Origin of the sequence: Neisseria perflava, from assembly GCF_019334725.1 — a bacterium.
Classification (GTDB): domain Bacteria; phylum Pseudomonadota; class Gammaproteobacteria; order Burkholderiales; family Neisseriaceae; genus Neisseria; species Neisseria subflava_A.
On record NZ_CP079818.1, the window covers coordinates 1 to 56936 of the forward strand.

55 protein-coding genes, 3 tRNA genes and 3 pseudogenes (1 of these 61 running past the window's edge) are annotated in these 56936 nt (G+C 51.1%); 34 read left to right on the top strand and 27 right to left on the bottom strand.

The genetic code is table 11. The annotated features are described in order from the left end of the window. Nucleotides 1-3: 3 nt before the first annotated feature. A pseudogene (locus tag LPB400_RS00005) lies at nt 4-258 on the top strand (M3 family metallopeptidase); the annotation flags it as partial. 357 nt (nt 259-615) lie between these two features. On the opposite strand, the pseudogene LPB400_RS00010 reads toward LPB400_RS00005, so the two are convergent. Further along, nucleotides 616-878, bottom strand: a pseudogene (locus LPB400_RS00010) (hypothetical protein). A 234-nt stretch (nt 879-1112) separates the two neighbouring features. Here LPB400_RS00010 and LPB400_RS00015 point away from each other — a divergent pair. Together LPB400_RS00015 and LPB400_RS00020 are read left to right on the top strand one after the other, a co-directional pair. Continuing rightward, nucleotides 1113-1533 (top strand): annotated as a pseudogene (locus LPB400_RS00015) (CopD family protein). 38 nt (nt 1534-1571) lie between these two features. After that, entirely contained in the window at nt 1572-2042 is a 471-nt protein-coding gene (locus LPB400_RS00020; RefSeq protein ID WP_049328324.1) for a CYTH domain-containing protein, read from the top strand. A gap of 157 nt (nt 2043-2199) precedes the next feature. On the opposite strand, the gene ubiG is transcribed toward LPB400_RS00020, so the two are convergent. From ubiG to LPB400_RS00040, 4 genes are all read right to left on the bottom strand, one after another. After that, complete coding sequence (gene ubiG / locus LPB400_RS00025; protein ID WP_219088991.1) at nt 2200-2913, bottom strand: bifunctional 2-polyprenyl-6-hydroxyphenol methylase/3-demethylubiquinol 3-O-methyltransferase UbiG; 714 nt, start codon at nt 2911-2913, stop codon at nt 2200-2202. 162 nt (nt 2914-3075) lie between these two features. After that, nucleotides 3076-3609: a c-type cytochrome gene (locus tag LPB400_RS00030; RefSeq protein ID WP_049347861.1), complete on the bottom strand. Its 534-nt coding sequence runs from the start codon at nt 3607-3609 to the stop codon at nt 3076-3078. Nucleotides 3610-4072: 463 nt separating this feature from the next. Next, the gene (locus LPB400_RS00035) at nt 4073-4345 is read right to left on the bottom strand and encodes a GIY-YIG nuclease family protein (RefSeq protein ID WP_049347860.1); all 273 of its coding nucleotides are present in this window, start codon (nt 4343-4345) and stop codon (nt 4073-4075) included. Further along, on the bottom strand, nt 4342-5232 hold the full coding sequence (locus tag LPB400_RS00040) for a LysR family transcriptional regulator (protein WP_049347858.1): 891 nt from the start codon (nt 5230-5232) through the stop codon (nt 4342-4344). The genes LPB400_RS00035 and LPB400_RS00040 overlap by 4 nt, the downstream gene beginning before the upstream one ends. Nucleotides 5233-5351: 119 nt before the next feature. Between LPB400_RS00040 and LPB400_RS00045 the strand changes: the two genes are divergently transcribed. After that, nucleotides 5352-6008: an NAD(P)-dependent oxidoreductase gene (locus LPB400_RS00045; RefSeq protein ID WP_219088993.1), complete on the top strand. Its 657-nt coding sequence runs from the start codon at nt 5352-5354 to the stop codon at nt 6006-6008. 237 nt (nt 6009-6245) lie between these two features. On the opposite strand, the gene LPB400_RS00050 is transcribed toward LPB400_RS00045, so the two are convergent. Then, nucleotides 6246-6701 carry a PH domain-containing protein gene (locus LPB400_RS00050; RefSeq protein WP_107769106.1) on the bottom strand — a complete coding sequence of 152 codons (456 nt, stop codon included), beginning with the start codon at nt 6699-6701 and terminating at the stop codon, nt 6246-6248. A gap of 102 nt (nt 6702-6803) precedes the next feature. Here LPB400_RS00050 and LPB400_RS00055 point away from each other — a divergent pair, with 102 nt between their 5' ends. From LPB400_RS00055 to LPB400_RS00070, 4 genes are all read left to right on the top strand, one after another. After that, a complete protein-coding gene (locus LPB400_RS00055) occupies nt 6804-7034 on the top strand; it encodes a helix-turn-helix domain-containing protein (RefSeq protein ID WP_049344313.1) in 231 nt (76 codons plus the stop codon). A gap of 125 nt (nt 7035-7159) precedes the next feature. Beyond that, nucleotides 7160-8524: a tRNA uridine-5-carboxymethylaminomethyl(34) synthesis GTPase MnmE gene (gene mnmE, locus LPB400_RS00060; RefSeq protein ID WP_219088995.1), complete on the top strand. Its 1365-nt coding sequence runs from the start codon at nt 7160-7162 to the stop codon at nt 8522-8524. A gap of 1026 nt (nt 8525-9550) precedes the next feature. Further along, the gene (gene rmuC / locus LPB400_RS00065) at nt 9551-11353 is read left to right on the top strand and encodes a DNA recombination protein RmuC (RefSeq protein ID WP_219088997.1); all 1803 of its coding nucleotides are present in this window, start codon (nt 9551-9553) and stop codon (nt 11351-11353) included. Between the two features lie 38 nt (nt 11354-11391). Next, the gene (locus LPB400_RS00070) at nt 11392-12186 is read left to right on the top strand and encodes a glycosyltransferase family 8 protein (RefSeq protein WP_107792233.1); all 795 of its coding nucleotides are present in this window, start codon (nt 11392-11394) and stop codon (nt 12184-12186) included. A 196-nt stretch (nt 12187-12382) separates the two neighbouring features. On the opposite strand, the gene dapD is transcribed toward LPB400_RS00070, so the two are convergent. The 3 genes from dapD to fur form a co-directional block, all read right to left on the bottom strand. Next, nucleotides 12383-13204, bottom strand: coding sequence for a 2,3,4,5-tetrahydropyridine-2,6-dicarboxylate N-succinyltransferase (dapD, locus tag LPB400_RS00075; RefSeq protein ID WP_107792234.1), 822 nt, complete (start codon nt 13202-13204; stop codon nt 12383-12385). A 262-nt stretch (nt 13205-13466) separates the two neighbouring features. Next, nucleotides 13467-14213: a leucyl/phenylalanyl-tRNA--protein transferase gene (gene aat, locus LPB400_RS00080; protein WP_070460638.1), complete on the bottom strand. Its 747-nt coding sequence runs from the start codon at nt 14211-14213 to the stop codon at nt 13467-13469. A 77-nt stretch (nt 14214-14290) separates the two neighbouring features. Continuing rightward, entirely contained in the window at nt 14291-14788 is a 498-nt protein-coding gene (fur, locus tag LPB400_RS00085) for a ferric iron uptake transcriptional regulator (RefSeq protein ID WP_003682812.1), read from the bottom strand. Between the two features lie 151 nt (nt 14789-14939). On the opposite strand from fur, the gene LPB400_RS00090 reads away from it, so the two are divergent. From LPB400_RS00090 to gyrB, 4 genes are all read left to right on the top strand, one after another. Beyond that, nucleotides 14940-15335: an outer membrane protein assembly factor BamE gene (locus tag LPB400_RS00090; RefSeq protein ID WP_003682810.1), complete on the top strand. Its 396-nt coding sequence runs from the start codon at nt 14940-14942 to the stop codon at nt 15333-15335. A gap of 9 nt (nt 15336-15344) precedes the next feature. Beyond that, on the top strand, nt 15345-16154 hold the full coding sequence (gene dapB / locus LPB400_RS00095; protein ID WP_070460532.1) for a 4-hydroxy-tetrahydrodipicolinate reductase: 810 nt from the start codon (nt 15345-15347) through the stop codon (nt 16152-16154). A gap of 90 nt (nt 16155-16244) precedes the next feature. Continuing rightward, nucleotides 16245-17132: a 50S ribosomal protein L11 methyltransferase gene (prmA, locus tag LPB400_RS00100; RefSeq protein ID WP_070460534.1), complete on the top strand. Its 888-nt coding sequence runs from the start codon at nt 16245-16247 to the stop codon at nt 17130-17132. A gap of 194 nt (nt 17133-17326) precedes the next feature. Then, the gene (gyrB, locus tag LPB400_RS00105; RefSeq protein WP_219088999.1) at nt 17327-19717 is read left to right on the top strand and encodes a DNA topoisomerase (ATP-hydrolyzing) subunit B; all 2391 of its coding nucleotides are present in this window, start codon (nt 17327-17329) and stop codon (nt 19715-19717) included. Nucleotides 19718-19796: 79 nt separating this feature from the next. On the opposite strand, the gene LPB400_RS00110 is transcribed toward gyrB, so the two are convergent. Beyond that, nucleotides 19797-20426: a hypothetical protein gene (locus LPB400_RS00110; RefSeq protein ID WP_219089001.1), complete on the bottom strand. Its 630-nt coding sequence runs from the start codon at nt 20424-20426 to the stop codon at nt 19797-19799. Nucleotides 20427-20542: 116 nt separating this feature from the next. Next, the gene (queA, locus tag LPB400_RS00115) at nt 20543-21571 is read right to left on the bottom strand and encodes a tRNA preQ1(34) S-adenosylmethionine ribosyltransferase-isomerase QueA (RefSeq protein WP_219089003.1); all 1029 of its coding nucleotides are present in this window, start codon (nt 21569-21571) and stop codon (nt 20543-20545) included. A 355-nt stretch (nt 21572-21926) separates the two neighbouring features. Between queA and accB the strand changes: the two genes are divergently transcribed. From accB to katA, 4 genes are all read left to right on the top strand, one after another. After that, complete coding sequence (accB, locus tag LPB400_RS00120) at nt 21927-22385, top strand: acetyl-CoA carboxylase biotin carboxyl carrier protein (protein WP_219089006.1); 459 nt, start codon at nt 21927-21929, stop codon at nt 22383-22385. A 71-nt stretch (nt 22386-22456) separates the two neighbouring features. Continuing rightward, on the top strand, nt 22457-22648 hold the full coding sequence (locus LPB400_RS00125) for a YqaE/Pmp3 family membrane protein (protein WP_003684175.1): 192 nt from the start codon (nt 22457-22459) through the stop codon (nt 22646-22648). Nucleotides 22649-22677: 29 nt separating this feature from the next. Next, nucleotides 22678-24039 carry an acetyl-CoA carboxylase biotin carboxylase subunit gene (gene accC, locus LPB400_RS00130; RefSeq protein WP_219089008.1) on the top strand — a complete coding sequence of 454 codons (1362 nt, stop codon included), beginning with the start codon at nt 22678-22680 and terminating at the stop codon, nt 24037-24039. A gap of 303 nt (nt 24040-24342) precedes the next feature. Continuing rightward, complete coding sequence (gene katA, locus LPB400_RS00135) at nt 24343-25857, top strand: catalase (protein WP_219089010.1); 1515 nt, start codon at nt 24343-24345, stop codon at nt 25855-25857. A gap of 303 nt (nt 25858-26160) precedes the next feature. On the opposite strand, the gene groL is transcribed toward katA, so the two are convergent. Further along, entirely contained in the window at nt 26161-27795 is a 1635-nt protein-coding gene (gene groL, locus LPB400_RS00140; RefSeq protein ID WP_049322649.1) for a chaperonin GroEL, read from the bottom strand. A 98-nt stretch (nt 27796-27893) separates the two neighbouring features. Further along, nucleotides 27894-28181 (bottom strand): co-chaperone GroES, encoded by a 288-nt coding sequence (gene groES, locus LPB400_RS00145; protein ID WP_003684150.1) that lies wholly within the window; start codon nt 28179-28181, stop codon nt 27894-27896. A gap of 417 nt (nt 28182-28598) precedes the next feature. Here groES and LPB400_RS00150 point away from each other — a divergent pair, with 417 nt between their 5' ends. From LPB400_RS00150 to LPB400_RS00175, 6 genes are all read left to right on the top strand, one after another. Next, nucleotides 28599-30677 (top strand): TonB-dependent siderophore receptor, encoded by a 2079-nt coding sequence (locus tag LPB400_RS00150; RefSeq protein WP_219089013.1) that lies wholly within the window; start codon nt 28599-28601, stop codon nt 30675-30677. A 115-nt stretch (nt 30678-30792) separates the two neighbouring features. Then, the gene (locus LPB400_RS00155; protein ID WP_219089015.1) at nt 30793-31755 is read left to right on the top strand and encodes a siderophore ABC transporter substrate-binding protein; all 963 of its coding nucleotides are present in this window, start codon (nt 30793-30795) and stop codon (nt 31753-31755) included. Nucleotides 31756-31985: 230 nt separating this feature from the next. Then, nucleotides 31986-32954 (top strand): ABC transporter permease, encoded by a 969-nt coding sequence (locus tag LPB400_RS00160; protein WP_219089017.1) that lies wholly within the window; start codon nt 31986-31988, stop codon nt 32952-32954. After that, complete coding sequence (locus LPB400_RS00165; protein ID WP_004520978.1) at nt 32944-33915, top strand: iron chelate uptake ABC transporter family permease subunit; 972 nt, start codon at nt 32944-32946, stop codon at nt 33913-33915. The genes LPB400_RS00160 and LPB400_RS00165 overlap by 11 nt, the downstream gene beginning before the upstream one ends. An 88-nt stretch (nt 33916-34003) precedes the next feature. Beyond that, complete coding sequence (locus tag LPB400_RS00170) at nt 34004-34630, top strand: FmdE family protein (RefSeq protein WP_219089019.1); 627 nt, start codon at nt 34004-34006, stop codon at nt 34628-34630. 82 nt (nt 34631-34712) lie between these two features. After that, entirely contained in the window at nt 34713-35471 is a 759-nt protein-coding gene (locus LPB400_RS00175; protein ID WP_049350811.1) for an iron ABC transporter ATP-binding protein, read from the top strand. A 68-nt stretch (nt 35472-35539) separates the two neighbouring features. Here LPB400_RS00175 and LPB400_RS00180 read toward each other — a convergent pair whose 3' ends face one another. From LPB400_RS00180 to LPB400_RS00195, 4 genes are all read right to left on the bottom strand, one after another. Continuing rightward, nucleotides 35540-36832: a valine--pyruvate transaminase gene (locus LPB400_RS00180; protein WP_219089021.1), complete on the bottom strand. Its 1293-nt coding sequence runs from the start codon at nt 36830-36832 to the stop codon at nt 35540-35542. Between the two features lie 140 nt (nt 36833-36972). Next, nucleotides 36973-37131, bottom strand: a complete 159-nt coding sequence (locus LPB400_RS00185) for a DUF1328 domain-containing protein (protein WP_039862543.1) — start codon at nt 37129-37131, stop codon at nt 36973-36975. 72 nt (nt 37132-37203) lie between these two features. Continuing rightward, nucleotides 37204-37398 (bottom strand): CsbD family protein, encoded by a 195-nt coding sequence (locus tag LPB400_RS00190; RefSeq protein WP_070584611.1) that lies wholly within the window; start codon nt 37396-37398, stop codon nt 37204-37206. A 301-nt stretch (nt 37399-37699) separates the two neighbouring features. Then, entirely contained in the window at nt 37700-37999 is a 300-nt protein-coding gene (locus LPB400_RS00195) for a porin (RefSeq protein ID WP_107792239.1), read from the bottom strand. A 94-nt stretch (nt 38000-38093) separates the two neighbouring features. Between LPB400_RS00195 and LPB400_RS00200 the strand changes: the two genes are divergently transcribed. The 4 genes from LPB400_RS00200 to LPB400_RS00215 all read left to right on the top strand — a co-directional run bounded on the left by LPB400_RS00200 (nt 38094) and on the right by LPB400_RS00215 (nt 42007). Continuing rightward, on the top strand, nt 38094-38924 hold the full coding sequence (locus tag LPB400_RS00200) for a carbon-nitrogen hydrolase family protein (RefSeq protein WP_219089023.1): 831 nt from the start codon (nt 38094-38096) through the stop codon (nt 38922-38924). A 9-nt stretch (nt 38925-38933) separates the two neighbouring features. Further along, entirely contained in the window at nt 38934-39479 is a 546-nt protein-coding gene (gene ruvC / locus LPB400_RS00205) for a crossover junction endodeoxyribonuclease RuvC (protein ID WP_219089025.1), read from the top strand. A 78-nt stretch (nt 39480-39557) separates the two neighbouring features. Continuing rightward, entirely contained in the window at nt 39558-40442 is an 885-nt protein-coding gene (locus tag LPB400_RS00210) for a lipid A biosynthesis lauroyl acyltransferase (RefSeq protein ID WP_225905511.1), read from the top strand. A gap of 770 nt (nt 40443-41212) precedes the next feature. Beyond that, a complete protein-coding gene (locus tag LPB400_RS00215; RefSeq protein ID WP_003749126.1) occupies nt 41213-42007 on the top strand; it encodes a 3'-5' exonuclease in 795 nt (264 codons plus the stop codon). 83 nt (nt 42008-42090) lie between these two features. Here LPB400_RS00215 and prmC read toward each other — a convergent pair whose 3' ends face one another. From prmC to LPB400_RS00260, 9 genes are all read right to left on the bottom strand, one after another. Continuing rightward, nucleotides 42091-42903, bottom strand: a complete 813-nt coding sequence (prmC, locus tag LPB400_RS00220) for a peptide chain release factor N(5)-glutamine methyltransferase (RefSeq protein WP_219089649.1) — start codon at nt 42901-42903, stop codon at nt 42091-42093. Continuing rightward, on the bottom strand, nt 42893-43354 hold the full coding sequence (locus LPB400_RS00225) for a hypothetical protein (RefSeq protein ID WP_219089029.1): 462 nt from the start codon (nt 43352-43354) through the stop codon (nt 42893-42895). Before LPB400_RS00225 ends, prmC begins: the two co-directional genes overlap by 11 nt. Nucleotides 43355-43407: 53 nt before the next feature. After that, nucleotides 43408-44850 carry a metalloprotease TldD gene (tldD, locus tag LPB400_RS00230; RefSeq protein ID WP_070460573.1) on the bottom strand — a complete coding sequence of 481 codons (1443 nt, stop codon included), beginning with the start codon at nt 44848-44850 and terminating at the stop codon, nt 43408-43410. Between the two features lie 559 nt (nt 44851-45409). Next, the gene (locus tag LPB400_RS00235; protein WP_070591601.1) at nt 45410-46252 is read right to left on the bottom strand and encodes a cell division protein; all 843 of its coding nucleotides are present in this window, start codon (nt 46250-46252) and stop codon (nt 45410-45412) included. 15 nt (nt 46253-46267) lie between these two features. After that, nucleotides 46268-48028, bottom strand: a complete 1761-nt coding sequence (locus LPB400_RS00240; protein WP_219089031.1) for a bifunctional biotin--[acetyl-CoA-carboxylase] ligase/type III pantothenate kinase — start codon at nt 48026-48028, stop codon at nt 46268-46270. Next, the gene (gene rfaE2, locus LPB400_RS00245; RefSeq protein ID WP_219089651.1) at nt 48025-48531 is read right to left on the bottom strand and encodes a D-glycero-beta-D-manno-heptose 1-phosphate adenylyltransferase; all 507 of its coding nucleotides are present in this window, start codon (nt 48529-48531) and stop codon (nt 48025-48027) included. The genes LPB400_RS00240 and rfaE2 overlap by 4 nt, the downstream gene beginning before the upstream one ends. Before the next feature lie 259 nt (nt 48532-48790). Continuing rightward, a tRNA-His gene (locus LPB400_RS00250) sits at nt 48791-48867 on the bottom strand. Nucleotides 48868-48876: 9 nt separating this feature from the next. Then, a tRNA-Arg gene (locus LPB400_RS00255) sits at nt 48877-48953 on the bottom strand. Nucleotides 48954-48980: 27 nt separating this feature from the next. Then, nucleotides 48981-49058, bottom strand: a tRNA-Pro gene (locus tag LPB400_RS00260). Nucleotides 49059-49259: 201 nt separating this feature from the next. On the opposite strand from LPB400_RS00260, the gene folD reads away from it, so the two are divergent. Then, a complete protein-coding gene (folD, locus tag LPB400_RS00265; RefSeq protein WP_219089033.1) occupies nt 49260-50111 on the top strand; it encodes a bifunctional methylenetetrahydrofolate dehydrogenase/methenyltetrahydrofolate cyclohydrolase FolD in 852 nt (283 codons plus the stop codon). A gap of 84 nt (nt 50112-50195) precedes the next feature. Beyond that, nucleotides 50196-51269, top strand: a complete 1074-nt coding sequence (locus LPB400_RS00270) for an AI-2E family transporter (protein ID WP_219089035.1) — start codon at nt 50196-50198, stop codon at nt 51267-51269. 58 nt (nt 51270-51327) lie between these two features. Here LPB400_RS00270 and LPB400_RS00275 read toward each other — a convergent pair whose 3' ends face one another. Next, complete coding sequence (locus LPB400_RS00275) at nt 51328-52332, bottom strand: DUF6236 family protein (RefSeq protein WP_219089037.1); 1005 nt, start codon at nt 52330-52332, stop codon at nt 51328-51330. Between the two features lie 209 nt (nt 52333-52541). Between LPB400_RS00275 and LPB400_RS00280 the strand changes: the two genes are divergently transcribed. The 6 genes from LPB400_RS00280 to LPB400_RS00305 all read left to right on the top strand — a co-directional run. Further along, a complete protein-coding gene (locus LPB400_RS00280; protein ID WP_219089039.1) occupies nt 52542-53783 on the top strand; it encodes an aromatic amino acid transporter in 1242 nt (413 codons plus the stop codon). A gap of 93 nt (nt 53784-53876) precedes the next feature. Then, nucleotides 53877-54329: a cell surface protein gene (locus LPB400_RS00285; RefSeq protein WP_219089041.1), complete on the top strand. Its 453-nt coding sequence runs from the start codon at nt 53877-53879 to the stop codon at nt 54327-54329. A gap of 11 nt (nt 54330-54340) precedes the next feature. Next, a complete protein-coding gene (gene gmhB, locus LPB400_RS00290) occupies nt 54341-54919 on the top strand; it encodes a D-glycero-beta-D-manno-heptose 1,7-bisphosphate 7-phosphatase (RefSeq protein WP_049344341.1) in 579 nt (192 codons plus the stop codon). Nucleotides 54920-54989: 70 nt separating this feature from the next. Beyond that, complete coding sequence (locus LPB400_RS00295) at nt 54990-55721, top strand: lysophospholipid acyltransferase family protein (RefSeq protein ID WP_049344344.1); 732 nt, start codon at nt 54990-54992, stop codon at nt 55719-55721. A gap of 49 nt (nt 55722-55770) precedes the next feature. Next, a complete protein-coding gene (locus tag LPB400_RS00300; protein ID WP_219089043.1) occupies nt 55771-56466 on the top strand; it encodes a M48 family metallopeptidase in 696 nt (231 codons plus the stop codon). 172 nt (nt 56467-56638) lie between these two features. Continuing rightward, on the top strand, nt 56639-56936 hold the 5' portion of the coding sequence (locus LPB400_RS00305) for a hypothetical protein (RefSeq protein WP_219089045.1). The gene runs 80 nt beyond the window's last position; 298 of the gene's 378 nt are visible here — the first part of the coding sequence; its start codon is at nt 56639-56641; its stop codon lies beyond the right edge, outside the window.

Below are 56936 nucleotides of genomic sequence, written 5' to 3' on the forward strand. Positions count from 1 at the left end.
TTGAGCTTCAGCCACATCTTCGCCGGCGGCTACTCCGCAGGCTATTACAGCTACGCATGGGCGGAAGTTTTGAGTGCAGACGCTTACGCAGCGTTTGAAGAAAGCGACGATGTGGCCGAAACCGGCCGCCGCTTCTGGAAAGAAATACTGGCCGTCGGCGGTTCGCGCAGTGCAGCCGAATCCTTCAAAGCCTTCCGCGGCCGCGAACCAAGCCTGGATGCCCTGCTCCGCCACAGCGGTTTCGACAACGCAGCTTGATTTGAAAATCCGCCGTTTTAATTGCTGATTCAACACCAAAGGCCGTCTGAAATGTTTCAGACGGCCTTTTTATAATCCATTCAATATGTTCAGCAAAACAAATAATAAAAAAATTCAGCCGATAAAACCACTCAGCGCAGAACGCCGCAACGATTGCCAAGCTCAATATTTTCCCAATGCGGACAAGCCGCCCATAAAAACAGGGCATGTTCCCATGCCCTATCATTTGAATTTCAGACGGCCTTTCGGTTGTCAAAACTTATTAGGAACAATAAGTACACCCTGTCCCTAACAAGATTTTCGAGAAAACAGAAGTCCAGATTTCAAACTTCTATCTCCCCCTACCCATCGCTAAAATTAGTTTTTGCCCTTTTTATCACCGGCATCCAAGCGCATATTGATAAATTCCATCATCAAATCTTTTTTCGTCCAGAAAAAGGTTTTCATTTTTTCCAAAGAATAGATTTTCCGAATCATCGCCGGCAATCCTGCATGAACGATGGCGGCGACTTCACCATTGGTTGTTTCATTATCCATGGCGGCTTTGAGGCTTAGATTGTGCGTATTCAGGTAGTTGCTAAGCTCTTCCTGACGCTGTTGCTGATTTCAAATTGTTTCATGTTTTCCGTCCATAATGTTTTTATAATTAAATAGCATAGGATTTTAACAAGTTTTTTGCATTGTGCATATATCAACTTGCATATTGTTGCGAAATTTACAATTTGGTTTTTGGGTAAAATCGCGCCTGCAACACATTGTTGTGGCGAACTAAATCAGATTGTTTTGACTATTTTATTTTGGCTCGGGCCGTATTGCGGATAAAATAATGGTTTTAGGTTTTGGGGCCGTCTGAAATGTATTTGTGGTTTAAGCTGTTACACATATTTTTTGTGATTTCTTGGTTTGCCGGACTGTTTTATCTGCCGCGGATTTATGTGAATCTGGCGCAATTAGAGCCTGGTAGCGTGGAATATGTACGGCTGACGGATATGTCGCGCAGGCTGTACCGCTTTTATGTCGCCTTTGGGCTGGGGAACGCTGATATTTGGCGCGGCCATCGGGTTTGTAAATAATTGGTGGGGCAACGGCTGGCTGGCGGTTAAATTATTGTGCGGCCTGCTGCTCTTGGCTTACCAGCTTTATTGCGGTCTGCTGCTGCGCCGTTTTCAAAACGGTAGCAATGTGTATTCGCACCGCTGGTATCGGGTATTCAACGAACTCCCCGTATTGATGATGGTGGCCGCGCTTTATATGGTGGTTTTCAAGCCGTTTTAATCTTCAGACGGCCTGTTTGGTAAATAAGGAAAGAATTCATGACGGTCGAAATCGAACGCCGCTTTTTGCTGGCGGATGACAGTTGGCGCGAAGCGGCAAGCGAGCCGCTGGTGTTGCAACAGGGCTATTTGAGCGTGGAAAAAGAGCGCACCATCCGCGTGCGGATTATCGGTTCGCAAGCATGGCTGACCCTGAAAGGCTATATTTCCGACATGACGCGCAGCGAGTTTGAATACGAAATCCCGTTGGCTCACGCGCAAGCAATGATGGCGGACATGTGCCCGTTTAAAATGGAAAAATACCGCTATCGGGTCGAATTTGAAGGCTTTGTATATGAAATCGATGAATATTTCGGCGACAATGCACCATTGATTGTGGCGGAAATTGAATTGCCGTCTGAAGATACCGAGTTCCCCAAACCGTCTTGGCTGGGTCAGGAAATCACGTCAGACGGGAAATTCACCAATGCGTATCTGAGCAAACATCCGTATTCGTCTTGGACGGAATAAGGGCGACAACCTCTCTGCACATACAAAAAAGGCATGTATCGAACATGCCTTTTTTCTTTTCAGACGGCCTGATTTGCCTTACCGATATTTGAATCAAGTTGCTTTCGACATACCGTTTCAAATATCGGGCTAGCCCGTGTGCTTTATCCGTGTAACCTTACGCCGGACGACAGGTCACCATATAGTTAACCTCGGTCGAGTCGCACAAGGAATAACGGCCGCTCAACAAATTATAGGTCATGCCCTTGCTGCCGACGGTATCCAATCCGGCTTGGCGGCACATGCGCGCGAGTTCTGCCGGCGTGATGAATTTTTTCCAGTCGTGCGTGCCTTTGGGGACGAATTTCAACAGATATTCTGCGCCGACAATCAGATGCAGATAAGATTTGGGATTGCGGTTGATGGTGGAGAAAAACACCATGCCGTCGGGTTTGACCAGTTTCGCGCAGGCTTGAACGATGGCAGACGGATCGGGAACGTGTTCCATCATTTCCATACACGTTACCACGTCAAAGCTGTGCGGCTCTTCGGCAGCGAGGTCTTCGACGCGGATGCAGCGGTAATCAATATTGGCAACGTGTTGGCTGGCCGCATGGGCAGCGGCGGTTTGCAGGGATTTTTCCGCCATATCGATGCCGGTAACGTGTTCTGCGCCGCGTTTGGCCATGCTCTCCGACAAAATACCGCCGCCACAGCCTACATCCAGCACGCGTTTGCCTGCCAATCCGGCATAGCCGTCGATATAGTCGAGGCGTAAGGGGTTGATGTCATGCAGGGGCTTGAATTCGCCGTTTTTATCCCACCATTTGTCGGCGATTTGGCTGAACTTGGCGATTTCGCCGGCATCTACGTTGTCGTGTTGATTGCTCATGGTTTGCTCCTGCATAAAATCATTCGCCTGATTTTAGCCGATTGTGCTTCAAAATAAAATGTTTCAGACGGCCTTTGCCTGTTTATCGGCCCTATTTCAACTTTCATCCGCCTGCCCATAAAAAACGCACCTTGTAACAAGGTGCGTTTCAATCTGCATGATTTAGAATTTAGCGCCGGATTCGTTGGCCATGTAGTCAACTGCGGCTTTCACTTCGTCGTCGCTTAAGCTGCCGTTGCCGCCTTTGGCAGGCATGGAATTGAAGCCTTCGAGGGCGTGTTTGTGCAAGGTGTCTTTGCCTTGTTTAATGCGAGGCGCCCAGTCTTCTTTTTTGCCTACAGCCGGAGCGCCGGGAATCAAGCCGCCGTGGCACGCTTTACAGTTCGCTTCAAAAACAGCTTTGCCGTCCACTTTGGCGGATTCGGCAGGCTTGGCTTCAGCGGCAGGTGCTTCGGCTTTCTCTTCGGGCTTGGCGGCTTCTTCAGGCTTGGCAGCTTCCTCTGCTTTGCTGGCAGCGGCTTCAACCTTATCGGCAGCTTCTTGAGCGGCAGATGCAGTCGTATCGGCAGCAGAAGCGGCTTCGTTTTTCACTTCAGATGCAACGGCTTGAGCAGCCTCTTGTGTCTCCTGTTTAGCCTCTTGGGAACAAGCTGTCAAACCAGCCATCATCATTGCGGCAATCAGTAATTTGTTCATGTTCTGTCTTTCCTTAATTTTATTTAAATCACTGTTTTATATAAACAGCTCAAAAATTCTAACACAGAAACTAATACTTTCGACCTACACTATAATAAATATTGGTATAAATCAGATTTTGTCGCAAAAACTGAAAAACATATTGACACCACCTCTCTACTCGGATAGAAATTCACCCCATTTGTCATGAAGCGCGATAACTTTCATTTTATTGTTCAAACAGTTACTCATTTTATTTTCAAAGTTTCTTTTAGAATTCAACTTTTTACAAGCTTTCCAGATAATACCATAAGCATTAAACCGCCTCTTATCCTAAAAAGGCCGTCTGAACCCCAATCAGGTTTCAGACGGCCTGTTTGAATCATGTTAATAAACATTTGCCGCTTGGCCATGCAAAAGACACCGGCGGGCTTACTTGTTTATAGAGTTTTTCATATTCCGACTACGATTTAATCCAATGCCATTAGCCTTTTGCCAAGGTTTCAGCTTCAGTCCACAATCCCCGCTTCTGCTCCGCCGTCAATTTCTTAATCCCGATTTCCCGTTTCAGCGCCTCACTTTTAGTCAGGCCGTCTGAAACGATGTGCATCTCGACAGGCTTGTTCAAACGCGTGTATTTTGCGCCTTTTCCTGACAAGTGCGCCGCAAACCGCTCTTGCGGACGGTTGCTGATGCCGCAATAAAACGCGCCGTTTTCGCACAAAATCAGATAAACACACCAATTTTCCGCGTTCATAAATCCCCTTCCTTGGCAAAACTCTCGGTAAAAATGCGCACGGTGGCTTCGGTTTTGGCAGACTGCACACGATAAGGTGTGACCAAATAAAGGCTGACCGGCGGCAATGTCCATTCGGGTAAAACGCTTTTCAGACGGCCTTGGGCAATTTTCTCCCGAACTTCGCCGCCCACTTGCAACGACAACCCGAAACCGCTTTCGGTCAGGCTGCACACGGCGGCAAGATGCGTACAGGCAATGCTGTCGGCAATATCGAGAAAATAGTTTTCTTCACCATTTTGCAAGGTCGTGCGGACAGGTAAAAAATGCAGCCAGCGGTACGCATGAAGCTGCGCGGGATGGGTAATGGGCGGATGCCGGTCGAGATAATCAGGAGCGGCGCAAATGATGTACGGCCAAGTTACGAGATGGCGCGCAACCAAGTTGGGATCATCCAAAGCCCGGTCGCCGCCGCGTATGGCGATGTCGGTCTGATTGTGTTGCAGGTCGTCCAAAGTATCGCTGAAATTAAGGACGGGACGGATTTTTGGGAACTCGGTTTGCAATCGCGAAAAGGCCGTCTGAAAAGCGCGGGATTCAATAACTGTAGAAGTCAGGGAAATCCGCAATTCACCGACGGGTTCGGTTTTCAGATTGTCGATAACGGTGCGCGTATCGGACAAGGTAGCGGCGAGGCGGCGGCAGTATTCGCCCAAGGCACGGCCGGCATCGGTCGGCGCAAGACTGCGCGTGCTGCGGTTTAACAGCTTGATGCCGTGCAGGGTTTCGAGGCGGTTGATGTGCTGGCTGACCGCCGACGGCGTCATGCCCAGCGCGACAGCGGCGGCGTTCATGCTGCCGTGTTCGAGGACGGCGGCGAAAACGAGCAGGGGTTTGATGTCTTGCATTTCGACTGATTATGTAGTTCAACTTCACAATCATAACAGCAAAACAGGGATTATCAAGCGTTTCAGACGGCCTTACAATGCACTCATCTAATCAATCACATCCCCACAAGGAGTCAAATATGAAAATCGCAGTCATCGGTGCAACAGGTTATGTCGGCAACGCAGTCGTGCAAGAACTGGCAGGCCGCGGTCATGAAGTAACCGCTTTCGCCCGCAATGCAGACAAAGTGTTCCAAGCGCAAAATGTTGCCGCTGTCTCCGCAGATGTTAACGCGGCGGACTTCGCCGACAAGCTGGCAGGCTTTGACGCCGTGGTCAGCGCGTTCAATCCCGGCTGGACCAATCCCAACATCGGCGCGGATTTTACACGCGGCGCAAACAACATCGTCGAAGCGGCAAAAGCGGCGCAAGTGCCGTATCTCTTGATTGTCGGCGGCGCAGGCAGCCTGTATGTGGCACCCGGTTTGCAAGTTATCGATACGCCCGACTTCCCGAAAGAAATTTTCGACGGCGCCAATGCCGCACGCCATCTCTTGGCAGAACTCCTGCCGCGCCGCGATGTGAACTGGTCTTTCGTTTCCCCTCCGGCACGACTGGGCGCGGACGGCGGTTTCAGCGAAGACAAAACCGGCAAATACCGCTTGGGCAAAGACGATTTGCTGATGGACGGTGAAATTCCGGCAGGCATCAGCGTGGCCGATTTGGCAGTCGCCATCGCCGACGATGCGGAAAACAAAGCGCATTTGTTTGAACGCTTTACTGTCGCCGCCGTTTAATCATCTTAATTTAAAGGCCGTCTGAAACCCAAAGTTTCAGACGGCCTTTTCATATTCGGATTGATAGAAATAAATATTTAATTACAATTTTGCTATAGCAAACATAACTAACTTCCGATATTTCAAGGCTTCCAACCTCGTCAGTCCCACCTGCGCGGAAATGACGGCAATAGGTATTGCGTATCGAAAATAAAGTAATTGGGCTATATAAAACAAAAACCACCGTTTCCACCCACCTCAAACGGCAGGCGGTTTTAATTCAATTTGATTTTTCGAGCCACCACCAATTTCGTTATCTATAAAATCATTGAATTGTTGACGGAACTCCATTGGTCGTGCGATATAAGGAATCGGAGCATGACTGCCGCCCGTCCCTCTGACCACTACGGAGCCATAATTGAAAATCCTGCCCCAAAAACCTTGATTTACCGAAATACTTTCGATACGGTTGATATTTATCTCAATTGTTTGCCGGCGGATAAAGCCAAACTTAGCGATAACCCTTTTGTTAGTTAAAGCAAGCTCGGTTGTCATTACATTCAATACCGCGAACACTATAAATACGATACCGATTACCCACATCAACAGCAGGATACCGAAAAAAATCCTCCAGAATTGGGAAAACCACGATACTTGCGCTTTATAAACAATACGTTCACCTCGCCCTAAAGAGCTTTCAATATAACTTGTCATTTAACATTCTCCACATTAGGTATTTTCCAAAAATACGGATTATAATCCGTGGATAAATAGGCGTCAAAATTGGATATTTTGAGATTTGTGAAGACAAATCTCATGAGTAAAATCAGTGTTTTGATAGGTATAAAAATCCGAGAAATCCGCAAACAGTCCAATATCAACCAAGAAAGCTTAGCCTTACTTGCCGATATAGACAGAAGCTATATGGGTAGAATAGAAAGGGGGGAGGTCAACATAACGGTTGATAAACTATATCAACTGTCTTCTGCTTTAAACTGTTCCGTACACGACTTACTACCGGATGATTTGGAAATTAAAAATACCTGAACCGTTTAAGTAGTCCGCCCACATTGCCAATCTGCTAAAAAGGTCGTCTGAAACCCCAAAACCCAAAGTTTCAGACGGCCTTTTGCTATAATACGCACATTAAATTTACCTATACGCGAGTTCTCATGTCCGTAACCCAACCCACCATCGCCGCCATCGCCACCGCACCCGGACGCGGTGGAGTCGGCGTTATCCGCCTTTCCGGCAAAAACCTGTTGCCTTTGGCGCAAACCCTCAGCGGCGGCAAAACGCCCAAGCCGCGCACCGCGCTTTACACCGACTTTTTCGGCGGCGACGGACAGCCGATAGACAACGGCATCCTGCTCTACTTCGCCGCGCCAGCCAGCTTTACCGGCGAAGACGTGATTGAGTTGCAGGGACACGGTGGCCCCGTCGTGATGGACATGTTGCTCTCGCGCTGCCTCGAACTGGGTGCGCACATGGCGGAGCCGGGCGAATTTACCAAACGTGCCTTCCTCAACAACAAACTCGACCTTGCCCAAGCCGAAAGCGTCGCCGACCTCATCGATGCCTCCAGCAAGTCCGCTGCACGCATGGCGTTGCGTTCGCTCAAAGGCGCGTTTTCCCAACACATACACGAGCTGGTGGACGACCTTATTACCCTGCGGATGCTGGTTGAAGCCACGCTGGACTTCCCCGAAGAAGACATCGACTTTCTCGAAGCCGCCGATGCGCGCGGCAAGCTCCAAGCCCTGCAAGGTCGTCTGAAAACCGTGCTCGCCAGCGCGGAACAAGGCGCGATTTTGCGCGAAGGCATGAACGTTGTCCTCGTCGGCGCACCCAACGTCGGCAAATCCAGCCTGCTCAACGCCTTGGCTGGCGACGACATCGCCATCGTAACCGACATCGCCGGCACCACCCGCGACACCGTGCGCGAACAAATTACCCTCGACGGCGTGCCCGTCCACATCATCGACACCGCCGGCCTGCGCGAAACCGACGACGTGGTCGAACAAATCGGCATCGAGCGCAGCCGCAAAGCCGTCTCCGAAGCCGATGTCGCCCTGATCCTGATTGACCCGCGCGAAGGTGTGAACGCCAAAACCCAAGCCATTTTGAACAGCCTGCCCGAAGGTTTGAAAAAAATCGAAATCCACAACAAAGCCGACCTGACCGGCGAACCTGTCGCCGTCCGTTCAGACGGCCTTGCGCAAACCGGCGCGGAAAGCGTTATCAGCCTGTCTGCCAAAACCGGCGCTGGTCTCGATTTGCTCAAACACGCCCTATTGCAGGAAGTTGGTTGGCAGGGAGAAAGCGAAAGCCTGTTCCTCGCCCGCAGCCGCCACCTCAACGCCTTGCACGAAGCCGAAGCCGAGCTGGAAAACGCCGCCCTCTGCAACAACGACCAAATCGAGCTTTTCGCCGAACACCTGCGCCTCGCCCAAAACGCGTGCAGCGAAATCACCGGAGAATTTACCGCCGACGATTTGCTGGGCGTGATTTTCTCGCGCTTCTGTATCGGCAAATAAAACGGTTTGCCATCAAATACAAAGGCCGTCTGAATGTTCAGACGGCCTTTTTTATCACCAAAACAAGCTTAATTTCACTTGCGTTTATTTATTGGCAGCTTCTGCCATATTTTTTGCGATTTTGGTTGCGCCAACTGTCAAACCGGACATACCGATCAAAGAAGCCGCAGCCAATTTGATTAATGTTTTCATTTTAACTCTTTTCTGTGTATTTAAGGGTGTGTTGTGTATTTTTTATTTATCGGCATCAGCCATATTGTGGGCGATATTGGTTGCACCGACGGTCAGGCCGGACATACCGATTAAAGAGGCAGCTGCCAGTTTGATTAAAGTTTTCATTGTTTGTCTCACTTTCTTGTCTGTCGGCCGAAAAACGGCCTAAGTTGCGTTTTCTGAAGTATTGTAATTAATTCGTTTATGATTGAATTATTTGTGTACTACCGTTTCGATATTGTAGGCGACGCCGAGGGCGGAGGCCGGTATACCGACATGCCGATTAAAGAAGCGGTGGCAAGCGTTATTAAATATCCCATTTTAAGTAGTCCTTTTTCATAGATACAAAATGTTATTTAACAACATACACATTTTTTCGCCGGCATCCGCGCTGCCGACAGGACGAATCATACCGTGTTAATCGTTAATTAATACAATTTTTTCGTAAAGATAAAATACTAAAAACATACATAACAAAGCTTTTAGTTAATTTATATTTTGTTTTGAAAATGACACCGATGTCTTTCTCAATGACACCGATGTCTTAATTACATACGCACTACAAACGTATCTTTCTGCGCCCATAAAATCCCTCCTTTTTTGTTGCAAAATTGCACTCTAAATTAAATATATTTTTAAATTCAAAATGTTATAAATCTATCTTTTTCACAGTCCAAATCTTCACTTAGTCAAAACCAATACCTTTGATAGCTTCCTTTAAAGAAAACACACGCTTCTAGCGCATATCCGACCATAAAATGCGCTGCAAATATATGATATAGTGAAACATTCTGCGTATTGACTATTTCCAGCATGAACAACACCCTAATTCTGACCGGCGCGGCCGCATTTTTTATCGGCGCGCTGTTTGCTTGGCTGATAACACGCTACCAAGCCCAAAGCCGACACTTTATTGTTTTGCAAGAATTGGCCGAAAGCCGCCGCCTGCATGAGTTTGCCGAACAGGTGCAGGCTCAAACTGCGGCGGACTTGGCGCAAAGCCGCCATACCGTGCAGGAATTGCAAGACGAATTGCAGGAGACGGGCAACCGCTTTGCCGCAGCCGAAAAACAGATTGCCTATCTGCAAGATTGCGAGGCCGAAGCCGAAGCTTTAAAACACGAATGTGCAAAATGGCAGCAAAGCGCGCAAAACCTGCAAATCAACAACGAACGCCTAAACACTCAGCTGATTCAAGAACAGGCATTGAGTGCGGATAAAAATACGCTTTTGCAACAACAAGAAACGGAAAAAGGCCGTCTGAAACAAGACTACGACACGCTGTTGGAGCAAAACCATGCGCTGCAAGTCCAAAACGAACGCCTCTCCACACAACTGGCGCAAGAAAAAGCCAATATCGACGACAAAAACAGCCTTTTACAGCAACAGGAAGCTGAAAAAGGCCGTCTGAAACAAGAATACGCCGCCCTTTTGGAGCAAAACCACGCGCTTCAAGTCCAAAACGAGCGCCTCAACACCCAATCGGAAAAAGACCGTCAGGCTGCCGAAGAAAAGCTGACCCTGCTGGCAGATGCGCGTAAAAACCTGAGCGACCAGTTCCAAAACCTCGCCAACACTATTTTGGAAGAGAAAAGCCGCCGCTTTACCGAGCAAAACCACGACCATCTCCAACAACTGCTCAATCCGCTCAACGAACGCATACACGGCTTCAGCGAGCTGGTTCAGCAGACTTATGAAAAAGAAGCCAAAGAACGCCTGACCATCGAAAACGAGCTCAAACGCCTGCAAACCCTCAACACTCAGCTCCACCACGATGCTAAAGCGCTGACCACCGCGCTGACCGGCACGCAAAACAAAACCCAAGGCAACTGGGGCGAGATGATTTTGGAAAGCGTATTGGAAAATTCAGGCCTGCAAAAAGGGCGCGAATACATCGTTCAAGCTTCCAGCGTCCGCCACGAAGCAGACGGCACCCAACGCCGCCTCCAGCCCGACGTCCTCATCAATCTGCCCGACAACAAACAAATCGTCATCGACTCCAAAGTATCGCTGACCGCCTACGTCCGCTATACGCAAAGCACCGGCGCAGAAGCAGAACGCGAGCTTGCCAACCACGTCGCCAGTATCCGCGCCCACATCAAAAACTTGGCAGCGAAGGATTACACCGACCTTGAGGGCGTCAAAACGCTGGACTTCGTCTTTATGTTCGTCCCTGTCGAACCGGCCTATCTCCTCGCCCTGCAACACGATCCAAACCTCTTCCAAGAGTGTTTCGACAAACGCATCATGCTGACCGGCCCCAGCACCCTGCTCGCCACCCTGCGCACCGTTGCCAACATCTGGCGCAACGAGCAACAAAACCAAAACGCGCTGGCGATTGCCGAGGCAGGCAGCAAACTCTATGACAAATTTGTCGGCTTTGTCGAAAGCATGGACGGCATCAATAAAGCGCTCGGTCAGGCTCAATCACAGTTTCAGACGGCCTATGGCCGCTTGGTTTCCGGCAGGGGCAACCTTATCAGCAGCACCGAAAAACTACGCAAATTGGGCATCAAGGCCGGTAAACAGCTGCAACGCGATTTATTAGAAAAAGCCATGTCAGAAAACGAAGATCATGCAGCCTTACCGACCGCGCAAGACCAAGAAAATGACTGATAAAACTTAAGACATTGCAAATAAAGGGAATTTAACCAATGAGCAACATCACCATCGTCCTTGCCGCCGATACCGGCTATGCCGAGCAAGTTCATACCCTGATGAAATCCATCTGTACTCACAACACAAATGTCAATTTCTACCTCATGCACAATACCTTCAGGCGGGAATGGATCGACTATACCAACCAAAAGCTCGCAGCCAGCGGCAGCCGTCTGAATGATGTCAAAATCGAGATGGACTTCAGCCAATATCGCCGCCTACCCCATATTTCGGATGCCGCATTTTTCCGTCTGATGATGCAACATCTGCCTGTCGATCGCGCCCTGTATCTCGACAGCGATATGGTGGTTACCCAATCCCTGCATGATTTGTTCAACCTCGATATGCGCGGTTATCCCGTTGCAGCGGTACAAGACTCCTTTCTTGCCCGTACCGAATGGAATCACCCGACCGGCCTGCACACTACGCCCTATTTCAATTCCGGTATGTTGTTGGTCGACCTGGCGCAATGGCGGGAACACAATATCGCAGCGCAACTGCTGCAAACTGCTACCACCATTGACAAATCCGTTCCCTACGGCGACCAATGCTTTCTAAACACCGTATTTCAAAAAAACTGGCTGCAACTAGAAGAATCTTGGAACTTCCAAACCGGCGCAGTCGAATACTTCCAAAAACGAAACCTCGGCGAAGTATTCCCCAAACCCGACACTGTCCCGCCCGTTATCCACTACACCACACGCGCCAAACCTTGGTTGTGCGATTACGGCAAGATTCCTTTTGAAGAAATCTATTGGCAATACTATTGCGCCGACTGGCCGGAAGCGTAGTCCCAGAAAGGGAATACCCTTCCCTTGCCTCAATTGACCTTAAAACAACCCATCATCAAAAACAAAAGGCCGTCTGAAATCGTTTCAGACGGCCTTTAAGCCATAAAAAAACAGGCAGAACATTCTGCCTGTTTTTTTGTTCAAAACTAACCATAGAGTGAGCATACCACCTTCAATCAGCGTTATCGTTATCCGATTAGATACCGCGCAACAATTCATTCACGCTGGTTTTCGCACGGGTTTGCACGTCCACGCGTTTGACGATAACTGCGCAGTAGAGGCTGTGGCTGCCGTCTTTGGAAGGCATGCTGCCGGATACGACAACCGAACCAGCCGGTACGCGGCCTTGATAGATTTCGCCGGTAGTACGGTCAAAGATTTTTGTGGATTGACCGATGAATACGCCCATAGAAATCACGCTGCCTTCTTCGACAATCACGCCCTCAACGATTTCAGAACGCGCACCAATAAAGCAGTTGTCTTCAATAATGGTAGGGCTGGCTTGCAGAGGCTCGAGGACTCCGCCGATACCGACACCGCCGCTCAAGTGCACGTTTTTACCGATTTGCGCGCAAGAACCGACAGTCGCCCAAGTATCGACCATCGCACCTTCGTCAACGTATGCGCCGATATTGACATAAGAAGGCATCAACACGACATTTTTCGCCACAAAGCTGCCACGGCGGGCAACCGCACCCGGAACTGCGCGGAAGCCTGCGCTGCGGAATTCGTCTTCAGACCAATCGGCAAATTTAGTCGGCACTTTGTCGAAGTATTTGTTCACACCGTCGTTGAGGATTTCATTGTCCTGAATGCGGAAAGACAGCAATACGGCTTTTTTCGCCCATTCGTTGACTTTCCATTCGCCCACACCCAAACGCTCGGCAACGCGCAGTTTGCCGGAGTCGAGTTGGCGGATGGTTTCCAAAACCGCTTCACGCACTTCGGGGGTAACGGTATGCGGATTGATTTCGGCACGGTTTTCAAAAGCCGTTTCAATGATGTTTTGCAAAGACATGTTGATTCCTTCAAGAGATCAGGGCCGTCTGAAACCTATTCAGGCCGCCCTATTACAAATATTTAACTCGTTATTTTGCCATGTAAAAGCGATTTCGTCAGCTATTAACATGATTAGCGCCGAGCGTTACACGGCCGGATTTTGGTTAAGCCAAGATTTTCAGACGGCCTGTTCAAGAGAGTTGAATCGTATTTATTTTCCAACCGGTTTCCCAATCACAATATGCAGACTGTCGATTCTGCCGACACACCGTGCCGATAAATCAATCTTCGCCGCCAATCTTTTGCAGAAGATTTTCAGCCACCACGCCGCATTCGATATTCCGCTTTAACGGTTTCGCGTTCAAATCTTTCAAGGCCGTCTGAAAGTCGGCGAAATCCATCAACTGCGAACCGAAACGGCGCATATGTTCCGTATCCTGCTGACAGTCTATCAGCGCAACGCCCAAATCCTCCAAAAACGGTACGGCGCAGGCAAACGCAATCTTTGACGCATCGGGACGCAAAGCAAACATCGATTCGCCATAAAACACGCAGCCGATTTGCACGCCGTAAAACCCGCCTGCCAACTGCATTTCGCCTTGCTCATCCGGCAGCCAGCATTCAAACGAATGCGCATGCCCCTGATGGTGTAGCTTCAAATAGGCCGTCTGAAACGCAGGTTCTATCCACGTTCCGTCCTGTTCTGGACGCGGCACATTGGCGCAATGGGCAATTACTTTTTCAAAACAGCGGTTGACCGTTACCCGATACGGCTTGTGGCGCAAAGTTTTGGCGAGCGAACGGCCTATATGCAGGCTTTCCGGCACAATCACGGCTCGCGGCGCAACCGCATACCAGAAAAACCAACCATCGCGGCTAAACCACGGAAAAATCCCCTGCCCATACGCCGACAACAGCCGCCCCGTATCCAAATCGCCGCTGACGCCGACCAAGCCGTCGCATTCTGCCAAAGCGTAAGACGGGTCGGGGAAACGATAATCCCGTGGCGCAAGAAAAGGAATCTTCATCGTAAAGCCCATAAAGTTTCAGACGGCCTCAGGCTGAAAATGCCCAAGGCCGTCTGAAAAATCAACATACAAACTGCTTAACGTTTGGTTTTGGTTTGGCATTCGCCGCATACGCCATACATATACAGCGCGTGATCGACGATGCGGTAGCCGTTTTCTTCGGCGATTTTGTCCTGCAGCGCTTCGATTTCCGGATTGTGGAATTCGGTTACTTCGCCGCATTTCACGCAGACGATGTGGTCGTGGTGATCGCCTTTGTCCAATTCGTAAACCGCTTTGCCGGTTTCAAAATGGTGGCGTTGCAAAATGCCGGCCTGTTCAAACTGGGTCAGCACACGGTAAATCGTCGCCACGCCGATTTCCACACCCTCTTCCAACAGGATACGGTACACATCTTCCGCACTCAAATGCTCCTCGGCATGAGTCTCGAACAAGTCCAAAATTTTCAAACGTGGACCCGTAACTTTCAAACCGCTGTCTTTCAATTGCGCAATGTTGCTGAATTTTTCCATAATATTCAATATCCCTGTAAGGTAATAACCGTTATAATACGCACTTTCCGCCCGTTTGCCCACTATTGGGCCGTTAAAGGGCGGCAATCTGCCGCCGGTCTTGCAATTGAAAATCGGCGAAAAGAAAAATTAAGAAGATGATTATCGTTTGCTTTTTGAAAATATTCAAGCGATGATAAACATCTTTCCCGAAATGACACAGAAAGGTAAGCCCGTGAATAAAGCCTTATGCCTTGCCATCGCCGCTATTTTAGGTCTGGCCTCATGCAGTGCCGAGCGCGTATCCAACTTTCCATCCTACAAACTCAAAATCATTCAAGGTAACGAGCTCAATCCCCGCGCCGTTGTTTCCCTGCGCCAAGGTATGACCCGCGACCAAGTCCAACTGCTGCTCGGTACGCCGCTCCTGCGCGACGCCTTCCATGCCGACCGCTGGGATTACACTTTCAACACCAGCCGCAACGGCATCATCAAAGAACAAAGCAACCTGACCCTGTACTTTGAAAACGACGTCCTCGCACGCGCCGAAGGCGATGCCATTCAAAAATCCATCGAAGCGGTTCAAGCCGGACAAAACGTCGTTCCGACCACCGAAACCAAGCCGCAATAAGGAAGCCTCATGAGCGCATTGAAAATCGCCATTGCCGGCGTCAACGGTCGCATGGGCCGCGTCTTGGTTGAAGCAGTCAACAACCATCCCGATGCCGTCCTCTCCGGCGCACTCGAACATTCCGGTTCGGAAGTATTGGGTTTGGATGCAGGCTTCGCCTCCGGCCTCAAAACCGGCGTTACTATTTCAGACGACGTGGATGCCGTACTGGATCAAAGCGATGTCCTCATCGACTTTACCCGTCCCGAGCCAACCCTGAAACACCTGCAAAAATGCGTGGAAAAAGGCGTCAACATCATCATCGGCACGACCGGTTTTGACGACGCAGGCAAAGCCGCCATCCAAGCCGCAGGCGAAAAAACAGGCGTTGTCTTCGCAGCCAACTTCAGCGTCGGCGTCAACCTGACCTTCCACATCCTCGACACCGTCGCCCGCGTGTTAAACGAAGGCTACGACATCGAAATCATCGAAGGCCACCACCGCCACAAAGTCGATGCCCCAAGCGGCACCGCGTTGCGCATGGGTGAAGTCATTGCAAACGCCCTCGGCCGCGACCTCAAAGAATGCGCCGTTTACTGCCGCGAAGGCCACACTGGCCCGCGCGATCCGTCCACCATCGGTTTTGCCACCATCCGCGCAGGCGACATCGTCGGCGACCACACCGCCCTCTTCGCCACTGACGGCGAGCGCGTGGAAATCACCCACAAAGCCAGCAGCCGCATGACCTTTGCCGCCGGTGCCGTACGCGCCGCAGTTTGGGCAAACGGCAAAAAAGGCCTGTACGATATGCAAGACGTACTGGGTTTGAAAAACCAATAAACCTGCATCATCAGGTTTCATACCTTACAAGGCCGTCTGAAAGCACAACGTCGATTTTCAGACGGCCTTATTAACAAAGAAAGCCCCACCATGTCCTATCAACAAATCACCATCAACGTCAACGATGCCGTCGCCGAACGCCTTGCCGACGCGCTGATGGAACACGGCGCATTGTCCGCCGCCATTGAAGATGCCTACGCCGGTACAGAAAACGAGCAGGCCATTTTCGGCGAGCCGGGCATGCCGACCGAGCAAATCTGGCAACAAAGCAAAGTCATCGCCCTTTTCGGCGAAAGCGACGATGCCGCTTCCATTATCGAAGCCGCCGCGCAGGAATGCGGTTTGAACGATTTGAAATACACCGGCGAAATCCTTGAAGATCAAGACTGGGTACGCCTGACCCAAGCGCAATTCGACCCGATTCAAATTTCCGACCGCCTGTGGATTACCCCGTCTTGGCACGAAGCACCCAACGGCAACGCCGTCAACCTGCAACTCGACCCGGGCCTTGCCTTCGGCACAGGCAGCCATCCGACCACCCGCCTCTGCCTCAAATGGCTGGACACGCAGCTCAAAGGCGGCGAAAGCGTATTGGACTACGGCTGCGGCTCAGGCATTTTGGCCATTGCCGCCCTCAAACTCGGCGCAGGCTCGGCCATCGGCGTAGATATTGACGAACAAGCCATCCGCGCCAGCAAAGACAATGCCGCGCAAAACAACGTCGATGCGCAGTTCTACCTGCCGGACGGCTTGCCGCAAGGCCAATTTGATGTCGTTGTCGCCAACATTCTGGCAAACCCGTTGCGTATGCTCGGCGAAATGCTTGCCGCGCGTACCAAACAAGGCGGCCGCATTGTTTTATCCGGCCTTTTGGACGAACAAGTCGAAGAACTCAGCGGCATTTACAGCCAATGGTTTGACATCGATCCTGCCGAAATCGAAGAAGGCTGGGCGCGATTGAGCGGCGTCAAACGCTAAACCTGTTTTCCGATACAAAGGCCGTCTGAAATTTAATCTTTCAGACGGCCTTTTTGCACTTAAAACGCTGAATATTCCAGCAAAATCAGGTATAATTGCCTATTATTTTGACCTTTCGGAACACATCCGCCGCGCCCGTTTGACATTTCATTGCGCGCACGGAAAAATTCCTTGAAATTCAGCAAGAAAAGACCATGACTGACCAAAAACACGAAGAATACGGCGCCGACAGCATACAAGTGCTGGAAGGCTTGGAAGCGGTACGCAAACGCCCCGGTATGTATATCGGCGACACGCAGGACGGCAGCGGCCTGCACCACATGGTGTTCGAGGTGCTCGACAACGCCATTGACGAAGCGCTCGCCGGACATTGCGACAAAATCACCGTAACCATCCATGCCGACAACTCCGTCAGCGTGGCCGACAACGGCCGCGGCATGCCGACCGGCATCCACCCGAAAGAAGGCCGCTCCGCCGCCGAAGTCATCATGACCGTCTTGCACGCGGGCGGCAAATTCGACAACAACAGCTACAAAATCTCCGGTGGCCTGCACGGTGTAGGCGTGTCCGTCGTCAACGCGCTGTCCGACTGGGTAACGCTGACCATCTACCGCGACGGCAAAGAACACTTCGTCCGCTTCGTACGCGGCGAAGCCGAAGAGCCGTTGAAGGTTGTCGGCGATTCCGACAAAAAAGGTACAACCGTACGCTTCCTCGCCAGCAGCGAAACCTTCGGCAATGTCGAATACAGCTTCGACACCCTTGCCAAACGTATCCGCGAACTTTCCTTCCTCAATAACGGCGTAGACATTGAACTGATCGACGAACGCGACGGCAGACACGAAAGCTTCGCCCTCTCCGGCGGCGTGGCCGGCTTCGTGCAATACATGAACCGCAAAAAAACGCCGTTGCACGAAAAAATCTTCTACGCGTTCGGCGAGAAAGACGGCATGAGCGTGGAATGCGCGATGCAATGGAACGACAGCTACCAAGAAAGCGTGCAATGTTTCACCAACAACATTCCGCAACGCGACGGCGGCACCCATCTGACCGCACTGCGCCAAGTGATGACCCGCACCATCAACAACTATATCGAAGCCAACGAAGTGGCCAAAAAAGCCAAAGTGGAAACCGCCGGCGACGATATGCGTGAAGGCCTGACCTGCGTTTTGTCCGTCAAACTGCCCGACCCGAAATTCTCATCGCAAACTAAAGACAAACTGGTTTCCAGCGAAATCGGCCCCGTTGTCAACGAAGTCATCAACCAAGCCTTGACCGACTTCCTTGAAGAAAACCCGACCGAAGCCAAAATCATCACCAGCAAAATCGTCGATGCCGCGCGCGCGCGCGAAGCCGCCCGCAAAGCACGCGAAATTACCCGCCGCAAAGGTGTGATGGACGGTTTGGGCCTGCCGGGCAAACTTGCCGACTGCCAAGAAAAAGACCCTGCCCTGTCCGAACTCTACCTCGTCGAGGGCGACTCTGCAGGCGGTTCCGCCATGCAAGGCCGCGACCGCAAATTCCAAGCGATTTTGCCGCTCAAAGGTAAGATTTTGAACGTCGAAAAAGCACGTTTTGAAAAAATGCTGGCCAGCCAAGAAGTCGCCACGCTGATTACCGCTCTAGGCGCGGGCATCGGCAAAGAAGAATTCAATGCCGAAAAACTGCGCTACCACCGCATCATCATCATGACCGATGCCGACGTGGACGGTGCGCACATCCGCACCCTGCTCCTGACCTTCTTCTACCGCCAAATGCCCGAGCTGGTCGAACGCGGCTATATCTACATCGCCCAGCCGCCTTTGTACAAAGCCAAATACGGCAAACAAGAGCGCTATCTCAAAGACGAACTGGAAAAAGACCAATGGCTGCTCGGTTTGGCCTTGGAAAAAGCCAAAATCGTTTCAGACGGCCGTACCATCGAAGGCGAAGAGCTTGCCAATACCGCCAAACAATTCCTGTTGGCCAAAACCGTCATCGAGCAAGAAAGCCGCATCATTGACGAACTCGTCCTACATGCCATGCTGCACGCTTCGCCGGTCGACCTCAGCACGGCAGAAAGCTCAGACCGCGCCGTTGCCGAATTGAGCGGCCTCTTGGACGAAAAAGAAGTCGCGCTCGAACGTATCGAAGGCCACGAAGGACACCAGTTCATCAAAATCACTCGCAAGCTGCACGGCAATGTGATGGTGAGCTACCTCGAGCCTAAGTTCCTCAACAGCAAAGCCTACCAAACCCTTACCCAAACCGCCGCCGCACTCAAAGGCATGGTCGGCAAAGGGGCGAAGCTCTACAAAGGTGACAACGAGTACGACATCGACAGCTTTGAAGGCGCTTTGGACATCTTGATGAGCGTTGCCCAAAAAGGCATGTCCATCCAACGATACAAAGGCTTGGGCGAGATGAATCCGGAACAACTTTGGGAAACCACGATGGATCCTACCGTCCGCCGTCTCCTGAAAGTCCGCATCGAAGACGCCATCGCCGCCGACGAAGTGTTCGTCACCCTGATGGGCGACGAAGTCGAACCGCGCCGCGCCTTCATTGAAAACAACGCCCTGCTGGCACAAAACATCGACGCCTAAGCATGGAAAGATAAAAGGCCGTCTGAAAAACGATTTTCAGACGGCCTTTTGGTTTTTTTATTTATTCACAATATTCTTTTTATAATCCAAAGTCCGATAACTTTTTGTGTTTACTTTCAAGTAAATCATGAACAAATTGCGGTTCTATTTCTAATAATGATTTTACAGTATCATGGATTTCCCAATACCGTTTACTTGGATGGTCAATAATATGCTGTAGATATTCCTTAACGAGCGGCACATACTCTATAAACTGCATTTTCGTGACCAGCCAAAACAACTCACTGATAGAAAAATCTGCCGATGACGCTTTACGAATAATTCTAGCTATAGAAGGAAAGATTTTCTGGCGTGCATCATCACCTTTTTGCTGACTCTGACCTGCTTTAGATGCCCAGTAACTGATACAAGCAGACAAGATATGCCGATCTGTATCATCATATCCATGTAAACGATGATCAATCATTCCCTCTGTCTTCCCTTTCTCAAACATCAAAACCAAAGTATCAAAGCCTTCATCAATACCCCAATGAGCAAGCAAGCGTGCTGAATCAAATTGCAATACCTTATTTTCATTGGATAGCAATTCGATTAATCCATCTATCCTCTCTTGCGGCACATCCTCCAAGTCAAGCTCTTCTGGAATCGTCGTATAGTCCACATTTTCCGGTACGCTATACAGCAAAAAATCTATTTTTTTCTCATTCATTAATTTGACCCTTAGGCAACTTACTTCAGCCGCATATTTTAATAGAGCGTTTCAACTGATTTGGATGCTGGACAATCCCAAATAACCAGTTTGAAACGCTCCAATCTGCTTCCGCTTTATTCCGCTTTTCCCAAAATCATCGCATCGCCATAGCTGAAAAAGCGGTATTCCTGTTCCACCGCATGGCGGTAAACGCTGCGGATATGCTCCATGCCCGAAAACGCGCTGACGAGCATCAGCAAGGTTGATTTGGGCAGGTGGAAATTGGTAATCAATCGGTCGGCAACATTGAAGCGGTAGCCCGGCGTAATGAAAATATCGGTATCGCCGCGACCGGCTTTCAGACGGCCTGTTTCGCGTGCGGCGGATTCCAAGGCGCGCATGGAGGTTGTGCCCACTGCCCACACTTTATTGCCGCGCGCTTTGGCGGCTTCAACGGCGGCAACGGTCTCGGCCGGTACGTCAAACCACTCGCTGTGCATTTTGTGTTCTTCAATTTTATCGACACGCACGGGTTGGAATGTGCCGGCGCCGACGTGCAGGGTGACTTCTGCGGTTTCTACGCCTTTGGCTTTCAGACGGCCCAACAACTCATCGGTAAAGTGCAAACCCGCCGTTGGCGCGGCCACTGCGCCTTGATATTTGGCGTACACGGTCTGATAGCGGCTGTCGTCTTCATCGTCGGCCGCGCGTTCGATATAAGGCGGCAACGGCAAATGGCCGTTTTGCTCCAAAAGTTCGTAAACGGTTTGCTCGCCTTCAAATTTCAGGCAAAACAATTCTTCCGCACGCTCCATCATGACGGCGCGGATATCGCCTTCAAAAATCAATTCTGTACCCGGTTTCGGCGATTTGGACGAGCGGATATGCGCCAATGCGGTATGCGCGTCCAATACCCGTTCAATCAGGGCTTCGATTTTGCCGCCGCTGGCTTTTTGGCCGAACAGGCGCGCCTTCATCACTTTGGTATTGTTAAACACCAGCACATCGCCCGGTGCGACATAATCGGGTAAATCGCCGAAATGTTTGTCTTTAATCGGCAATGTAGGCAAGGCAACCAGAAGCCTGCTGCTGCCGCGCACTTCCGGCGGATGCTGGGCAATCAGTTTTTCGGGCAATTCAAAATCAAAATCGGAAATATCCATTGTCGTGCATACTTAAAAAAACAGGCGCCATTATACGCGCAAAGTTGGTTTTCAGACGGCATGTTTTGTCGAAAAACCAATAAATTAGAATAAACGCTCTCGGGAAAATTACCTTTTAACGAAAATCAGCGTTCCTTTCTTTTTTCGCCGAAAAACGCCTTTTTTCTATCTTTTACTGGACATTTACCGACAAGTTCGGGAAAATAACCAGATTCATTTCTCAGGCTCCGCCCTGTTCCGACATTATTTAAACGCCGGATGGCAAACCTGCCTTCCGACGTCTCAGGAAATCATCTAAAACCACAGCGGCGCATACCCAATATGCACTTTATGCCGCGCTAAAGAAGGAAAAGCAATGGATTTGCGTAAATTAAAAAAACTGATTGATTTGGTCGAAGAATCAGGCATTGCAGAAATTGAAGTTACCGAAGGCGAAGAAAAAGTCCGCATTACGCGTACCATTGCCGCCGCAGCTCCTGTTTATGCTGCTCCGGCCCCTGCCGCAGCCGCTCCGGTTGCCGCCCCTGCTGCTGCTCCGGCCGCAGCCGCTCCAGCCGCCGCCCCTGCCGCTCGCGATTTGTCCAACGCACAAAAATCGCCTATGGTCGGTACGTTCTACCGCGCTCCCGGCCCGAACGCCGCCGCTTTTGTCGAAGTCGGCCAACAGGTTAAAGTCGGCGATACTTTGTGTATCATCGAAGCCATGAAGCTGATGAATGAAATCGAAGCCGAGAAATCCGGTGTCGTTAAAGAAATTCTGGTTGAAAACGGTACTCCGGTCGAATACGGCGAGCCGCTTTTCATCATTGAATAATCCGTTTTTTCAGACGGCCTTCAGTTTCGAGGCCGTCTGAAATTCCTTTTTCTGTTCATTAAGGACAAAACATGCGTCTGATTTTGGCTATTTTCTTGCCTTGGTTGCAGTTTTTCACCATCGGCCGTCCGATTGCAGGCATCATCTGTCTGATTCTGCAATGTACGCTGGTTGGCTGGATACCGGCAGCCATGTGGTCGGTTTACGCCTTGAGCCAATACAAAACCGACCAAAAAATCCGCAACGCATTAGGCGGCCGCTGAGGCCGTCTGAACCATCCGGAAAGATTATCATGCTGAAAAAAGTATTGATCGCCAACCGGGGCGAAATCGCCCTGCGCGTCCTGCGTGCCTGCCGTGAAATGGGCATCGCCACCGTCGCCGTCCATTCCGAAGCCGACAAAGACAGCCTGCACGTCAAACTCGCCGACGAATCCGTGTGCATCGGCCCTGCCGCATCTGCACAAAGCTACCTCAACATTCCCGCCCTCATTGCTGCCGCCGAAGTAACCGAAGCCGACGGCATCCACCCGGGCTACGGTTTCCTCGCCGAAAACGCCAATTTTGCCGAACAAGTCGAACAATCCGGCTTTGTCTTCATCGGCCCTAAAGCTGACACCATCCGTCTGATGGGCGACAAAGTATCCGCCAAACACGCCATGATCGAAGCCGGCGTGCCTTGCGTTCCCGGCTCTGAAGGCGCATTGCCAGACGATGGCGAAGAAATCCTCAAAATCGCCGATAAAGTCGGTTATCCCGTCATTATCAAAGCCTCCGGCGGCGGTGGCGGTCGCGGTATGCGCGTCGTCGAGAAAAAAGAAGACCTCCTCCAGTCTGTCGAAATGACCAAAGCCGAAGCAGGCGCGGCATTCGGTAACCCGATGGTTTACATGGAACGCTATCTGCAGCGTCCGCGCCACGTCGAAATCCAAGTGATTGCCGACGAATACGGCAACGCCATCTACCTCGCCGAGCGCGACTGCTCCATGCAGCGCCGCCACCAAAAAGTCATCGAAGAAGCACCTGCTCCGTTCATCACTGAAGAAGAACGCGCCAAAATCGGCAAAGCCTGTGCCGACGCTTGCAAACGCATCGGCTATCGCGGCGCAGGTACGTTTGAATTCCTGTACGAAGACGGCGAATTCTTCTTTATCGAGATGAACACTCGCGTTCAGGTTGAGCATCCGGTTACCGAGCTCATCACCGGCGTGGACATCGTCCAAGAGCAATTACGCATCGCATCCGGTCTACCGTTGCAATACAAACAGGAAGACATTCAAGTCGAAGGCCACGCGTTTGAGTGCCGTATCAATGCCGAAGACCCGTACAACTTCATTCCAAGCCCGGGCCTGATTGAAAGCTGCCACCTGCCCGGCGGCTTCGGCATCCGCGTCGACAGCCACATCTACCAAGGCTACCGCATCCCTCCTTACTACGACAGCCTGATCGGCAAAATCTGCGTCATCGGTAAAGACCGCGACCAAGCCATGGCAAAAATGCGCGTAGCCCTTGCCGAGCTGGCGATTACCGGCATCAAAACCAATACGCCGCTGCACCGCGACTTGTTCAGCGACCCAGGTTTCCAAAAAGGTGGCGTCAGCATCCACTACTTGGAACATTGGTTGGAAGAACGCAAAGCCAAACTGGATAAATAATCCTTTGTTTTGACTAAAAATAAGGCCGTCTGAAACGCAAAATAAAGTTTCAGACGGCCTTTTTTATAGCTTAATTATTAATAAAAACTAATGAAATTTAATTTCTGATTATTAATATTAATTCTAAATCGATTTCATAGTTCCAATAGTTAAAACCTTTCTGTATAGTTCTTTTAATAGTTAACAGCAAAAGGAAATAAAATGTCGATACAAGAAATTTATGAGGATCAAGAAACCGGCTACGAATATGCCTTCCGGCAAATCGTTTTATAAACCACTGACCATTTCACAAAGGAAATAACTATGTCCATCTCCAAATGCCCAGTTACCCACCTGACCATGAACAACGGCGCGCCTGTTGCCGACAATCAAAACAGCCTGACCGCCGGTCCGCGCGGCCCTCTGCTGGCGCAGGATTTGTGGCTGAATGAAAAACTTGCCGACTTCGTGCGCGAAGTCATCCCCGAACGCCGTATGCACGCCAAAGGTTCGGGCGCGTTCGGTACGTTTACCGTGACACACGACATCACAAAATACACCCGCGCCAAAATCTTCAGCGAAGTCGGCAAAAAAACCGAGATGTTCGCCCGTTTCACCACCGTGGCAGGCGAGCGCGGCGCAGCCGATGCGGAACGCGACATCCGCGGCTTTGCGCTGAAGTTTTATACCGAAGAAGGCAACTGGGACATGGTCGGCAACAACACGCCTGTGTTCTTCCTGCGCGACCCGCGCAAATTCCCCGACCTGAACAAGGCGGTCAAACGCGACCCGCGCACCAATATGCGCTCCGCCACGAACAACTGGGATTTCTGGACGCTGCTGCCCGAAGCCCTACACCAAGTCACCATCGTCATGAGCGACCGCGGCATCCCCGCCAGCTACCGCCATATGCACGGCTTCGGTTCGCATACATACAGCTTCTGGAACGAAGCGGGCGAGCGTTTTTGGGTGAAATTCCATTTCCGCAGCCAGCAAGGCATTAAAAACCTGACCAACGAAGAAGCTGCAAAAATCATCGCCGACGACCGCGAAAGCCACCAGCGCGACCTGTACGAAGCCATCGAGCGCGGCGAGTTTCCGAAATGGACGATGTACATCCAAGTCATGCCTGAAGCCGATGCGGAAAAAGTGCCTTATCATCCGTTTGATTTGACCAAAGTTTGGCCGAAAAAAGACTATCCGCTGATTGAAGTGGGCGAATTCGAGTTAAACCGCAATCCCGAAAACTTCTTCGCCGATGTGGAACAATCCGCCTTCGCACCGAGCAACCTCGTTCCCGGTATTGGCGCCAGCCCCGACAAAATGCTGCAAGCGCGTTTGTTCAATTACGCCGATGCGCAGCGCTACCGTTTGGGCGTAAACTTCCGCCAAATCCCCGTCAACCGCCCACGTTGCCCTGTTCACAGCAACCAGCGCGACGGGCAAGGCCGCGCCGACGGCAACTATGGCAGCCTGCCGCACTACGAACCCAACAGCTTCGGCCAATGGCAGCAACAGCCCGACTTCGCCGAACCGCCTTTGAAAATCAACGGCGACGCGGCTCACTGGGACTACCGCCAAGATGATGACGACTATTTCAGCCAACCGCGCGCCTTGTTTAACCTGATGAACGACGCGCAGAAACAGGCTTTGTTCGGCAATACCGCCGCAGCTATGGGCGATGCGCCTGACTTCATCAAATACCGCCATATCCGCAACTGCCACCGTTGCGACCCGGCATACGGTGAAGGCGTAGCCAAAGCCCTTGGACTGACTGTCGAAGATGCTCAAGCAGCACGAGCCAACGACCCGGCTTTAGGTCAACCTGGTTTACTGTAAGGAGGCATTATGTGGATAGAAATTGAAGAACTCTTGTCTCAAGCTGTCCGATACAGCCGTTCAAACAAAAAGTAACGGTTTAGATCATTAAGCAGGCCGTCTGAAACGCAAAATAAAGTTTCAGACGGCCTTTTTTAATGATGAAGTTTATTTGATTGCTTCTGATTCAATGGAACTGGCTACCCTTATTTCTCTGCAAATCATGGCATACCCCTCACCATCTCACGCTTCTACTGGCAAATAAAAAACCGCACGGCTGCTTGCCGTGCGGTTTTGCTTTTTATCTGAAGGTTTCAGACGGCCTTACATCATGCCGCCCATACCACCCATGCCGCCCATATCAGGCATAGCAGGTTTTTCTTCAGGGATTTCAGCGATCATGCAGTCTGTGGTCAGCATCAGGCCGGCGATAGATGCGGCGTGTTGCAGAGCAGAACGGGTTACTTTGGCTGGGTCGAGTACGCCCATTTCGATCATGTCGCCGTATTCGCCGGAACCTGCGTTGTAACCGTAGTTGCCTTTGCCTTCCAGCACTTTGTTCACAACCACGCTAGGTTCGCCGCCTGCGTTGGCAACGATTTGGCGCAGAGGAGATTCAACGGCGCGCAATACGATTTGTACGCCTGCGTCTTGGTCGGCATTACCGGTATGCAGGTTTTCCAAAGCAGCACGGGCACGCAACAGGGCTACGCCGCCGCCTGCAACCACGCCTTCTTCAACGGCTGCGCGGGTAGCGTGCAGCGCGTCTTCCACGCGGTCTTTTTTCTCTTTCATTTCCACTTCGGTAGCGGCACCGACTTTGATCACTGCCACGCCGCCGGCCAGTTTAGCCACGCGCTCTTGCAGTTTTTCTTTGTCGTATTCGCTGGTTGCGGTTTCGATTTGTTGGCGGATTTCGGCAACACGCGCTTCGATTTGGGCTGCGTCGCCGAAGCCGTCGATAATGGTGGTGTTTTCTTTACCGATTTCGATGCGTTTGGCTTGACCCAAATCGTCCAAAGTCGCTTTTTCCAGAGACAGGCCGACTTCTTCGGAAATCACCACACCGCCGGTCAGGATAGCGATGTCTTGCAACATGGCTTTGCGGCGGTCGCCGAAGCCAGGGGCTTTAACGGCAACGGTTTTCAGAATGCCGCGGATGTTGTTCACCACCAAAGTTGCCAAGGCTTCGCCTTCTACGTCTTCAGCGATAATCAACAACGGACGGCTGGCTTTGGCCACTTGTTCCAAAACAGGCAACAAGTCACGGATATTGCTGATTTTTTTATCGAACAACAATACAAACGGATTGTCCAAAGCTGCGATTTGTTTTTCAGCGTCGTTGATGAAGTAAGGAGACAGGTAGCCGCGATCGAACTGCATACCTTCAACCACGTCCAGCTCGTTTTCCAAAGATTTGCCGTCTTCAACGGTAATCACACCTTCTTTGCCGACTTTTTCCATCGCTTCAGCGATAATCGCGCCGACTTGTTCGTCAGAGTTGGCAGAAATAGAGCCGACTTGAGCGATTTCTTTAGAAGTATCGCAAGGTTTGGCGATGTTTTTCAGCTCGTCAACCAAAGCGGCAACGGCTTTGTCGATACCGCGTTTCAGGTCGGTCGGGTTCATGCCGGCGGTAACGTATTTCATACCTTCGGCAACGATGGATTGCGCCAATACGGTTGCAGTAGTGGTACCGTCGCCGGCTACGTCGTTGGTTTTAGACGCAACTTCTTTCACCATTTGCGCGCCCATGTTTTCGAATTTGTCTTTCAATTCGATTTCTTTTGCAACAGACACACCGTCTTTAGTGATGTGCGGGCCGCCGAAAGCGCGGTCAAGTACCACGTTACGGCCTTTAGGGCCCAAAGTTACGCGTACGGCGTTTGCCAATACGTTGACGCCGTTTACCATTTTTTGGCGAACTTCATTGCCGAATTGTACGTCTTTTGCTGCCATTTAAATTCTCCAAATCAATATTAAAAATCCGTTCGAGGCCGTCTGAAAACTTCATGTTCGATTCAGACGGCCTTTGGTTCTGAAACTTAATTCAACAATTATTCAACGATACCGAAGATGTCTTCTTCACGCATTACCAACAGCTCTTCGCCGTCGGCTTTTACAGTTTGGCCGCTGTATTTGCCAAAGATCACTTTGTCGCCGACTTTGACATCCAGCGGACGGCGCTCGCCGTCTTTACCGATTTTGCCCGCACCCACGGCGATTACTTCGCCCATGTCGGGTTTTTCAGCAGCCGCACCCGGCAAAACGATGCCGGAGGCGGTTTTTTCTTCAGCTTCTAAGCGTTTGACGACTACGCGGTCGTGTAAAGGGCGGATGGTCATGTCTTAATGCTCCGATAAATAAATAGATTGAAAACAATTGTCTGTCGGACATGACAGACACGGTTTGCTTGGAAATAGCGGCACGCTTAATGGAAAGCCTGCCTTAATGGCGGGTAGATTTGGGTTGTTTGCGACAAATTCAAGGGAAAAAGTAAAAATTTCTATGCAGTCTTTCCAAATATTTTCATACGCAAAAATGCCCGATCACATATTTTTCAGACGGCCTGATATACCAACTGCAAAGTTCGTTTAAAAACAACCCACTTTCTTTACAAATTCAACACAACTCTTTACAACTGTTTCTTTTATATGCATGATTATAAATGATGATTATTATTAATTGCAGATTTTAAAGATAATTTCTCTTTATTTGCTTTTATTTTTTTATTACTGTCATTTTATTAAGGACATTTCTCAATGAATACGCCCCTGTTCCGACTGAGCTTGCTGTCACTGACACTGGCAGCCGGTTTTGCACACGCAGAAAATGAAGCCAAAGACAATGTTGTGCTTGATACCGTTACCGTTAAAGGTGACCGCCAAGGTAGCAAAATCAAAACCAATATCGTCACTCTTCGTCAAAAAGACGAAAGCACGGCAACCGATTTGCGCGAATTATTAAAAGAAGAACCTGCCATCGATTTCGGCGGCGGCAACGGCACGTCCCAATTCCTGACGCTGCGCGGCATGGGTCAAAACTCGGTGGATATTAAGGTGGACAACGCCTATTCTGACAGCCAAATACTGTATCACCAAGGCCGTTTCATCATCGACCCTGCACTGGTTAAAATCGTCTCTGTACAAAAAGGCGCAGGTTCGGCATCTGCCGGGATCGGCGCGACCAACGGCGCGATTATTACCAAAACAGTCGATGCCGAAGACTTGCTCAAAGGTTTGGATAAAAACTGGGGCGTGCGCCTCAGCAGCGGCTATGCCAGCAATGACGGCGTAAACTACGGTGCCAGCGTGTTCGGAAAAGCCGGCAACTTCGACGGTTTGTTCTCTTACAGCCGCAACGATGAAAAAGATTACGAGGCAGGTAAAGGCTACACCAACCAATACGGTGCAAACAAAGTCTTAAAAAGCGGATTGGACAAACGCAGCTACCTCGCCAAAATTGGTGCAACCTTCGACGACCACCGCATTGTCTTAAGCCATATGCAGGATCAACACCGTGGAGAACGCTTCATCCGAGAAGAATTCGGTTGGCAGACCTTTGCCCGTCCGGACGGCAGGAAAGCTGACAATACACCCATTTACCGCGAAACTACCCAATCCAACACCAACTTAGAGTACACGGGTAAAAACCTGGGTTTTGTCGAAAAACTGAATGCCAACGCCTATGTGTTGGAAAACGAGCGCTATTCTGCCGATGACAAAGGTAACGGCTACGCAGGCAATGTGGCAGGCCCGACCACAACCAAAATCACCACCAAAGGTGCAAATATCAACTTCGACAGCCGCCTTGCCGAAAAAACCCTGTTGAAATACGGTGTCAACTACCGCCATCAGGAAATCAAACCCCATGCCTTCCTGAATTCGCAATACACCAACACCGATGCCGCCCTGCAAAGTCTGGTACGCGGATACAGCCTGACCAACCCGACCAAAACCGATTACGGCGTGTATGTCGAAGCCATCCAAGATATCGGTGATGTTACCCTGACCGGAGGTCTGCGTTACGACCATTTCGAGGTCAAAACCCATGACGGCAAATCGGTTTCAGACGGCAAAGTCAACCCGAGTCTGGGCGTAATTTACCAACCTATCGAAAACTTGAGCTTCAGCGCAAGTCACAACTACGCCAGCCGCAGCCCGCGCCTGTACGACGCACTGCTGACCCACGGCCGCCGAGGCATCGTTTCCATTGCAGACGGCACAGTAGCCGAACGCGCGCGCAATACCGAAATCGGCTTCAACTACAACGACGGTACATTTGCCGCAAACGGCAGCTACTTCTGGCAAAAAATCAGCGACGCCATCGCCAATCCGCAAGACCGCCACGGCGCGGCATTTAAAGAAACTGCCAATGCGGGCTACATCAAAAACCATGGCTATGAATTGGGCGCATCTTACCGCACAGGCGGCCTGCTGGCTAAAGTCGGCGTCAGCCACAGCAAACCACGCATCTACGACACCCATCCTAAAAACCTGTTAAGCGCAAACCCCGAATTTGCCGTACAGACCGGCCGCACTTGGACGACTTCCCTCTCCTACCGCTTCCAAAATCCAAATTTGGAAATCGGCTGGCGCGGACGCTACCTCCAAAAAGCCTCCGGCTCTGTGTTAGTACGCGACAAAGGTGAAGTCAAACGCAAAGGCTACGGGGTGAACGATGTGTTCGCCAACTGGAAACCTCTGGGCAAAGACACGCTCAATGTCAACTTTGCCGTCAACAACGTGTTTAACAAGTTCTACTATCCGCACAGCCAACGCGGTGAAACCTTGCCGGGTATCGGCCGCGATGTCCGCTTGGGTGTGAACTACCGCTTCTAAGCAATCAGCTTGAAAAAGCCGTCTGAAAACAAAAGTTTTCAGACGGCATCTAGCTTTATAATCCGATACAAGTTATCATTTCGATTTGCTTTATTTCCGACCACGGAGAAACTCTATGTTACGTTTGACCGCTTTAGCCGTATGCTGCGCCCTCGCTTTGGGTGCGTGTTCACCAAAAGATTCTGCTTCCAATCAGGCACAAACTGCTTCCGCTTCTGCCGCCCAAACCGAAAGTGCAAGCCTGACCGTTAAAACGGCTCGCGGCGATGCGAAAGTGCCGCAAAATCCAGAGCGTATCGCCGTTTACGATTTGGGCATGCTCGATACTTTAAACAAACTGGGCGTGAAAACCGGTTTGTCCGTCGATAAAAACCGGCTGCCTTATTTAGACGAATATTTCAAAACCACGAAACCTGCCGGCACGCTGTTTGAGCCTGACTACGAAGCCTTAAACGCTTACAAACCGCAGCTCATCATCATCGGCAGCCGTGCAGCCAAAGCGTTTGATAAGTTGAACGAGATTGCACCGACCATCGAAATGACCGCCGAAACCGCCAATCTGAAAGAAAGCTCAAAAGAGCGCATCGACGCGCTGGCGCAAATCTTCGGCAAACAGGCCGAAGCGGACAAGCTGAAAGCGGAAATCGATGCTTCGTTTGAAGCGGCGAAAACTGCTGCGCAAGGCAAAGGCAAGGGTTTGGTGATTTTGGTCAACGGTGGCAAGATGTCGGCTTTCGGCCCTTCTTCCCGTTTGGGCGGTTGGCTGCACAAAGACATCGGTGTTCCCGCTGTCGATGAATCGATTAAAGAAGGCAGCCACGGCCAGCCTATCAGCTTTGAATACCTGAAAGAGAAAAATCCTGATTGGCTGTTCGTTTTGGATCGCGGCGCGGCCATCGGTGAAGAAGGTCAGGCTGCGAAAGATGTTTTGAACAATCCTTTGGTTGCCGAAACAACCGCATGGAAAAAAGGCCAAGTCGTGTACCTCGTACCGGAAACCTATCTGGCGGCCGGCGGTGCACAAGAATTGCTGAATGCTTCCAAACAGGTCAGCGATGCGTTTAATGCGGCCAAGTAATTCGGAACGGGCATAGCCGCCCGCTTCTTTCAGACGGCCTGAACGGTTTAATGATTCACAGGGTCAAGCTGCTTGATCTGAAGTCATTGAATTTAGGCCGTCTGAAAATACATAGTACAAATGGACAATTTTTGCCTGTTTGCATCTGTTTTTATGATGGGCAAACCTGCTTTTTTTCCCAAATACTTTAACCCTTCTTTCAGACGGCCTTATTTTTTCCGAACCATTTTATGTTTCACAAACCTTCATTTTTAAATGCGATCAACGGTGTGGCGCTGCTGATATTGTTTGCCGTAAGCCTGTCGGTCGGCGTAGCCGACTTCAAATGGTCCGCCCTGTTTTCGCTATCCGACAGCCAGCAAGTCATGTTCATCAGCCGCCTGCCGCGCACGTTTGCGATTGTGCTGACGGGTGCGTCGATGGCGGTGGCCGGCATGATTATGCAGATTTTGATGCGCAACCGTTTTGTCGAACCGTCGATGGTGGGCGCAAGCCAAAGCGCGGCTTTGGGTTTGCTGCTGATGACCCTGCTGCTTCCGGCCGCTCCGCTGCTGGCAAAAATGTCGGTTGCCGCCGTTGCCGCGCTGATCGGGATGTTGGTCTTTATGCTGCTGATCCGCCGCCTGCCGCCGACGGCGCAACTAATGGTGCCTTTGGTCGGGATTATTTTCGGCGGTGTGATTGAGGCGGTGGCCACCTTTATCGCTTATGAAAACGAAATGCTGCAAATGCTCGGCGTGTGGCAACAGGGCGATTTTTCCGGCGTGTTGCTCGGACGGTATGAATTGTTGTGGGCAACAGGGATTTTGGCTTTGTTTGCCTATTTGATTGCCGACCAGCTGACGATTTTGGGCTTGGGCGAAACAGTGAGCGTGAACTTGGGGCTGAACAGGACGGCGATTCTGTGGTCGGGGCTGATTATTGTGGCGCTGATTACGTCTTTAGTGGTCGTGACGGTCGGCAATATTCCGTTTATCGGCCTAGTCGTGCCGAACATCATCAGCCGCCTGATGGGCGACAAGCTGCGCCAGAGCCTGCCTGCGGTGGCCTTGTTGGGCGCGTCTTTGGTGTTGCTGTGCGATATTGTCGGACGCGTGATTGTGTTTCCGTTTGAAATTCCGGTCTCTACAGTTTTTGGCGTGATGGGGACGGTTTTGTTTTTGTGGCTTTTATTAAGGAAACCTGCTCATGCCGTCTGAAAAAAATATCGGTTTTATGGCAGGAAGCAGCCGTCCGTTGTGGGTCGCCTTTGCGCTGTTGCTGGTTTCCTGCGTCCTATTTATGACGCTCAACGTCAAAGGCGATTGGGACTTTGTCTTACACCTGCGCCTGACCAAACTTGCCGCGCTACTGATGGTCGCCTATGCGGTCGGCGTGTCCACGCAACTCTTCCAAACGCTGACCAACAATCCAATTCTGACCCCTTCGATTTTGGGTTTCGATTCGCTGTATGTGTTTTTGCAGACCTTGCTGGTGTTTACGCTCGGCGGCGTGGGCTATGCTTCCCTGCCGTTGACGGGCAAATTCGGCTTTGAACTGGTCGTCATGATGGGCGGCTCGCTGCTGTTGTTCTACACGCTCATCAAACAGGGCGGACGCGATTTGTCGCGCATGATTTTAATCGGCGTGATTTTCGGGATTTTGTTCCGCAGCCTGTCGTCGTTGCTTTCGCGCATGATTGATCCCGAAGAATTTACCGCCGCACAGGCGAATATGTTTGCCACCTTCAATACTGTCCACTCGGAATTGTTGGGTATCGGCGCAGTCGTGTTGCTCATCAGCGCCGCCGTGATCTGGCGCGAACGCCACCGCCTCGATGTTTACCTGCTCGGCCGCAATCAGGCCATTAATTTGGGTATCAACTACACGCGCAATACCTTATGGCTGCTGTTGTGGATCGCCGCATTGGTTGCAACCGCCACTGCCGTTGTCGGCCCGGTGAGCTTTTTCGGCCTGCTGGTTGCCGCGCTGGCCAACCACTTTTCCCCGTCGGTCAAACATTCCGTCCGCTTGCCCATGACTTTTTGTGTCGGCGGCATCCTGTTGGTCGGTGGGCAAACCATCTTCGAACACTTCCTCGGCATGCAGGCCGTATTGAGCGTGGTCGTCGAATTTGCAGGCGGATTGGTATTTTTATATTTGGTGTTGAAAAAGAAATAAATTAAACGTGCCCAAACGCTCGCAAAAATAAATTCAGGCCGTCTGAAACCTTCAGACGGCCTAAGCAAACACATAAAGGACAACCCTCATGACACAAGAACGCCTCCCTTCATTCTTCGATGACGCCCCAACCATTACCGTCCAAGACGCATTGGCCGACTTCCTCGGCGCGGCCGAAAACGGCATCCTCACTTACCACTACGCCGATGCCGTGCGCCTGTGCGGCCACTCCTGCCCGACCGTCGCCGGAGCCTACCTGATGGTCATCAAAGGCCTGAAAGCCCTTTACGGCGCAGAGCTGCCGCAACGCGGCGACATCGAAGCCTTTATGCAGGGCGAGCGTGACGAAGGTACGACCGGTGTTACCGCTTCCGTCGTCCAACTCCTTACCGGCGCGGCACCCGAAACCGGCTTTGGCGGCGTAGGCCCTGCCGGACGCTTTGCCCGCCGCCACCTCTTGTCCTTTGGTGCAGGCGAAATCAACGGCACACTCGCGCTCCGCCGCCGCGATACCGGCAAAACCGTTGCCGTCAGTCTCAACGCCGCACTCCAACCCTTCGCACCGCAAATGCGCGACATCATGCCCAAAGCCGTCAGCGGCAGCGCAAGTGCCGACGAACTCAAACAATTCGGCGAGCTTTGGCAAGAACGCGTCCGCGCCTTCCTGATTGACCAAGCCGACAATCCCGAATTTGTCACCGTCAGCGAAATCTAACCACACCATACAGGAATAAAATTCAGACGGCCTCACGCTGAAAGGCCGTCTGAAACCCCAATTTCCATTTTCGGACCCGCCTATGATTACCATCCGCAACGTCAGCCACACCATCGGCAGCAACCCCATCCTCAACGACGTCAGCCTCGACATTCCCGAAGGCGGCATTACCGCGCTGATCGGCCCGAACGGCGCAGGCAAGTCTACCCTCCTCTCCTTTATGGCGCGCCTGCAGCCCTTGATACACGGCGACATCAGCTACGCAGGCAAAGACATCAAAACCACCCCCACCGCCGAACTTGCCCGCACGCTCTCCATCCTCACCCAAGAAAACAGCATCATGAGCCGTATTACCGTGCGCGACCTGCTCATGTTCGGCCGCTATCCCTACCACCAAGGCAGGCCGTCTGAAACGGATAAAACCATCGTCGAAGAAGCGCTCGCCGAATTCCACCTGCAAGATTTTGCCGACCGCTACCTGACCGAGCTTTCCGGCGGCCAACGCCAACGCGCCATGATTGCCATGGTGTTCTGCCAGCGCACCGACTACGTTTTGCTGGACGAACCGCTGAACAACCTCGACATGTATCATGCCCGCTCACTCATGCAAATCCTGCGCCGACTGACCGACGAACACAAGCGCACCACCGTCGTCGTCCTGCACGACATCAACCAGGCCGCCGCCTATGCCGATTACGTCGTCGCCATGAAAAACGGCCAAGTCGCCATGCAGGGCAAGCCCAACGATATTTTCACCGCCGAAAACATCAAAACCTTATTCGATATGGACGTCAACGTCCTCGATTACGAAGGTAAAAAACTGGTTATCCACCATATCTAAATCCGACAAAAAGGCCGTCTGAAACCCGATTACTCATGTTTCAGACGGCCTTTGTCTATTCAAAGCGTTTATTTTTTATCGTACAAACCGCGCACCACGCGACCGATTGCGACAATACCTTTTTCCAGCGTTTCCGCGTCCTGCGCAATGCTCATGCGGATGCACTCGTGCGCGTGCGGATAGTTTTGCGTATCGATGCCGACAAAGAAATGCTCGCCCGGAATAATCAGCGTGCCTTCGGCCTTGAGCATTTCGTACAAGGTTTGCGATGAAACAGGCAGATTTTCAAACCAAAGCCACAAGAAAATCGCACCTTCAGGCTTATGGATTTTCAACGGATACGCGCCCAATTCGCGTTTGAGCAGGGAGACCGCCGTTTGCGCCTGCTGACGGTAAAACGGCTGAATCACTTGGTCGGCCAGCTGTTTCAGACGGCCGTCGTTTAACAGCGGAGCCGCAATCGCCGCGCCGAAACGAGTTGGCGACAGGTTCACAATCGCATTCAAACTGCTGACGGCTTTGACCACTTCCGGCGCGGCTACAATAATGCCGGTACGCACACCGGGCAGGCCGATTTTAGAAAGGCTGAAGCAGAGGATGATGTTTTCGTGCCAGTTGAGCGTCACATCGCTGTAAATAATATTCGGGAACGGCATTCCGTAAGCGTTGTCGATAATCAGCGGAATCCCGTGTTCCTGCGCCAAAGCATCCAAACGTGCCATCTCGCCGTCGGTCAACACATTGCCGGTCGGGTTGGTCGGGCGCGAACAGCAAATCGCACCGATTTTGCCCTCTTTCAATTCAGGCAGGCTCTCCAGCGCGCCAAAGTCCACGCGGTATTTGAAAAAGCCCGCTTCGCCTTCGTGTTCGACATTTTCGATTTTCGGCTTCACCGAAATAAAATGCTGCCCTTCGACATGCACGTCGGCATAACCGATATATTCAGGCGCAAGCGGCAACAAAATGGCTTTCTCAGCCGTTTGGCCGTCTGAAAGATTGAATTTGCCGCCAAATAGGTTAAACAAATAGAAAAACGCGTTTTGCGAACCATTGGTCAGCGCGATATTGTCCGCCGTCAGATTCCAGCCGTATTCGCGGTTGAGAAACTTAGTCAAAGCCGCAATCAGCGCCGCATCGCCCTGCGGATTGGAATAATTGCCGATATTCTCAACAGCATGTTCCGCCGCCAGCTTGGAAAACACATCAGCGAACACCGCATTGACTTCAGCAATCTTCGCCGGATTACCGCCGCCAAGCATATTGACGGGCTTGTCGCTTTTGAGCGCGTCGCCCAAATCGTCCATCAACTGCAAAATACCGCTGTGTTGTGTGAATTTTTCGCCGAATGCTGAAAACTGCATGGAAACTCCGTTGCTGGGTGTGTAAAAAAATAAACCGCTATTATAAGAACAAAGGCCGTCTGAAAACCAGTTATCCTGATTTTTCAGACGGCCTATTTGACGGAATAGTGGCTTGATACAACCTTATTGGTCTACAGGTATTATTTCTTCCTGCCAAAAATCAGTGATATCACCGACAAGATCAAGAAACCGGCAAATAAAATTTTGGCTATGCCTGCCGCACTACCTGCAATACCACCGAAACCTAATACAGCTGCAATAATAGCGATGATAAAGAAAACGATCGAATAATGAAGCATGATTTTTTCCTTTCGGTTTAATATAAAAACGGTCGAGGGAGATACGACCGTTTATGGTGAAATTCAACGGTCTTAGTTATTCAACCAATCATCAATTTCTTTTTCAGCTTCATCTTTAGTGCGACCGTAACGCTCTTGGATTTTACCAGCCAACTGATCGCGCTTGCCTTCGATGATGTCCAAATCGTCGTTTGTCAACTCGCCCCATTTTTCTTTGGCTTTACCTTTAAGCTGCTCCCATTTTCCTTTGATAATATCTTCGTTCATGGTTATACCATCCTATCTTATTGATTAATATTTAACTCACGGATAAAACCGCTTGCATTTAACCTTACTTAATAATTTATTAATTTTCAAGCAAAGACAATGCTGGTTTTCTAATCAATCAACCAATATCTTATTAATCTATTAATTAATCAATAAGTTACACAAAACTGTTAAATTTTGAAAATATTAAGATATTATTGATTACCGCCTTTTAAGTGTATTCTTTAAATCAATCGACCTCACTATAAAAAACAGGCCGTCTGAAAATCTTTCAGACGGCCTTTACTATCCAATCTTTCCTTTAACGGCCAAAATTGTCTCGACGTTCGCGCCAGTCTTGGCGGATGGAGCCGTTTTTGCCGACCGGCGTGTCTTGTTCGACTTCCCAAATAAAATTCGTTCCGCCGCCAATCGGATGCGAGCCGCGTAAACCGATATGGCTGCCTTGGTCGGCAATGGCGGTTCGGCTGTATGTTTGGCCGCCGAAACGGGTTTGCGAGGTTTCGATGCCGCTTTTGATGCTGCCGTAGAGCTGTACGTCGGCATGTGCGGCAAGTGCGGCGGTGGAAAGTGCAGCAGTGAGGAGAAGTTTCAAGTTCATGGTTTATCCTTTTTTGGAGAGGAATTGTGTGACGATTGTATCGGCCTTGTGCGTAAACAAGTTACAATTCTTGCAAAATCTGACAGGAGTTTTGATGATGCGCTCTTTACGCGCCGCTGCTGTGCAAATGGTGTCGTCTACCGACCCTGAAACCAATATTGCCACCATGAAGCGCCTTGTCCGCGATGCGGCCGAACAAGGGGCGGATTGGGTGCTGCTGCCCGAGTATTGGCCGCTGATGGGCAAAAACGATACGGACAAGCTGGCATTTGCCGAACCTTTGGACGATGGACGCGTTGGCAAAACCTGCCACACCCGTTTTCAGACGGCCTTAAGCGAAACGGCAAGGGAATGCGGCGTGGTGTTGTTTGGCGGTACGGTTCCGTTGCAAAGCCCAAACGCTGACAAGGTGATGAACACGATGCTGGTGTATGACCGCGACGGCAAACGAATCGGGCTTTACCACAAAATGCACCTTTTCGGCTTTTCCGGTTTGGGCGAACGCTACGCCGAAGCCGATACGATACTGGCGGGAAGCGATGTGCCGAAGTTAAGCGTGGACGATGTTCCGCTGGCGGCCGGCGTCTGCTACGATTTGCGCTTTCCTGAGTTTTTCCGCGCCCAGCAGCCGTTTGATGTTTTGCTGTTGCCGGCCGCGTTTACCTACATTACCGGCAAGGCGCATTGGGAATTGCTGCTGCGCGCCCGCGCAGTGGAAAACCAATGCTACGTCATCGCGTCGGCACAAGGCGGACTGCATGAAAGCGGCCGCCGCACATTCGGCCACAGTATGATTATTGATCCTTGGGGCGATGTGTTGGCGACATTGCCGGAAGGCGAAGGCGTGATTTGTGCCGATTTGGATACCGCGCGCCTGCAAAGCGTGCGCACGCGACTGCCTGCCCTGAAACACCGATTACTTTAAACACGCACTATGTCCCAGTTCCAACCCACACGCATTCTCGGCATCGACCCTGGCAGCCGCGTGACCGGCTTCGGCGTGATCGATGTCCACGGCCGCGAACATCATTATGTTGCTTCCGGCTGTATCAAAACCCCGACCGGCGCGTCGCTTTCCGAACGCATTGCCGTGATTGTTCACCATATCGACGAAATCATCCGCCACTATCAACCCCATCAGGCGGCCATCGAGCAAGTGTTCGTCAACGTTAATCCGGCCGCGACGTTAATGCTCGGTCAGGCGCGCGGTGCGGCGATTGCCGCTTTGGTCATGCACGACTTGCCCGTGTTTGAATACACCGCGCTTCAGGTCAAGCAGGCTGTGGTTGGCAAGGGTAAGGCCGCCAAAGAGCAGGTGCAGCATATGGTTGTCCAAATGCTCGCACTTTCAGGCACGCCGCAAGCCGATGCCGCCGACGGACTCGCCGTCGCCCTCACCCACGCCCTGCGCAATCACGGATTGGCTTCGCAACTCAACCCTGACGGCCTGCAGGTCAAGCGCGGCCGTTTCCAATGGTAAGCCGACATTCAGGCCGTCTGAAATCGTGTTCCAGCCCGTTTTCAGACGGCCTTTCGGTTATAATAACCCTTTGCCCACATACAGCGAGCCTTCATGAAAGCCGCCTTCCTTTTTCTCTACCTCATCCGCCTACTGCCTTTTTGCGTGTTGCACAAGATTGCCGACGCGGTCGGCATTCTCGCTTATTACGCAGTCAAACCGCGCCGCAAAGTCGGCGAGGTCAACCTCAAAAAATGCTTTCCCAAGCTGAACGACAGCCAGCGCACCGCCCTGCTCAAACGCCACTTCCAACACATGGCGAAACTGATACTCGAATACGGCCTCTACTGGTACGCACCTGCGGACAAGCTGCGCTCGTTGGTGCGCTATCAAGACAAACACCATCTTGACGAAGCCCTCGCCGCCGGCGAAAAAGTCATCATCCTCTATCCGCACTTTACCGCATTTGAAATGGCGGTTTACACGCTCAATCAGGATGTACCGCTGACCAGCATGTATTCGCACCAAAAAAACAAAGCCCTGGACGAGCAGATCCTGAAAGGCCGCCACCGCTACAACAATGTTTTCCTGATCGGCCGCACAGAAGGCCTGCGCGCCATCATCAAACACCTGCGCAAAAGCGATGCGCCCTTTCTTTATCTGCCCGACCAAGACTTTGGCCGCAACGATTCCATTTTCGTCAATTTCTTCGGCATTCAGACGGCCACGATTACCGGCCTCAGCCGTATCGCCGGCATGACCAAAGCCAAAATCATTCCCGCCATCCCCACGCGCGAAGCCGACAATACCGTAACCCTGCGCTTCTATCCGGCTTGGGACAATTTCCCGACCGAAAATGTCGAAGCCGACACCCAGCGCATGAACGACTTTATCGAAGAGCGGGTACGCGAGCATCCCGAACAATACTTCTGGCTGCACAAACGCTTCAAAACCCGTCCCGAAGGCGAAAGCAGCTTTTACTGACTACATAAAATTACAATTTAAGCATGAAAAAGCGGCAAAACCTTTCTTTTGCCGCTTTTTCATTTTAATTGTATCAAACCCAATCTCAGCTTCAATTTCAAACAATCAAATCAAATTCCACTTTAAATGCTTTAAAAACAACTTTTTTCAAGGCAATTGAAACTTTCAAACAACCTTATATTTTTTCTCAAATAAAAAATGCTCCAGCCAATACCCTTTTCATTTATATGTTAAATTTAATTTCATTTAAAAACAAAATGTTATAAGATAATCTTTAAAATAAAACAAATTTTAATCATTCGAAATATGAAATTAAATTAAATTTAAAGCAAGAAATACAAAATAAACATCTAATTTTAAATTAATTATGAAATTTAATTGCAAAAATATGACAATAACTGCAATTTACACCAAACCAAACCTTCAGAAAAAAACACTTGGCAAACTGTAAAATTTCGCGTAAATTTCACTACATCAAATTACAAGACATTCAGACGGCCTCAGCCGGTTTTAGATGTTTTTGTAAACAGTTTTCTGATATTGCAAGCAATTGCAGTATTTTTAGAGGATTTCGGCGCAATGCCCGAAATGAAAGTTTACCGGTGCAGAGTTGAGCTGCATCTGTAAAGCCGCAGGTGAAAGCCTGTATTGTTTGTGAAGCGTAAATCTCTGATTTGAGGTATTGGGGCAATCCTGTGGGGGATTGCCTCTTTTTTTATCTGCTCCGTCATGCCACAATGGCATCATTCCTTATCCAACCCGATCACGCCATGACCCCGATACTCGCCTTCGACATCGAAACCATTCCCGACGTAAACGGCATCCGCCTGCTTTACGATTTGCCTGCCGATTTACCCGACAACGAAGTCGTCCTGTTTGCCCAACAGCAACGCCGCGCCAAAACCGGCAGCGACTTTATGCAACACCATCTGCACCAAGTTGTCGCCATCTCCTGCTGTATGCGCTGGGGTCAGGACAAAATCCGTGTCAGCACCATCGGCGATCCCGAAGACAGCGAAGAAGTCATGATTGCCAAATTCTTCGAGGTCATCGAAAACTATACGCCGCAACTCGTCAGCTGGAACGGCGGCGGTTTCGACCTGCCCGTCCTCCACTACCGCGCCCTGATACACGGCATCAGCGCCGCCCGCTATTGGGACATGGGCGACGGCGACTTTGGCGACAGTCGCGACTTTAAGTGGAACAACTACATCAGCCGCTACCACACCCGCCATTGCGACCTGATGGATTTGCTCGCCCTCTACCAACCGCGCGCCAGCGTGCCTTTGGACGATATGGCCAAACTCTGCGGTTTCCCCGGCAAACTGGGCATGGACGGCAGCAAGGTTTGGGACGCTTATCATGCAGGCCGTCTGAAAGACATCCGCGACTATTGCGAAACCGATGCCGCCAATACCTACCTGATGTACATGCGCTTTCGCATGATGAGCGGCGCGCTCGATGCCGACGAATACGAAGTCGAAATCAAACGCATCAAACACTATCTGGCCGCACAAGCCGAAGAAAAACAACACTGGGCGGAGTTCGTCGCTGCTTGGCGTTAAACCAGGCCGTCTGAACAGCCAAACCAGACAACCCAAAGGGCGTGATCGACACGCCCTCTTTTAATTCCGATAAACCATGCCCGCTAGGCAGGCAAACGCCCCAGCGTGACCCTGTCCAATCCTGCCAAATCCTGTTCGGTTGCCACTTCGGCAAAACCGTTCTCCAGCATAATGTTCCGCACCGCTTCGCCTTGGTCATAGCCGTGTTCAAACAGCAGCCAGCCGTTGGCTTTCAGGTATTTAGGGGCTTCTTGGGTAATGTGGCGGATATGGCTGAGGCCGTCTGAAAAGTCGGTCAGCGCGTTTTGCGGTTCAAACCTCAAATCGCCCTGCGACAAATGTTCATCGCCATCCTCGATATACGGCGGATTGGAAACAATCACATCGTATCGGCCTTCAGACGGCCTGTCGGTATCAAACCACGAACCCTGCGCAAATTCGACTTTTGCGCCCAATTCGGCCGCATTTTGACGGGCAGTATCCAAAGCACCGACGCTGATGTCGGATGCGCGAACATCGGCATCAACGCGTTCAAGCGCGATGGTTACGGCAATGGCGCCGCTGCCCGTTCCCAAATCCCACACGCGGCCTTGCGGCGGCAAGCGTTTGAGCACGGCTTCCACCAAATGCTCGGTTTCAGGGCGTGGAATCAGCACATGCGGATTGACGGCAAAGCGTCGTCCGTAAAACTCGCGTTCGCCCAACAGATAGGCCATCGGCTCGCCTTTCAGACGGCGTTGCGTCAAAATCTCCAAGGTTTGCAGGGCAGATTCTGCCAAATCGTCCGTACCGCGTGTAACCAGCTGCGCGCGCGTGTAACTCAGCGCATATTGCAACAACATCCGCGCTTCATTTTTGGGCAGTGCCGATTGGCGCAACCATTCATCAAGCGTCATTTTTCGTCCCATCTGCCAGCGTTGCGGCTTTTCTTTCCTTATTCTTTCCGGCAAACGTGCCGATGGTGGCAACCGCAAATGCGGCATACCACAAATAAAATCCTGCACCGTAGCGCACGATATCCGATGTATTCCCTGCTTCATCGACGTGTACGGCTTTCACACTGAAAGCCACCAGCGCCAAGCCCCAAAGCGCCGTATGGACAGGCACGACCTTCTTCCGCAACGCCAGCAACACAATGGCCGCCAACCAAACATAATTGGCATAGGCCGCACAATACCTGATATCCAAAGAAGTAAATATCGACCCCAGAATCAAAACGGTCACACCCTTCATGCTTTCATGATTGCCCAAATAAAATGCAACATTGGACAAAGACGCTATCCACAATGCAACCGACACCAGCAACATCACGATGGGAAAACTTGATTTCCGATTCTGTTCCTGCATGGTTTTATCCTAATGTAAAAGGCCGTCTGAAAACCTTTCAGACGGCCTGCCGTTTAAATTTCGCTACCGCCGACGGTCAGTCCGGCATCAATCCTCAGGGTCGGTTGTCCGACGCCGACAGGAACGCTCTGCCCTTCTTTGCCGCAGACGCCGATGCCGCTGTCGAGCGCAGTGTCGTTGCCTATCATGGAAACGTGTTTCAGCACTTCGGGGCCGTTGCCGATGATGGTCGCGCCTTTGACAGGGTATTGCAGCTTGCCGCCTTCCACCCACCATGCTTCGGATGCGCTGAACACGAATTTGCCGCTGGTAATGTCCACTTGTCCGCCGCCGAAGTTGACGGCGTAAATGCCCTTGTCGATGGAGGCGATGATTTCTTCCGGCTCATAGCCGCCGTTTTCCATAAAGGTATTGGTCATGCGCGGCATAGGCGCGGAAGCGTAACTTTCGCGTCGGCCGTTGCCGGTCGATTGCGTGCCCATCAGGCGGGCGTTGGTTTCGTCCTGCATATAGCCGACCAAAATACCGTCTTCAATCAATACCGTGCGGCGGGTTTCGTTGCCTTCGTCGTCGATATTGAGCGAACCGCGTCTGTCGGCAATATCGCCTTGGTCCACAACGGTAACGCCTTTGGCAGCCACGCGTTCGCCGATTCGACCGGAGAAAACGCTGGTTTCTTTGCGGTTGAAATCGCCTTCCAAACCATGTCCGACCGCTTCGTGCAGCAACACGCCCGGCCAGCCGTTGCCCAAAACAACAGTCATCTCGCCGGCAGGCGCAGGACGGGATTCAAGATTGGTCAGGGCTTGTTTGACGGCGGAATCGACAAACCGATGCACCAAGTTTTCATCGAAATACGCCAAATCATAACGTCCGCCACCACCCGCGCTGCCCTGCTCGCGACGCTCGCCTTGCTTGGCAATGACGGTTACGTTCATGCGTACCATCGGGCGGATGTCGGCAGCGTGTTTGCCGTCCAGACGGGCGATGTACACCATGTCGTATTCGCAGGTCAAACCGGCCATCACTTGCACGATACGCGGATCGGCGGCTTTGGCCAGCGTTTCAACTTTGTTCAACAGCGCGACTTTGGCAGCGGAATCAAGGCTGGCAATAGGGTCAATCGCCATGTGGACAGGCTTGCCGTAGGCAGGTGTCGGCACTTTGACGCTGGCCTCGTTGCCGGCCGCACCAATCACGCGCACGGCTTTGGCAGAGCGGTTGATCGAATCGATACACAGGCTGTCGGCGTAGGCAAAAGCGGTTTTATCGCCCGAAACGGCACGCACGCCCACGCCCTGATCAATTTGGAAGCTGCCCGATTTGACGATGCCTTCTTCCAAATGCCAACTTTCATAGGCAGTGCGCTGACAATAGATGTCGGCATAATCGACATGGTTGGCGCCGATAATGCTCAGGCTTTGGGCGAGCAAATCGGGGGAAAGATGGTTGGCTTCGAGCAAATCTCGCTGTACGGCGGCGTAGGTTTGTTGCATGATTTTTCAGACGGCCCGACAAGCAGGCAAAGTTAATTTGGTCTTGATTATACGGTATTTTATATGGCTTTGGATATGTTGATTGCTTGGGTTTATGAGTGATTGAAACAAATCAAAAGGCCGTCTGAAATATAGGGTTGAAATGTTTGCCTTACCCTATTTCAATCGGCCTGTTCGTTTGACGTTCAGACGGCCTTTTCAATCATGGCAAAGCCAATACAGAAACTTAATTTCCATACAAAACAATCTACTACAAAAAAATCCCTTATTTTTTTAGTTTTGCTATTGATAATAGTTATTATTAGCGTATAATCAAACTCACTCGGAAGACGTCCTAATCCGAGCCATTAAACGACAGATTTTATCCCCCTCTTCCCCATTATCTCTTGATACTCGGAGTGCGCATATACGAAACATACCTGTTCCCCTTTATATCAGATACTCAAAACCGAAAAACATGAAACCCACTGCCGATACAGTGGGTTTCGTGTTTTGTGGCGTTCGGTTTATCAGGCTTTTCCAACTGCTGATTAGGCCGTCTGAAACTGAATAGACCTGATTATCGGCAGGTTTTCATGTTCAATTTTCCATAACGGCCGACAATGTTTCTAATGTCTTGGGCATCGCGCTCGTCAACCGCCATAAAGACCACGGTCATGCGCGCCACGCTCAAACCGGTATCGGGTGCGCTTCTGTCTTCCTGCTCAACAATGCGTGCGCCGCCGAAACCTGCGCTGGACAAGCGTGAAATCAAAACTTGGGCGGAAGAGCGGCTGCGTGTTACGTCAATGCTGATTTCGCCGTTGTGAATGCTGCCGCTAAAGCCGCGGCTGCCCAAGGCATCAAGCTGGGCGGAGGTGTCGCCGTCGGCAGGCAAGACCACGCGGAAGGTTTTGGAGGAAGTCTCGCCACCGGATGCGCCGTTGCGTTTTTCGATACTGCGGCTGGCGGCATGAGGCCATTTGCCCAACAGGCCTTTGATGCGGTGGTAATCGTCTTCATCCATCACCACGGTGGCGCTGCTGGTACACAAGCGTTCCACGCCGGCCGCATCCATCTCTTCTTCAGCGGCGCGGCGCTCTTGCGCCTCTTTCTCGCGGCGCATTTTTTCTTTTTTCTCTTTCAACTGCTGCGCTTCTTGCTTTTTACGCAAGGCTTCCGCTTCTTCGGATTCAGGTTCGGCCATAATCAGGCCGTCTGATTCGACCACCACCCAATCGGGTTGCGATGCCTGCTGAGGCTCGGCTTTGGGCGCGTCCAAAGAAGACGGGCGCAATAATTCGTGCGTACCGCCTTCCAATGCCGATTCGGGTTTGGCGGTTTTATGTTGTGTCCGATAGGCAACCATGCTGCCAAAAACAATGATGTTGAGTGCGACCAAGACCGCAAACAGCCATTTCATGATGCGTTTTCCTTTTTATTGTCCGTTGCGATGGGCAATCCAATGCAAGAGCCCGTGAATCACGAGATTATCGACGATTTTCACTTGATTGTCATGAACGAATGACTCCGGCAGCGCCTGCACGACTCTGGCCGCGCCTCCGCCGGTGATAATGATATCGACCGGCTTGCCCTCGCCCGTTTTGTCTTTCAGACGGCCATGCATCATCATCAACGCGCCGCAAACGGCATCCATCATGCCGCTGGCAATGGCGTTCGGCGTTGTGGTTGGGAACGGATATACCTTGCCGATGGGGCGGTTGAGGTTGGCGGTCTTGAGTGCCATCGCCTCTTTCATCAAGTGGAAACCGGGCATGATGGTGCCGCCGAGATAATGATTGTCTTCCGTCAGCGCGTCGGTGGTTACGGCGGTACCGCAGCTGACGACGACGCAGGCGTTTTGCGTAAAGCGGCGGCTGCCCAGCGCATTAAACCAGCGGTCAGAGCCATGTTCTTCAGGGCAGCGGTAATGGTTGCGGATACCCAACGCCTGTGGCATGGAAGACAGCCATTCGACCGGACGGGTTAATTGTTCTTCAACCATCGCTTTTTTTACCGAACCGCACACGGCGCAACCGACAATTTTCACATCTTCATCGGCAAATTGCAGCCATTCTTCACCCAGCTGGGTCAAATCACGATACGGCGCGCGGCCGACTTCGGAAAATGTGCCGTTCTCTACCCATGCCCATTTCAACTGACTGTTGCCGCCGTCCAGCAGCAAAAAGCGTTCCGGCTTGGCGACGGCAGGTTGCACCAGACGATTATCCGGACGCAAGCTGATCTCGCCGCTGACAATGGTTTTCTCGCCATTGTCGGTCAACAAACGCAACGCGCCTTGCGCATCCACGCCTTTGACTACGCCTTCATGAACAATGCGCCCTTCTTGAAGCAGCAATACCGGCCTGCCTGTGTCGCGGTTGGCGGCATCGTATTCGCCGATACATGATGCAAATCCGTTTTGCGCGTATTCGTTCAACAGCACATCAAGTTGCGCCAACACCGCATTCAATAAGGTTTTGACGCTTACGCCCTGCTTAGAGGCCGTCTGAAACAAGGCCTGCACGGAAGTGGCGTTTTCAACTTCTTTCGGCAATACAAAATTGATGCCGATGCCGATGACGGCGACAGTCTTATTCTCTACCCGAGCCGTTTCAATCAAAATACCGGCCAATTTATCGTTGGCCACGACCAAATCGTTCGGCCACTTGATATTTACGTCCAAACCGATATCGGCAAGCGCACGGCGGCAAGCCAATGCCACCACCAACGCCAGCGAACCCAGCTCATACTGCGGCTTGTCAAACGCCCAGCCCAAGCTGAACATCAGGCATTCGCCCTGTCGGTTGACCCAACTCCGCCCTTGCCGTCCGCGGCCTTTGGTTTGGAAATGCGCCACACACAAGGCCTTATGCGCCAAATCTGCCGACTGGCGCGCCAACGCCATGATTTCATCGTTGCTGGACGAACATTCGTGTTTCAACTGCGCACGAAAACCCTGTTTTCCGGCCATTTGTTGCAGAGATTCTTCGGCAAACACAGCCAAAGGGCGCACCAAGCGCCATTGCCCGTCGTGCTGGCGCAGCAAACCGCGGATATGGCCCGGCATCTGCTGCCAGAATCCGTTTAATTGTTGCGGCTTCATCCCAACCACACGCGCCAACTGAGAAACGTGTTGCGGCAGGCCGTCTGAAAGCGCGGCGAGCAAGGCCCAATGGCGGCTGTTCAAATCCGTCATTCGCCTCCTCCGGCTTCGCGGATTTTCTCCAAAGTTTTGGTGGTCGAAGTCTGGTGTAAAAACGGAATCGAAAATACTTTGCCGCCGCGCGCAAACGTCTCGGCCGCACCGACAATCTTATCCACAGGCCAATCGCCGCCTTTAATCAACACATCGGGTTTGACCATTTCAATCAGTGTGGCCGGCGTATCGTCATCAAACCATGTGACCAAATCCACGCTCTCCAATGCCGCTGCCACTGCCGCGCGGTTTTCCAAAGGATTAATCGGACGATCATCACCTTTGCCCTGACGGCGCACCGAAGCATCGGTATTCAACGCCAGCACCAAAGCCGCACCGGTCGATCTCGCCTGCGCCAAATACGTTACATGGCCCCTATGGAGAATATCGAAACAGCCGTTGGTAAACACCAGCGGACGGGGCAATGCCGCCAAATGCTCCGCCAACTTTTCGGGCGGACAGATTTTGGATTCAAATTCTGGAGCTGACCATTCGGACATGATGCGGTTCCTTTGGGAATGAAACAGAAAATAATCGGGGTATTATAAATGATAACGGCGAAACACCATAAAAAGATACCGAACGGTATAATATTCTGGCTTGATTGCGTATTCATTGATATTTGATAACACGGCAAACGCCATTTTTGCCGATGCCATGATGAAACGGTTTGATAAATACTTTTTTGAAACCCTATTAAATCTGAAGTAAAATTCGGGTATAAACGGAAAAAAGCCTGCATATAATATGCAGGCTTTCATTTGGGGTGGCTGATGGGGCTCGAACCCACGACAACTGGAATCACAATCCAGGGCTTCTACCAACTGAGCTACAGCCACCGTAAAAATTGGCACGCCCGACAGGAATCGAACCTGTAACCCCCGACTTAGAAGGTCGGTGCTCTATCCGGTTGAGCTACGGGCGCTCATGCCGATTCGTGCTAAGAATTTTGTGGTCGGGGCGGTGGGATTCGAACTCACGACCCTCTGCTCCCAAAGCAGATGCGCTAACCGGGCTGCGCTACGCCCCGACTGAAGACCTGAACTATACAGACCCTTTTCAACCCGGTCAACACTTACTTTGCTTTATTTTTTCATTTTTTGGTTATCCTATTATTTTTAATCGTTATTTATTTTTATGTTTCGTAATCAGGGCCACTCTTTTGTGTCAGGCCGTCTGAAAAATGCGATAATTTAAACGCAATATTTATCCCTATTGAGGAGGAAAAATCATGGCTGCACAACTTATAGACGGAAAAAAAATCTCCCAGCAACGCATCGAGGCGGTCGCTCAGGCGGTAAAAGCGCGTCAGGAAAAAGGTTTGCACACGCCTTGCTTGGCGGTGGTATTGGTTGGCGACGACCCTGCCAGCGCGGTTTATGTACGCAATAAAAAACTGGCCTGCCAAAAAAGCGGCATCGAATCGCGATCTTACGAGCTGCCGTCTGAAACCACGCAAGACGATTTGTTGAAACTGGTGGACGAATTGAACGGCGATTCTGCCGTCGACGGTATTTTGGTGCAACTGCCGCTGCCGGCACACATCGACAGCCAAGCGGTTTTGGAACGTATCGAGCCGCATAAAGATGTGGACGGCTTCCACCCTTACAACGTCGGTCGCCTAGTCGTCAAAATGCCGCTGATGCGCCCTTGCACACCCAAAGGCGTGATGACTTTGTTGGAAGCCTACGGTATCGACCCGAAAGGCAAAAAAGCCGTTGTCGTCGGCGCGTCCAATATTGTCGGCCGCCCGCAGGCATTGGAATTGCTGCTGTCCCGCGCGACGGTAACCATCTGCCACAGTGCCACGCAAAACCTTGCCGATGAAGTTGCTGCCGCAGATATTTTGGTGGTCGGCGTAGGCATTCCGAATTTCGTTAAAGGCGAATGGGTCAAACCCGGCGCAGTCGTTATCGATGTGGGCATCAACCGCTTGGACAACGGCAGCCTGTGCGGCGACGTGGAGTTTGATGCCGCCAAAGAACGCGCATCCATGATTACGCCCGTTCCCGGCGGCGTCGGCCCGATGACGATTGCCACTTTATTGGAAAACACGGTACACGCGGCCTCATTGCACGATTAATCGCTGTCATTAAGTTAGGCCGTCTGAACATGGTTTTTCAGACGGCCTGACATGTTTTTTTGCTTTTTACCTTATTGGCTTCACATGTCCTTACTCTCTTCCCACACCGACAACCCGACTTTCCGCAACGCTTCCTATATCTTGATGGGCTTGGCCTTGCTGATTGTCTTGCACTACCATTTTCTGCCGCTGCTGCTGTCGGTTATCCTGACCTATATCTTTATTACGCGCACCAATGGCGTGATCCTCAAACTCCGCCGCCATGTTTTGCCGCGCAACACGCGGCTGCATAAATCGCTCAACGCGCACAATATCAACCTGATTTCCACCACGCTGACGCTGGCCATCGTATTCAGCATCATCACGATGATGTCTTTGGGCATTTACCACCTGATACACGGCGGCCATGTCGGCTTTATGTTGGCCAAGCTGGCAGCGATTTTGGAAGACACCAAAAACAGCCAAGACCTGCCTGCGGCCATTCTCAATATGCTGCCCAACAATATGGCCGAAATCAAAGCCTCGGCGATCAAACTGATTGAAGAATACCGCGCCGCGCTGACCCGTATCAGTAAAAACAGCATCACATCCTTCGTGTACATCCTCATCGGCATCATCATCGGCGCCATGCTCAGTTTCCACCGCCTGAAAATGCGCAAAAACCGCCACAAAATGCCGCTGTTTAAAGCCGAATTGATGCGGCGCATCGTCAATTTTGAAACCAGCTTTGAGCGCGTGTTCCTCGCCCAAGTCAAAATCTCGCTGATCGACACCTTCCTGACCGGCCTGTACCTCTACTTGGTTTTGCCGCTGTTCGGCGTTGACCTGCCGTTTAAAATGACCGTCCTGATCGTCGCCTTTATCGTCGGCCTGATTCCGGTGGCGGGCAACCTGATTTCCAACACCATCATCATTATTTTAAGCCTCGGCGCATCGCTGTACGTCGCCCTCGCCTCGCTGGTTTTCCTTGTTGTCATCCATAAGCTCGAATACTTCCTCAACGCCAAAATCATCGGCTCGGAAATCGAATCCAGCGCATGGGAATTGCTGGTAGCGATGGTCGTCTTTGAACGCATTTTCGGCATCGGCGGCATCATCGTCGCGCCGGTTTATTACGCGTATCTGAAAAACGAATTGAAACTGCGAAAATTGATTTGAATGTTGACACGGTAATATAGAAAGGCCGTCTGAGAAATTTCCAGACGGCCTTTTTATATTATGAGTTTGTCTTAAATTCGCGTCCCATTTTAAAAGTATAAGCAAAAGGACTATTTTCTACTGATTGTACAATCGGAGGGCTTTTTAGCCATTTAGAACTAAAACAAAGCATTGCTCCTGCTGCTAATTGAACACCGATATCAGGAATATATGGAGCTAATAGCGGTATTTCTTTAGCAATGCTTGCAATAGTGGGAGGTGTAGCAAAAAGGCTATATTTATCTGTTGGTAATATATTTTGAAAATGTGCTTTCATCGAATCTAGTCGAGTACGTATTTTATTTTCATTAAATAATCTATTTAAGTCATATAAATCTTTTTGAATCTCCTGTATTTTTTTATGATAAGTTTTTTGTATCTCTTCAGATTGAATGATAGAATTATAAATAGTATCTAAATGTTCACGAAGCCTAATTAACTCATCTCTTCTTCGATATTTAAAGTCAAGAATTTCATAAATTGGTGTACTATCAATAGGAACAGGTAGTGAATTTATTAAATTAAACTCTATAATTTGCTTTTTATTATCTTCATTTATCAAAGGAAAGTATAAATCATCTGTCTCAAAAATATCTTGAGCAAGAGTCCATTGTCCTTTAGATGATTTTATATGTTGTTCTAGAGCCCATAATTGTGATTTTAAAAATAAATCAGGATCAATTCGATGATTATCAAAGGGGGACATGGTTCTAGTAAGAATACCTTGTTCTTCTAACATTATTAAGTCTGGATCAGCCAATCTTACTAAACATATTTTATTTACAGGATAATCAATTTTATCCCAATAAACTAAATATTTAATAATATCTGAAGATCGTAAATTCCTTTTAGACGATAAACCACTAATTTCCTTTAACTCAAAATAAGTCTCCCTCGGCGGAATCAGCAGTTTATTCCTATAAGATATAAGGCCTTCTATATGATTAGAAGGTTCTTTAGTTGAAGTTACTTTATATATTGGTTCGAATATATCAGAAATAACAACCCCACGCTCTACACACATTTTTGTTACCTTTCAAAGCTAGGAAGTAATTTAAGGTAGTAATTATATTGGTAAGTAATGATACATTTACAAGGGTATTTTTAATTTTAATCTGATATAAAAAAGGCCGTCTGAAAACGACAATCGGGTTTTCAGACGGCCTTTGCTTTACCTTTTCTTACACTTTACGGCATAATGGCAGCCACGCATTTCTAGAAGAAAGATAAACAATGTCAACCAAAACCCCTTCCCTATTCGGCGGCGCGATGATTATCGCCGGTACGGTTATCGGCGCAGGCATGCTTGCCAACCCGACCGCCACTTCCGGCGTATGGTTTACCGGCTCGCTGGCCGTGTTGCTGTACACCTGGTTTTCCATGCTCTCCAGCGGCCTGATGATTCTGGAAGTCAACACCCATTATCCGCACGGCGCGAGCTTCGACACCATGGTCAAAGACCTGCTCGGCCCGGTTTGGAACGTCATCAACGGCGTTGCCGTCGCTTTCGTTTTATATCTGCTCACCTACGCCTACATCTTCGTCGGCGGCGACCTGACCGCCAAAGGCATCGGCAGCGCGGTAGGCGGCGAAATCTCGCTCACCGTCGGCCAACTCGTCTTCTTCGGCATTCTCGCCTTTTGCGTTTGGGCATCCGCACGCTTGGTTGACCGCTTCACCAGCATCCTCATCGGCGGCATGGTATTGACCTTTATTTGGGCAACAGGCGGCCTGATTGCCGATGCCAAAATGCCTGTCCTGTTCGACACCCAAGCACCTGCCGGCACCAGCTACTGGATTTATGTCGCCACCGCCCTGCCCGTCTGCCTTGCCTCATTCGGCTTCCACGGCAACGTTTCCAGCCTGCTCAAATACTTTAAAGGCGACGCGCCCAAAGTGGCCAAATCCCTGTGGTCGGGTACGCTGATTGCCTTGGTGATTTACGTCTTCTGGCAAATCGCCATCCAAGGCAACCTGCCGCGCAACGAGTTCGCACCGGTTATCGCCGCCGAAGGCCAAGTTTCCGTCCTGATCGAAACGCTGTCCAAGTTCGCCCAAACCGGCAATATGGACAAAGTGTTGACCCTGTTTTCCTACATGGCGATCGCAACGTCCTTCCTCGGCGTAACACTCGGCCTGTTCGACTACATCGCCGACATCTTCAAATGGAACGACAGCATTTCCGGCCGTACCAAAACTGCCGCGCTGACCTTCCTGCCGCCTTTGATTTCCTGCCTGCTCTTCCCTACCGGCTTCGTTACCGCCATCGGCTACGTCGGCTTGGCCGCCACCATCTGGACAGGCATCATCCCAGCCATGTTGCTCTACCGCTCGCGCCATAAATTCGGTGTCGGCAAAAACTACAAAGTTTACGGCGGATTCTGGCTGATGGTTTGGGTCTTCCTCTTCGGCATCATCAACATTGCCGCCCAAATATTGAGCCAAATGGAACTTGTTCCCGTATTTAAAGGTTAAATTCCCTTAAGGCCGTCTGAAACACCCTCTTTCAGACGGCCTAATTCATTATTTTCCGCTACAATACCCCCTTTCCCCCAACGAACACCGTCCATGTACGACAATATCCGTTTCCATCTCGACGAAGACTATCCCGACCAGCTTCCGCCCGAAAACGCCGCCACCCATATCGGCATGTACTGGCAGTGGGCAGCGCAGGCAGGCCTCGTCAACCCCGTCTGGCAAACCGCCCCCGAAACCGCAGCCGACTTCGCCGCCATGACCTCGGGCAAAATCAGCGGACGGCACTTCCTGCTCAAACACATGGACGGCACATTGACGGCGGACGACTTTACCGAACTCGGCCAACGGTTTACCGAGTTCTACTACACCGACGAAGAAGACGGCTACGGCGCATTTATGGAAGACTACGTCCTCGCCCTCGACACGCCCTCGCTCGGCGGCTTCTACCACGTCAAAAACACCCCGGAAACCTTCGCCAAACTGACACCCGTTTTTCAGATGGCCTTTGAAAAATGGAAAAGCAGTTTGAAAGCAGAAAAATAAGAGTCTACACCATGAAACTCATCATCCTCGACCGCGACGGCGTCATCAACCAAGACCGCGACGATTTCGTCAAATCCGTTGACGAATGGATTCCCATCGAAGGCAGCATGGATGCCATCGCCTTTTTAACGCAGGCAGGCTACACCATCGCCGTGGCCACCAACCAATCCGGTATCGGCCGCAAATACTTTACCGTGCAAGACCTGACCGAAATGCACGCGAAAATGCACCGCCTTGCCGTTCAAGCAGGCGGCACCATCGACGGCATTTGGTTTTGCCCGCACACCGCCGCCGACAACTGCGAATGCCGCAAACCCAAGCCCGGCATGATTATCGACATTATCGAACGCTTCAAGGCCAATGCCGCCGAAACCTGGCTGGTCGGCGACAGCCTGCGCGACCTGCAAGCCATTGATGCCGCAGGCGGCAAGCCCGCACTCGTCCTGACCGGCAAAGGCAAAAAAACGCTGGCCAAACACGAGCAAGAACTGCCCGAACACACCCAAGTCTTCGACAACCTGCTCGCTTTCTCGCAATACATCATGCGTGAAAACACACAAATCGAAGAAGCCGCGCAAGCCATTCTATAAACGACAAGGCCGTCTGAAACTGCCGACAACGGCGTTCAGACGGCCTTCAAACGACAGACTTTTCCCCGATATGCTGATTATCCGCAACCTGATTTACTGGTTCATCCTTTCCTCTAGCATTATTTTGCTGTTCCCCTTTATGCTGCTTGCCCTGCCCTTCCAAGGCGGTGCGCACAAAATGGCGCAAATTTGGGTGCGCATCCTCAACTGGTCGCTCAAGCACATCATCGGTTTGAACTACACCTTAAGCGGCGCGGAAAACATTCCCGACCACCCTGCCATCATTTGCGCCAAACACCAAAGCGGCTGGGAAACCCTCGCCCTGCAAGAGATTTTTCCGCCGCAAGTGTATGTTGCCAAACGCGAACTCTTCAAAATCCCTTTCTTCGGCTGGGGCTTGAAGCTGGTTAAAACCATCGGCATCGACCGCAGCAACAGCCGCGAAGCCAACAAACAACTTTTAGAACAAGGCCTTGCGCGTAAAAACGAAGGCTATTGGATTACCATTTTCCCCGAAGGCACACGCCTGCCGCCCGGTGAAAAAGGCCGCTACAAGCTCGGCGGCGCGCGCATGGCAAAAATGTTCGAGATGGACATCGTCCCCGTCGCGCTCAACAGCGGCGAATTTTGGCCGCGCAACTCCTTCCTCAAATACCCCGGCACAGTCAGCGTCATCATCGGCAAACCCATTGCCCACAACAACGGCAATGAAGCCAAACTCATGGCCCAATGCGAGCAATGGATCGAAAGCCAACAGCCCCTGATTACCGGACAAGGCCCGTTCGCGCCCCAAACCAAATAAATCATTCCATCGGGTGGGCCGCTATACCCGCCCTTTTCACTCAAACACCATGCCCCGCCTCCATACCCACACCCTTTCAGACGGCCTTACTATTCATATCCAGCTCAAACGCAGCGCCAAGAAAAACCTCATCTTGCGTCCCGTTTCCGCCGATACCGTCAGCATCAATATCCCTCCGTTTGTTACCCAGCGCACTTTTACCCAATGGCTGAACGACAACGAAGCCATCCTGCGCCGTACCCTAAACAAAACACCGACCCGACAAACACCCACCGACTCGCTTCCCGAATGGATTTGGTATCAAGGCGTTCAGACGGCCTTGTCCGTCCACGCAGCAAACCACATACAAATCAGGCCGTCTGAAATCCTGCTGCCCGAAAAAGAACCCTCCGCCCAACTGACCCACCTGCGCCGCTTTCTGCACGAACGTGCGCACGAATATCTGCTGCCACGCCTCGAAGGCCATATCCGAATCACCCGCCTGACCCCGAGTGCCATTTCCCTTTCCAACGCCAAAACCTTCTGGGGTGTTTGCCGCCACACCACCGGCATCCGCCTCAACTGGCGGCTCATCGGCGCGCCCGAATATGTCACCGACTACGTCTGCCTGCACGAACTCGCCCACCTACGCCATCCCAACCACAGCCCTGCGTTTTGGGCTCTGACTCACTCGCTCACGCCGCATGTCGACCAAGCTGAACAATGGCTGAAGGCGCACGGCAGCGAATTGTTCCACCTCGGCTAAGTCTTTCCCAGCAGCATTTTTCTGCAAGCAAACACCAGCCCAAAGCAAAGAACCAACGCCCTCCAAACAAATCATGTAGCCGCACGTAAAATCAAGTTTATCCGCTTGCCGCCCCTCATACCTGCCGATAAGATGATGTCGTTCTCAAAACCCTTTTCAGAAAGGAAAACCGATGACCAAAGCAAAATCGTTACTGGCCACCGGCATTTTGGCTCTTTTCTCCGCCACGGCATTCGCCTCCCCGCTGCCTTCCGAAATCTACCGTCCGGATGGCGCGCACACCATCAAAGCCGATCATCAAGGCGACGGCGAATTTGAATACGAAGCCGAACTTTCCGGCCAACGCAATTCCATTCCTTCCTTGGCCAAAAAAGTGATTGCCCACGCGCGCAGCAAAGGTTTCCATGTGGTTGAGTCTGAAATCAAACACGACGATGCCGATCTGAAATTCAAACGCGGCAAACAAGAGC

Excerpts from the sequence above, each read along its gene's own strand:
- LPB400_RS00280 (WP_219089039.1), top strand. The coding sequence starts at position 52,542 with ATGTCAACCAAAACCCCTTCCCTATTCGGCGGCGCGATGATTATCGCC.
- dapD (WP_107792234.1), bottom strand. The coding sequence starts at position 13,204 with ATGTCTTTGCAAAACATCATTGAAACGGCTTTTGAAAACCGTGCCGAA.
- LPB400_RS00185 (WP_039862543.1), bottom strand. The coding sequence starts at position 37,131 with ATGCTTCATTATTCGATCGTTTTCTTTATCATCGCTATTATTGCAGCT.
- LPB400_RS00160 (WP_219089017.1), top strand. The coding sequence starts at position 31,986 with ATGTTTCACAAACCTTCATTTTTAAATGCGATCAACGGTGTGGCGCTG.
- LPB400_RS00070 (WP_107792233.1), top strand. The coding sequence starts at position 11,392 with ATGAGCAACATCACCATCGTCCTTGCCGCCGATACCGGCTATGCCGAG.
- LPB400_RS00270 (WP_219089035.1), top strand. The coding sequence starts at position 50,196 with ATGTCCTTACTCTCTTCCCACACCGACAACCCGACTTTCCGCAACGCT.
- dapB (WP_070460532.1), top strand. The coding sequence starts at position 15,345 with ATGAGCGCATTGAAAATCGCCATTGCCGGCGTCAACGGTCGCATGGGC.
- LPB400_RS00240 (WP_219089031.1), bottom strand. The coding sequence starts at position 48,028 with ATGACGGATTTGAACAGCCGCCATTGGGCCTTGCTCGCCGCGCTTTCA.
- LPB400_RS00150 (WP_219089013.1), top strand. The coding sequence starts at position 28,599 with ATGAATACGCCCCTGTTCCGACTGAGCTTGCTGTCACTGACACTGGCA.
- katA (WP_219089010.1), top strand. The coding sequence starts at position 24,343 with ATGTCCATCTCCAAATGCCCAGTTACCCACCTGACCATGAACAACGGC.
- LPB400_RS00215 (WP_003749126.1), top strand. The coding sequence starts at position 41,213 with ATGACCCCGATACTCGCCTTCGACATCGAAACCATTCCCGACGTAAAC.
- ruvC (WP_219089025.1), top strand. The coding sequence starts at position 38,934 with ATGTCCCAGTTCCAACCCACACGCATTCTCGGCATCGACCCTGGCAGC.
- LPB400_RS00235 (WP_070591601.1), bottom strand. The coding sequence starts at position 46,252 with ATGAAATGGCTGTTTGCGGTCTTGGTCGCACTCAACATCATTGTTTTT.
- ubiG (WP_219088991.1), bottom strand. The coding sequence starts at position 2,913 with ATGAGCAATCAACACGACAACGTAGATGCCGGCGAAATCGCCAAGTTC.
- LPB400_RS00200 (WP_219089023.1), top strand. The coding sequence starts at position 38,094 with ATGATGCGCTCTTTACGCGCCGCTGCTGTGCAAATGGTGTCGTCTACC.
- LPB400_RS00020 (WP_049328324.1), top strand. The coding sequence starts at position 1,572 with ATGACGGTCGAAATCGAACGCCGCTTTTTGCTGGCGGATGACAGTTGG.
- LPB400_RS00175 (WP_049350811.1), top strand. The coding sequence starts at position 34,713 with ATGATTACCATCCGCAACGTCAGCCACACCATCGGCAGCAACCCCATC.
- LPB400_RS00300 (WP_219089043.1), top strand. The coding sequence starts at position 55,771 with ATGCCCCGCCTCCATACCCACACCCTTTCAGACGGCCTTACTATTCAT.
- LPB400_RS00170 (WP_219089019.1), top strand. The coding sequence starts at position 34,004 with ATGACACAAGAACGCCTCCCTTCATTCTTCGATGACGCCCCAACCATT.
- accB (WP_219089006.1), top strand. The coding sequence starts at position 21,927 with ATGGATTTGCGTAAATTAAAAAAACTGATTGATTTGGTCGAAGAATCA.
- LPB400_RS00050 (WP_107769106.1), bottom strand. The coding sequence starts at position 6,701 with ATGACAAGTTATATTGAAAGCTCTTTAGGGCGAGGTGAACGTATTGTT.
- LPB400_RS00035 (WP_049347860.1), bottom strand. The coding sequence starts at position 4,345 with ATGAACGCGGAAAATTGGTGTGTTTATCTGATTTTGTGCGAAAACGGC.
- LPB400_RS00225 (WP_219089029.1), bottom strand. The coding sequence starts at position 43,354 with ATGCAGGAACAGAATCGGAAATCAAGTTTTCCCATCGTGATGTTGCTG.
- groL (WP_049322649.1), bottom strand. The coding sequence starts at position 27,795 with ATGGCAGCAAAAGACGTACAATTCGGCAATGAAGTTCGCCAAAAAATG.
- LPB400_RS00045 (WP_219088993.1), top strand. The coding sequence starts at position 5,352 with ATGAAAATCGCAGTCATCGGTGCAACAGGTTATGTCGGCAACGCAGTC.
- aat (WP_070460638.1), bottom strand. The coding sequence starts at position 14,213 with ATGAAGATTCCTTTTCTTGCGCCACGGGATTATCGTTTCCCCGACCCG.
- groES (WP_003684150.1), bottom strand. The coding sequence starts at position 28,181 with ATGACCATCCGCCCTTTACACGACCGCGTAGTCGTCAAACGCTTAGAA.
- gyrB (WP_219088999.1), top strand. The coding sequence starts at position 17,327 with ATGACTGACCAAAAACACGAAGAATACGGCGCCGACAGCATACAAGTG.
- LPB400_RS00165 (WP_004520978.1), top strand. The coding sequence starts at position 32,944 with ATGCCGTCTGAAAAAAATATCGGTTTTATGGCAGGAAGCAGCCGTCCG.
- LPB400_RS00055 (WP_049344313.1), top strand. The coding sequence starts at position 6,804 with ATGAGTAAAATCAGTGTTTTGATAGGTATAAAAATCCGAGAAATCCGC.
- LPB400_RS00295 (WP_049344344.1), top strand. The coding sequence starts at position 54,990 with ATGCTGATTATCCGCAACCTGATTTACTGGTTCATCCTTTCCTCTAGC.
- LPB400_RS00285 (WP_219089041.1), top strand. The coding sequence starts at position 53,877 with ATGTACGACAATATCCGTTTCCATCTCGACGAAGACTATCCCGACCAG.
- LPB400_RS00030 (WP_049347861.1), bottom strand. The coding sequence starts at position 3,609 with ATGAACAAATTACTGATTGCCGCAATGATGATGGCTGGTTTGACAGCT.
- gmhB (WP_049344341.1), top strand. The coding sequence starts at position 54,341 with ATGAAACTCATCATCCTCGACCGCGACGGCGTCATCAACCAAGACCGC.
- LPB400_RS00190 (WP_070584611.1), bottom strand. The coding sequence starts at position 37,398 with ATGAACGAAGATATTATCAAAGGAAAATGGGAGCAGCTTAAAGGTAAA.
- LPB400_RS00180 (WP_219089021.1), bottom strand. The coding sequence starts at position 36,832 with ATGCAGTTTTCAGCATTCGGCGAAAAATTCACACAACACAGCGGTATT.
- queA (WP_219089003.1), bottom strand. The coding sequence starts at position 21,571 with ATGGATATTTCCGATTTTGATTTTGAATTGCCCGAAAAACTGATTGCC.
- prmA (WP_070460534.1), top strand. The coding sequence starts at position 16,245 with ATGTCCTATCAACAAATCACCATCAACGTCAACGATGCCGTCGCCGAA.
- prmC (WP_219089649.1), bottom strand. The coding sequence starts at position 42,903 with ATGACGCTTGATGAATGGTTGCGCCAATCGGCACTGCCCAAAAATGAA.
- accC (WP_219089008.1), top strand. The coding sequence starts at position 22,678 with ATGCTGAAAAAAGTATTGATCGCCAACCGGGGCGAAATCGCCCTGCGC.
- folD (WP_219089033.1), top strand. The coding sequence starts at position 49,260 with ATGGCTGCACAACTTATAGACGGAAAAAAAATCTCCCAGCAACGCATC.
- LPB400_RS00195 (WP_107792239.1), bottom strand. The coding sequence starts at position 37,999 with ATGAACTTGAAACTTCTCCTCACTGCTGCACTTTCCACCGCCGCACTT.
- mnmE (WP_219088995.1), top strand. The coding sequence starts at position 7,160 with ATGTCCGTAACCCAACCCACCATCGCCGCCATCGCCACCGCACCCGGA.
- LPB400_RS00040 (WP_049347858.1), bottom strand. The coding sequence starts at position 5,232 with ATGCAAGACATCAAACCCCTGCTCGTTTTCGCCGCCGTCCTCGAACAC.
- rmuC (WP_219088997.1), top strand. The coding sequence starts at position 9,551 with ATGAACAACACCCTAATTCTGACCGGCGCGGCCGCATTTTTTATCGGC.
- tldD (WP_070460573.1), bottom strand. The coding sequence starts at position 44,850 with ATGCAACAAACCTACGCCGCCGTACAGCGAGATTTGCTCGAAGCCAAC.
- LPB400_RS00110 (WP_219089001.1), bottom strand. The coding sequence starts at position 20,426 with ATGAATGAGAAAAAAATAGATTTTTTGCTGTATAGCGTACCGGAAAAT.
- LPB400_RS00275 (WP_219089037.1), bottom strand. The coding sequence starts at position 52,332 with ATGTGTGTAGAGCGTGGGGTTGTTATTTCTGATATATTCGAACCAATA.
- LPB400_RS00155 (WP_219089015.1), top strand. The coding sequence starts at position 30,793 with ATGTTACGTTTGACCGCTTTAGCCGTATGCTGCGCCCTCGCTTTGGGT.
- LPB400_RS00125 (WP_003684175.1), top strand. The coding sequence starts at position 22,457 with ATGCGTCTGATTTTGGCTATTTTCTTGCCTTGGTTGCAGTTTTTCACC.